This window comes from Paenibacillus sp. FSL H8-0283 (genome assembly GCF_045040675.1).
Taxonomy (GTDB): Bacteria; Bacillota; Bacilli; order Paenibacillales; family Paenibacillaceae; genus Paenibacillus; species Paenibacillus amylolyticus.
This window is the reverse complement of record NZ_CP150295.1, coordinates 7,031,850-7,089,254: the sequence shown is the minus strand read 5'-3', so window position 1 is coordinate 7,089,254 and position 57,405 is coordinate 7,031,850. Positions and strand designations below refer to the sequence as shown.

General features: G+C 45.7%; 52 protein-coding genes and 1 tRNA gene (1 of these 53 cut by a window edge). 47 read left to right on the top strand and 6 right to left on the bottom strand.

What is annotated here, in order from left to right:
* Positions 1–870 precede the first annotated feature (870 nt).
* The 3 genes from gntK to MHI52_RS31055 all read right to left on the bottom strand — a co-directional run bounded on the left by gntK (position 871) and on the right by MHI52_RS31055 (position 4,731).
* Positions 871–2,418: a gluconokinase gene (gene gntK / locus MHI52_RS31065; protein WP_127547535.1), complete on the bottom strand. Its 1,548-nt coding sequence runs from the start codon at positions 2,416–2,418 to the stop codon at positions 871–873.
* Positions 2,419–2,484: 66 nt separating this feature from the next.
* The gene (locus MHI52_RS31060; protein WP_036671886.1) at positions 2,485–3,846 is read right to left on the bottom strand and encodes a gluconate:H+ symporter; all 1,362 of its coding nucleotides are present in this window, start codon (positions 3,844–3,846) and stop codon (positions 2,485–2,487) included.
* A gap of 210 nt (positions 3,847–4,056) precedes the next feature.
* Positions 4,057–4,731 carry a GntR family transcriptional regulator gene (locus MHI52_RS31055; protein WP_282319772.1) on the bottom strand — a complete coding sequence of 225 codons (675 nt, stop codon included), beginning with the start codon at positions 4,729–4,731 and terminating at the stop codon, positions 4,057–4,059.
* 576 nt (positions 4,732–5,307) lie between these two features.
* Between MHI52_RS31055 and rpmH the strand changes: the two genes are divergently transcribed.
* The 12 genes from rpmH to MHI52_RS30995 all read left to right on the top strand — a co-directional run bounded on the left by rpmH (position 5,308) and on the right by MHI52_RS30995 (position 17,304).
* Positions 5,308–5,442, top strand: a complete 135-nt coding sequence (gene rpmH, locus MHI52_RS31050; protein WP_017691413.1) for a 50S ribosomal protein L34 — start codon at positions 5,308–5,310, stop codon at positions 5,440–5,442.
* Positions 5,443–5,800: 358 nt separating this feature from the next.
* Complete coding sequence (gene rnpA / locus MHI52_RS31045) at positions 5,801–6,151, top strand: ribonuclease P protein component (protein WP_036611981.1); 351 nt, start codon at positions 5,801–5,803, stop codon at positions 6,149–6,151.
* A gap of 75 nt (positions 6,152–6,226) precedes the next feature.
* Positions 6,227–7,105, top strand: a complete 879-nt coding sequence (locus MHI52_RS31040; RefSeq protein ID WP_076252192.1) for a YidC/Oxa1 family membrane protein insertase — start codon at positions 6,227–6,229, stop codon at positions 7,103–7,105.
* On the top strand, positions 7,102–7,803 hold the full coding sequence (gene jag, locus MHI52_RS31035; protein WP_036611977.1) for an RNA-binding cell elongation regulator Jag/EloR: 702 nt from the start codon (positions 7,102–7,104) through the stop codon (positions 7,801–7,803). Before MHI52_RS31040 ends, jag begins: the two co-directional genes overlap by 4 nt.
* Positions 7,804–8,013: 210 nt before the next feature.
* Positions 8,014–9,390 (top strand): tRNA uridine-5-carboxymethylaminomethyl(34) synthesis GTPase MnmE, encoded by a 1,377-nt coding sequence (mnmE, locus tag MHI52_RS31030; RefSeq protein WP_405158244.1) that lies wholly within the window; start codon positions 8,014–8,016, stop codon positions 9,388–9,390.
* A gap of 222 nt (positions 9,391–9,612) precedes the next feature.
* The gene (mnmG, locus tag MHI52_RS31025) at positions 9,613–11,502 is read left to right on the top strand and encodes a tRNA uridine-5-carboxymethylaminomethyl(34) synthesis enzyme MnmG (RefSeq protein ID WP_405158243.1); all 1,890 of its coding nucleotides are present in this window, start codon (positions 9,613–9,615) and stop codon (positions 11,500–11,502) included.
* Complete coding sequence (rsmG, locus tag MHI52_RS31020) at positions 11,502–12,224, top strand: 16S rRNA (guanine(527)-N(7))-methyltransferase RsmG (protein WP_036611970.1); 723 nt, start codon at positions 11,502–11,504, stop codon at positions 12,222–12,224. The genes mnmG and rsmG overlap by 1 nt, the downstream gene beginning before the upstream one ends.
* A 515-nt stretch (positions 12,225–12,739) precedes the next feature.
* Positions 12,740–13,558, top strand: a complete 819-nt coding sequence (noc, locus tag MHI52_RS31015) for a nucleoid occlusion protein (protein WP_036611968.1) — start codon at positions 12,740–12,742, stop codon at positions 13,556–13,558.
* Positions 13,559–13,747: 189 nt separating this feature from the next.
* Entirely contained in the window at positions 13,748–14,509 is a 762-nt protein-coding gene (locus tag MHI52_RS31010) for a ParA family protein (RefSeq protein WP_036611966.1), read from the top strand.
* Positions 14,502–15,347 carry a ParB/RepB/Spo0J family partition protein gene (locus MHI52_RS31005; RefSeq protein ID WP_036611964.1) on the top strand — a complete coding sequence of 282 codons (846 nt, stop codon included), beginning with the start codon at positions 14,502–14,504 and terminating at the stop codon, positions 15,345–15,347. Before MHI52_RS31010 ends, MHI52_RS31005 begins: the two co-directional genes overlap by 8 nt.
* A gap of 161 nt (positions 15,348–15,508) precedes the next feature.
* Complete coding sequence (locus tag MHI52_RS31000; RefSeq protein WP_405158242.1) at positions 15,509–16,663, top strand: aminotransferase class V-fold PLP-dependent enzyme; 1,155 nt, start codon at positions 15,509–15,511, stop codon at positions 16,661–16,663.
* A gap of 140 nt (positions 16,664–16,803) precedes the next feature.
* Complete coding sequence (locus MHI52_RS30995) at positions 16,804–17,304, top strand: DUF4446 family protein (RefSeq protein WP_047841029.1); 501 nt, start codon at positions 16,804–16,806, stop codon at positions 17,302–17,304.
* Here MHI52_RS30995 and yyaC read toward each other — a convergent pair.
* A complete protein-coding gene (yyaC, locus tag MHI52_RS30990; RefSeq protein WP_036611957.1) occupies positions 17,279–17,884 on the bottom strand; it encodes a spore protease YyaC in 606 nt (201 codons plus the stop codon). The genes MHI52_RS30995 and yyaC overlap by 26 nt on opposite strands.
* A gap of 117 nt (positions 17,885–18,001) precedes the next feature.
* Between yyaC and MHI52_RS30985 the strand changes: the two genes are divergently transcribed.
* The 4 genes from MHI52_RS30985 to MHI52_RS30970 all read left to right on the top strand — a co-directional run bounded on the left by MHI52_RS30985 (position 18,002) and on the right by MHI52_RS30970 (position 19,614).
* Positions 18,002–18,265 carry a DUF3343 domain-containing protein gene (locus tag MHI52_RS30985; RefSeq protein ID WP_017691427.1) on the top strand — a complete coding sequence of 88 codons (264 nt, stop codon included), beginning with the start codon at positions 18,002–18,004 and terminating at the stop codon, positions 18,263–18,265.
* A gap of 14 nt (positions 18,266–18,279) precedes the next feature.
* Positions 18,280–19,221 carry a mechanosensitive ion channel family protein gene (locus MHI52_RS30980; protein ID WP_100526830.1) on the top strand — a complete coding sequence of 314 codons (942 nt, stop codon included), beginning with the start codon at positions 18,280–18,282 and terminating at the stop codon, positions 19,219–19,221.
* Entirely contained in the window at positions 19,211–19,420 is a 210-nt protein-coding gene (locus tag MHI52_RS30975) for a DUF951 domain-containing protein (RefSeq protein WP_036611950.1), read from the top strand. The genes MHI52_RS30980 and MHI52_RS30975 overlap by 11 nt, the downstream gene beginning before the upstream one ends.
* Positions 19,421–19,523: 103 nt before the next feature.
* Positions 19,524–19,614 (top strand) — tRNA-Ser (locus MHI52_RS30970).
* Positions 19,615–20,052: 438 nt separating this feature from the next.
* On the opposite strand, the gene MHI52_RS30965 is transcribed toward MHI52_RS30970, so the two are convergent.
* Entirely contained in the window at positions 20,053–20,247 is a 195-nt protein-coding gene (locus MHI52_RS30965; RefSeq protein WP_036671877.1) for a YjzC family protein, read from the bottom strand.
* Positions 20,248–20,449: 202 nt separating this feature from the next.
* On the opposite strand from MHI52_RS30965, the gene rpsF reads away from it, so the two are divergent.
* The 28 genes from rpsF to MHI52_RS30825 all read left to right on the top strand — a co-directional run bounded on the left by rpsF (position 20,450) and on the right by MHI52_RS30825 (position 53,430).
* Positions 20,450–20,743 (top strand): 30S ribosomal protein S6, encoded by a 294-nt coding sequence (gene rpsF / locus MHI52_RS30960; RefSeq protein ID WP_036611944.1) that lies wholly within the window; start codon positions 20,450–20,452, stop codon positions 20,741–20,743.
* A 48-nt stretch (positions 20,744–20,791) separates the two neighbouring features.
* Complete coding sequence (gene ssb / locus MHI52_RS30955) at positions 20,792–21,277, top strand: single-stranded DNA-binding protein (protein ID WP_017691432.1); 486 nt, start codon at positions 20,792–20,794, stop codon at positions 21,275–21,277.
* A 56-nt stretch (positions 21,278–21,333) separates the two neighbouring features.
* Positions 21,334–21,606 carry a 30S ribosomal protein S18 gene (gene rpsR, locus MHI52_RS30950; protein WP_017691433.1) on the top strand — a complete coding sequence of 91 codons (273 nt, stop codon included), beginning with the start codon at positions 21,334–21,336 and terminating at the stop codon, positions 21,604–21,606.
* A gap of 227 nt (positions 21,607–21,833) precedes the next feature.
* The gene (locus tag MHI52_RS30945) at positions 21,834–22,424 is read left to right on the top strand and encodes a M15 family metallopeptidase (RefSeq protein WP_405158241.1); all 591 of its coding nucleotides are present in this window, start codon (positions 21,834–21,836) and stop codon (positions 22,422–22,424) included.
* A gap of 728 nt (positions 22,425–23,152) precedes the next feature.
* On the top strand, positions 23,153–24,142 hold the full coding sequence (locus MHI52_RS30940; protein ID WP_036671916.1) for an ABC transporter ATP-binding protein: 990 nt from the start codon (positions 23,153–23,155) through the stop codon (positions 24,140–24,142).
* A gap of 14 nt (positions 24,143–24,156) precedes the next feature.
* Positions 24,157–25,089: an ABC transporter ATP-binding protein gene (locus MHI52_RS30935; protein WP_047841027.1), complete on the top strand. Its 933-nt coding sequence runs from the start codon at positions 24,157–24,159 to the stop codon at positions 25,087–25,089.
* A gap of 7 nt (positions 25,090–25,096) precedes the next feature.
* Positions 25,097–26,059, top strand: a complete 963-nt coding sequence (gene opp4B, locus MHI52_RS30930; RefSeq protein ID WP_169482677.1) for an oligopeptide ABC transporter permease — start codon at positions 25,097–25,099, stop codon at positions 26,057–26,059.
* A gap of 29 nt (positions 26,060–26,088) precedes the next feature.
* Positions 26,089–26,994: an ABC transporter permease gene (locus tag MHI52_RS30925; RefSeq protein ID WP_036611941.1), complete on the top strand. Its 906-nt coding sequence runs from the start codon at positions 26,089–26,091 to the stop codon at positions 26,992–26,994.
* 19 nt (positions 26,995–27,013) lie between these two features.
* Positions 27,014–28,840: an oligopeptide ABC transporter substrate-binding protein gene (locus tag MHI52_RS30920; RefSeq protein ID WP_405158240.1), complete on the top strand. Its 1,827-nt coding sequence runs from the start codon at positions 27,014–27,016 to the stop codon at positions 28,838–28,840.
* Positions 28,841–29,092: 252 nt separating this feature from the next.
* A complete protein-coding gene (locus MHI52_RS30915) occupies positions 29,093–29,983 on the top strand; it encodes a D-alanyl-D-alanine carboxypeptidase family protein (RefSeq protein WP_405158239.1) in 891 nt (296 codons plus the stop codon).
* Between the two features lie 122 nt (positions 29,984–30,105).
* Complete coding sequence (locus MHI52_RS30910; protein WP_405158238.1) at positions 30,106–32,523, top strand: alpha/beta fold hydrolase; 2,418 nt, start codon at positions 30,106–30,108, stop codon at positions 32,521–32,523.
* 230 nt (positions 32,524–32,753) lie between these two features.
* A complete protein-coding gene (locus MHI52_RS30905) occupies positions 32,754–34,340 on the top strand; it encodes an MFS transporter (RefSeq protein ID WP_405158237.1) in 1,587 nt (528 codons plus the stop codon).
* A 438-nt stretch (positions 34,341–34,778) separates the two neighbouring features.
* Positions 34,779–35,813: an LCP family protein gene (locus MHI52_RS30900; protein ID WP_036671869.1), complete on the top strand. Its 1,035-nt coding sequence runs from the start codon at positions 34,779–34,781 to the stop codon at positions 35,811–35,813.
* Between the two features lie 184 nt (positions 35,814–35,997).
* Positions 35,998–36,423, top strand: a complete 426-nt coding sequence (locus MHI52_RS30895; protein WP_017691444.1) for a CBS domain-containing protein — start codon at positions 35,998–36,000, stop codon at positions 36,421–36,423.
* A gap of 265 nt (positions 36,424–36,688) precedes the next feature.
* Positions 36,689–36,991 (top strand): MazG-like family protein, encoded by a 303-nt coding sequence (locus MHI52_RS30890; protein ID WP_017691445.1) that lies wholly within the window; start codon positions 36,689–36,691, stop codon positions 36,989–36,991.
* 5 nt (positions 36,992–36,996) lie between these two features.
* Complete coding sequence (locus MHI52_RS30885) at positions 36,997–37,908, top strand: DUF2232 domain-containing protein (RefSeq protein ID WP_036612044.1); 912 nt, start codon at positions 36,997–36,999, stop codon at positions 37,906–37,908.
* A gap of 11 nt (positions 37,909–37,919) precedes the next feature.
* Positions 37,920–39,911: a DHH family phosphoesterase gene (locus MHI52_RS30880; RefSeq protein ID WP_076216655.1), complete on the top strand. Its 1,992-nt coding sequence runs from the start codon at positions 37,920–37,922 to the stop codon at positions 39,909–39,911.
* Positions 39,908–40,351: a 50S ribosomal protein L9 gene (gene rplI, locus MHI52_RS30875; protein ID WP_036611925.1), complete on the top strand. Its 444-nt coding sequence runs from the start codon at positions 39,908–39,910 to the stop codon at positions 40,349–40,351. Before MHI52_RS30880 ends, rplI begins: the two co-directional genes overlap by 4 nt.
* 1 nt (position 40,352) lies before the next feature.
* Complete coding sequence (gene dnaB / locus MHI52_RS30870) at positions 40,353–41,714, top strand: replicative DNA helicase (protein WP_036611922.1); 1,362 nt, start codon at positions 40,353–40,355, stop codon at positions 41,712–41,714.
* Positions 41,715–42,159: 445 nt separating this feature from the next.
* Entirely contained in the window at positions 42,160–43,446 is a 1,287-nt protein-coding gene (locus MHI52_RS30865) for an adenylosuccinate synthase (RefSeq protein ID WP_036671866.1), read from the top strand.
* Positions 43,447–43,668: 222 nt separating this feature from the next.
* Positions 43,669–44,436 (top strand): hypothetical protein, encoded by a 768-nt coding sequence (locus MHI52_RS30860; protein WP_405158236.1) that lies wholly within the window; start codon positions 43,669–43,671, stop codon positions 44,434–44,436.
* Between the two features lie 289 nt (positions 44,437–44,725).
* Complete coding sequence (locus tag MHI52_RS30855) at positions 44,726–45,535, top strand: class I SAM-dependent methyltransferase (RefSeq protein ID WP_405158235.1); 810 nt, start codon at positions 44,726–44,728, stop codon at positions 45,533–45,535.
* A gap of 486 nt (positions 45,536–46,021) precedes the next feature.
* Positions 46,022–47,554 (top strand): peptidoglycan DD-metalloendopeptidase family protein, encoded by a 1,533-nt coding sequence (locus tag MHI52_RS30850; protein ID WP_100526836.1) that lies wholly within the window; start codon positions 46,022–46,024, stop codon positions 47,552–47,554.
* Between the two features lie 247 nt (positions 47,555–47,801).
* Positions 47,802–48,524, top strand: coding sequence for a response regulator YycF (gene yycF, locus MHI52_RS30845; protein WP_017691453.1), 723 nt, complete (start codon positions 47,802–47,804; stop codon positions 48,522–48,524).
* Positions 48,524–50,374: a cell wall metabolism sensor histidine kinase WalK gene (gene walK, locus MHI52_RS30840; RefSeq protein ID WP_036671863.1), complete on the top strand. Its 1,851-nt coding sequence runs from the start codon at positions 48,524–48,526 to the stop codon at positions 50,372–50,374. The genes yycF and walK overlap by 1 nt, the downstream gene beginning before the upstream one ends.
* Positions 50,358–51,638, top strand: a complete 1,281-nt coding sequence (locus MHI52_RS30835) for a YycH family regulatory protein (protein ID WP_405158234.1) — start codon at positions 50,358–50,360, stop codon at positions 51,636–51,638. Before walK ends, MHI52_RS30835 begins: the two co-directional genes overlap by 17 nt.
* A 235-nt stretch (positions 51,639–51,873) precedes the next feature.
* Positions 51,874–52,617 (top strand): two-component system regulatory protein YycI, encoded by a 744-nt coding sequence (gene yycI, locus MHI52_RS30830; protein ID WP_036612041.1) that lies wholly within the window; start codon positions 51,874–51,876, stop codon positions 52,615–52,617.
* A gap of 6 nt (positions 52,618–52,623) precedes the next feature.
* Positions 52,624–53,430 (top strand): MBL fold metallo-hydrolase, encoded by an 807-nt coding sequence (locus MHI52_RS30825; protein WP_036611902.1) that lies wholly within the window; start codon positions 52,624–52,626, stop codon positions 53,428–53,430.
* On the opposite strand, the gene MHI52_RS30820 is transcribed toward MHI52_RS30825, so the two are convergent.
* Positions 53,399–53,611 (bottom strand): hypothetical protein, encoded by a 213-nt coding sequence (locus tag MHI52_RS30820; RefSeq protein WP_036611899.1) that lies wholly within the window; start codon positions 53,609–53,611, stop codon positions 53,399–53,401. The genes MHI52_RS30825 and MHI52_RS30820 overlap by 32 nt on opposite strands.
* A 718-nt stretch (positions 53,612–54,329) precedes the next feature.
* Between MHI52_RS30820 and MHI52_RS30815 the strand changes: the two genes are divergently transcribed.
* The 3 genes from MHI52_RS30815 to MHI52_RS30805 form a co-directional block, all read left to right on the top strand.
* Positions 54,330–55,607: a S1C family serine protease gene (locus tag MHI52_RS30815; protein WP_036611896.1), complete on the top strand. Its 1,278-nt coding sequence runs from the start codon at positions 54,330–54,332 to the stop codon at positions 55,605–55,607.
* Between the two features lie 299 nt (positions 55,608–55,906).
* The gene (locus MHI52_RS30810; RefSeq protein ID WP_051449799.1) at positions 55,907–56,431 is read left to right on the top strand and encodes a hypothetical protein; all 525 of its coding nucleotides are present in this window, start codon (positions 55,907–55,909) and stop codon (positions 56,429–56,431) included.
* 374 nt (positions 56,432–56,805) lie between these two features.
* Positions 56,806–57,405, top strand: partial view of an MBL fold metallo-hydrolase gene (locus MHI52_RS30805; RefSeq protein ID WP_340983815.1) — the 5' portion only. The gene runs 372 nt beyond the window's last position; 600 of the gene's 972 nt are visible here — the first part of the coding sequence; its start codon is at positions 56,806–56,808; its stop codon lies off the right edge, out of view.

Genomic DNA, 57,405 nt, shown 5'->3' with positions numbered 1-57,405 from the left:
AGACTGTCACTCCTTTTACATGTTCCAAGTGTGGCTTAAGCCATGATGCAGTGTCGAAATACGAGATATATTGTTGAATTTATCCCCAAACCCCCGCAGGTCGAAAACAAAAAAAGTATGAACAACGGAAAATTGTTCACAACTTTATCCACAGGCTGTTGATAATATTATGGGTCAGATCACATATTCACATCCAAAAGTAATACAATCATAGCAAAAGAAACCCCGCATTTCAACGTATCGCGTGATTTTATCCACAAATTCAATAACTTGTGTATAATTTTTAGTCACAACACAATATATTGTTTATAAACTGTTTAACTTTCGACAGAATGACCCAAAAACCCAAAATGTTTTATACACAGGTTATCCGTCAAATGATGCCAAATTGTGTGTAAAAGTATTCTTCGTTTGTGAATAACCTGTCTGTGGATAACCGTGAAGTGAAAACAAAGCATGATTGAGATCGGAAAAAGAGTGACCTCTCACCCTCGTGTTTTTCTTGCCAATGGGGCGATGGTGAAAGCGACGAATTCAGTATCTGGATGGGAGACGGAGAGGGGGAGTAAACTCATGCTTTTAATTGAACAAGATCAGTGGTGTATTTTCTGAGTAGATGGTAATTCTGTGATGACAATGTATAAGAATAATGGACATAGATGACTTCATTTTGAGACATATGGAATGAGAATTATCAGGATAAGAGGTAAGCTGATGCTCGAATATGGAGGTTGAAGTGTATGAATGTATAATATGAAATCAAAGGATAGATTATGCGTGTATAGCAAAAGAGGGTGTCCTCTAAAACCGATTTTTGGTTTTAGAGGACACCCTCTTTTTTAATGCAGAGACGAAGTATGGATTGATGATTTAGAGACGGGGAAGGGACATCTTACGCTGGAATTCAGCGATATCTGCGTATTCCTCTTCCAGTTTGCGAGAGATCCGAATAAAGATGGGCAGCAGCTCTTGGTAGAGTACAGCATTCTCTTTGATAGGGGTATGCCGATGCGTTGTACCGACCATGGAAGAAACGGCATGAAGCGATTGGATCCGCCCTGTAGCGTACAAACCAAGCACGACGGCACCCAAACAGGAACTTTCGAAGCTCTCGGGTACAACCACTTCCTGATTGAAGATATCAGACATCATCTGGCGCCAGAGAGGAGAGCGTGCAAATCCACCTGTGGCTTGAATGGAGGTAGGTTGCCCAATCTGTTCTTCCATGGCGAGCAGTACCGTATATAGGTTGAAAATAACCCCTTCCAGGACAGCACGAATCATATGCTCTTTCTGGTGATGGAGTGTTAAGCCAAAAAAGGAGCCACGGGCATCCGGATTCCATAAAGGGGCACGTTCGCCCGAAAGGTACGGATGGAACAGAAGCCCTTCCGATCCCGGCCGGACACGTTCGGCAATTTTGGTCAGTACATCATAGGAATTGATGCCAAGTCGTTTCGCTGTCTCCACTTCAGACGCGGCGAATTCATCCCGCACCCAACGAAACAGCATGCCACCGTTATTCACAGGTCCACCAATGACCCAAAGATTCTCTGTGAGGGCATAACAGAAGGTTCGACCTTTGGGATCGGTAACCGGACGGTCCACGACAGTGCGAATGGCCCCGCTGGTTCCGATGGTTGCTGCGACAACACCAGGTTCAATGGCATTTACGCCGAGATTGGATAAAACCCCATCACTTGCGCCAATAACAAAGGGCGTAGAGGGGGAGAGAGCCATTTTTTCAGCCGATTCGTGATTCATTCCTTCTAATATATGTGTTGTAGGTACAAGCTTCGAGAGATGGTCGGGTGTAATGCCTGTAACCTCAAGGGCCTCTGCGTCCCAGTCCAGTTGTTCCAGATTGAGCAAACCTGTGCAGGAAGCGATGGAATGGTCGACGACATATTGTCCGAATAGACGGAAGAACAGATATTCTTTAATCGAAATAAATTTGGCGGTACTCTCAAAAAGTTCAGGTTCATCGTGGCGCAGCCACATTAATTTGGTCAGGGGTGACATGGGATGGATCGGTGTACCTGTGCGCAGATAGATGCGATGGCCCAATCCATTCTCTTGCAGCTTGGCAGACCAAGCTGCACTTCGATTATCCGCCCAGGTGATGCAACGGGTTAAGGGTTTATTATCCTGTCCCATGGCAATGACACTATGCATAGCCGAGCTGCAGGATACAAACAGGATCTGCTCGGCAGCAACACCACTCTGATCCATGACTCCTCGTACAGAGCGGAGGGCCGCCTGTACAATCTCTTCAGGGTCCTGCTCGGCAACATCGGGTGCCGGGGTATACAAAGGGTATTCCTGCGTTGAGGTACTGATGACGGAGCCCTGCTCGGTAAATAACACGGATTTGGTACTGGTAGTACCAATATCGATCCCAATCATATAGTTGTTCATGTATTTAATCCTTCTTTCTCCAGAAAGCGATAAGATTTTAATTTCTTTCTACTATAGATACTCCATTTATACCACTGTACTCAGGAGCAAAATAAAGATCAGTCCCACTACAGATAATAGTGTTTCCATAACGGTCCACGTTTTCAATGTCTGGGAAACGCTCATATTAAAGAATTCTTTGATCATCCAGAATCCCGCATCGTTTACATGAGACAAGATGAGTGACCCCGCACCTGTGGCGAGTACAACCAGCTCAATATTGGCCCCTGGTGTGAGTGCAAGCACTGGAGCGACAATACCGGCGGCTGTTGTCATGGCTACGGTTGCTGAACCGGTAGCTACACGAATGAGCCCAGCGACAAGCCAGGCAAACAGGATCACGTTGATGTTGGCATGGGTAGCGACTTCAGCAATCGCGTTACCCACACCACTATTGATCAATACCTGTTTGAAGGCACCGCCTCCACCAATAATGAGAATGATGGTCGCCGTAGGCGCCAGACATTCACTGGTGAAACGGGAAATATCGTGTTTGGTGAATCCACGTGCAAAGCCGAGTGAAAAGAGGGCAAATACAACTGAAATGAGCAAAGCAATGATCTCATGACCGATAAATTCACTGAAAACAGTGAAACCGCTCGTGGCATTTGGGTCAATGATGCTTGCTATGGAACCAATCAGCATCAAAATAACCGGCAGCAATATGGTAAACAGGGTAATACCAAACCCAGGCATGTTGCTGTTTGTTTTGGTTGCGAATTGTTCAGCCAGTTCTGCTGGCGGTTCGGTGTGTATTCTTTTACCAATAAATTTACCAAACAAGGGACCTGCAATAATCGCTGTAGGAATACCAACAATAAGAGAGTACAAAATGGTTTTACCCAGATCCGCGCTGAAGGCTTCAATCGCTATCATTGGCGCTGGGTGGGGTGGGACCAAACCGTGTACAGTCGATAAACCGGCCAAAATGGGAATACCAATCTGCAACAAAGACATATTGGTTTTACGTGCAACGGTGAAAATGATGGGAATCATCAAAATCACGCCAACTTCGAAGAAAACGGGAATACCCACGATAAATCCAACAATCATCATGGCCCAGTGCACACGTTTCACACCGAACCGATCAACCAATGTAGTTGCAATGCGCTCGGCACCGCCAGATTCGGCCATCATCTTACCAAGCATTGTACCGAGAGCAATAACAATTGCGATGGTTCCAAGTGTGCCGCCAAGTCCCCCGGTAATGGAAGAGATCACATCGGCAGGTTTCATGCCTGTAAGCAAACCGAGCATTAATGCGGACAACAGCAGGGTGATAAAGGGATTCCATTTATACTTGGAGATCAAAACGATCAGAAAAACGATCGCAATTAACGTCCAAACCAATAATGTTGCGTTGTGGGATAGTCCAAAAAGAGTGCTCATGATGTTGTGTGCTCCTTTATTTCTGTTATAGAACGCTTACAAGTGAAATTAGCGTCAACAATTAAAGTTGTACCAGTACCGCAGAAGGTGTTGGCGAAAAATGTAGTTTTATCATGCCCAAATTTGAAACAAAATCGCATTTTGTATACTTGTCGACAAGTTAAGTCGCAATCATTCACGACGGATATGATTGCAAACGCCTTGCATCGATTAGGAATCAAAGCTTTCGTGCAGGGTTTTGCCAGAATCTTGGAAATACGTGCGGACTCCAGCCTGAATGAGCATCTTGTCACCTGATTCAAGAGCTTCAATAAGCAAACGATGTTTCTTAATTACAGCGCTTACTTTCTGCTCGCCTTGAACAAATACTCTGCGCGTTGTAAGCAGCATAACGGTCATCACAACATATCGAATACTCTTCCATAGATGTGAAATACGGGAATGCTGAGCAGCTTCAATGATGGTCTCGTGGAAAACGAGATCCTGATAGGCGAATTCGACGGCGTCCTGATGCCGTCCAGCAAGTTGCATTTTGTCGATCACGTTACGTAGCTGGGTGATTAATGATTCTGGGACATCACCAGCAAGTCGCTGCTGCACAAAACTTTCAATCAGGAAACGGACATCATACAATTCTTCGACATCCTTGATTCGTAGTCCAATGACAACGACACCCATACGTTCAAGTCGAATAAGTCCTTCATTAGACAATGTTCGTAACGCTTCACGGACAGGTGAACGACTGCTGTCAAAATCAGCCGCAATTCGGTTTTCCGACAAAATCTCTCCAGGTCGAAGGGTACCGCTGATGATCCGCAGCCTTAATTCGCAGGCAATGGCTTCACCACGGGAAGCCCCTTGAAGCCAGGAAGAAGGAAATAACATATGGCTAACGCTCCTATTAATAAGTAATCAGTTCATTACTGATCATAGCATAACTATTTTGCGGACTGGACATTCAGTTCCATCCATAGTCTGTAGCTGCAAGCTAACGGCTAATGTTTTTTTCAAAGGACTACTTGTATACAAGATGTGATTTTTATCCTACACCTTTCTCAAAAGCTTGTAAACCTTAATTGAAGCGGATACAACGGGATTAGAATATGACGATATTTATAGCCTATAATCATTATCCACATGTGAATAACTTCAAACAAGATGAAATGAAGGAGATAACGGGTATTGGAGGGTGTGGATAACTATAAACGCTGAAATAGGGTGATCTGATCAGGGTCTGGGGATAACTTTTAGAACTCTCTTCGGGGCTTGAAATTGGTATTGAAGTGAACGGACTGTGGTCATTACTATCGGTGGGATAAAGAGTGTATATAAAAGAGGGAGAAGCCTTGCGCCTTGCAGTTGACTTTTCCAGGTGATCATGGTTAAATATATAAAGGTGTTTTCTGTGAAGATGAAAGTGATTCATCACATAAGTATTTCCTTGTGAGGAGGTGCAATACATTGAGACCTACATTCAAACCGAACGTTAGCAAACGTAAAAAAGTTCATGGTTTCCGGAAAAGAATGAGCACGAGCAACGGCCGTAAAATTTTGGCCGCACGTCGCCTTAAAGGCCGTAAAAACCTGAGTGCTTAATGCATTGAAGACCACCGAGGTGGTCTTTTTTTTCTTAATTAGCTCAAATCAGACTGGATGCTGCTACAGATCAGGTCTGAATGGTCTGCGAAAAAGTGCTGAATACACACGAATGTATGTTGAGTGAGTTTTCCATTATTCGAAAACTTACCTTATATAATGATGAATCGTTGATAGGTTTAAATGGCCAATCAACATTCATCCCGGATGAATGCGTATCAGTTCAAGTAGCTGATTAACAATCATCCCAAATGAAGTTGTCGCCAAGGCGGTTTACCGTCATTCAAGAAAGCCTATACTAAATCAGTAATGAGGCCTCCGTCAATAACATTGGTGGAGAAGAGCAAGGAGAAGCGCCGTGTATAAAAGACTGCGTCTACGAAACCGGGCGGACTTTAGTCGCGTATACCGGTATGGGAAATCGTTTGCCAATCATCAATTCGTGGTGTATGGCTGTCGCCGTAAAGATACGGAACAATTTCGGGTCGGCGTATCATGCAGCAAGAAAATCGGAAACGCTGTCGTACGCAACCGGATGAGACGCATGATCAAGGAAATTGTTCGTCATCATGAGCATGAGATCGTCACGCAGATGGATCTGATTTTTATCGTCAGAAAAGGTGCACTGGACATGCCCTATAAGGAAATGGAAAAAAGCCTGCTACATGCGATGCGAAAGGGCTCTCTTTTGAAGTCGAGCAAGCGGTAAGCTTCGGTTTATTTGTCCTCCTAATTATGGTATGATTTTACGATGGAATGGAATGGTTAAGAGAGGGGTTATGAAGTGTCGCGATTGAAGACATCAAAGGGGAAGTGGATTCTCCTCATTGCAGTCATTGCAATGGTCACTGTACTCGCCGGATGTACTCCACAAGGAGCCGGGGTTACTACGGAAGATCTAAAGAATAGTGATTCTTTTTGGCAAGCCAATGTTGTGTACTGGTTCTCACTGGCGCTGGATACATTCGCCAACTGGTTCAAAGGTGAATATGGACTGGCCGTCCTCGTGATGGTGCTTATTGTACGGACATTGATTTTACCACTAACAATGAAACAAGTCCGTAGCTCCAAAGCTATGCAGGCGATTCAGCCGCAGCTGAAGGAGATTCAAGCCAAGTTTAAAGATACACCTGAGAAAGTTCAGCAAGAAACAATGAAGTTGTTCCAGGAGAACAAAGTTAATCCGATGGCCGGTTGTCTGCCACTTATCATTCAGATGCCGATTTACATCGCACTTTATAACTCAATTTACGGAAACTCCAGTCTGAGAACACATGATTTCTTGTGGCTCCAGCTCGGATCACCCGATCACCTGTTTATTTTGCCAGTGCTGGCTGCCATCACAACATTCATTCAAACTTGGATGATGATGCGTATGAACCCTGCACAGCAAATTGGTCCGATGCAGTTTATGCTGTGGGTGTACCCGATTTTGATCTTCGTGATGTCTTATCAGTTCCCGTCAGCACTTCCGCTGTACTGGTTCTACAGTAACATCTACACGATCGTGCAAAACTATTTCCTTTACCGGAATAATGATAAAATCGTAGCTGAGGTCAACGTGAAGCAGAATAGCTCTTCCAAAAATGGAGCTAAACGCAAAAACGGTGGCAAAGCGACCGTCTCTGGGAAAGGGTCGAAAGGGGCCAAAAAATCGAAATGACCAAAGTCATTACGTCAGGAAAAACCGTTGAAGATGCTGTAAACCAAGGATTGACCGAGCTTGGCGTAAGTCGGGACAAGGTCGAGATACAAGTGTTAGAGCAGCCGTCAAAAGGATTCCTGGGTTTGTTCGGGGTGAGGGCGGCCAAAGTTGAAGTGAAATTATTGCCTGTACCGGAAGTTGTTCCACAGCCGATCAAGCCAGCTGCATACAAGTCTGAAGTAGATGCATTACTCGAGGATGTCGCAGCTAAAAATCCCTATGAAGAAGCGGCTGCTTTCTTGAAAGAGGTCGCAGCAGGTATGGGACTGGATGTTGAAGTGCATATCAAAAAACAGCGGGATGGACATATCTTCAATATTGCCGGCGAAGATCTGGGCATGATTATTGGCAGACGTGGACAGACGCTGGATGCGCTTCAGTATCTAACGAACATTGTAGCGAACCGATATTCGGAAAGCTTCGTTCGAATTGTGCTCGACGCGGAGAATTTCCGTCAACGTCGGCGGAAGACGCTGGAGGATCTGGCTGAACGGTTGGCTGGACAAGCAATCCGTACCGGTAAGGAAGTTGTACTGGAACCAATGCCTCCGCTCGAACGAAAAGTCATCCATGCAAAACTGCAAAATCACCCGCAGATTAAGACGTTAAGTAAGGGCGAGGAGCCTAATCGGCGTGTGGTTATTACGACGAAATAACACGAAATTGAAGACGCAATGGCTTCCTGCCCGGTGCAGAAGCCATTGCTTTTTTCGTACAGAAGCAATTTGATAAGGTGCGTAGAACAAGTAAAGAGTGGACTTAATACGATAAAATACATGTCATATGATATATCATTAATAGATTTGAAAATGGATATGGCGTCCCCAGAGGGACGGCAATTTAAAATAGAGCAAGGAGAGATAACTATGATCAGTGATACGATCACAGCGATATCAACGGCTGTCGGAGAGGCGGGTATCGCCGTGATCCGGGTCAGCGGCCCGGAAGCAGTGTCGGAGACGGAAAAGATTTTTCGCAGCAAAACCCCTTTAACTCAGGCAGCATCTCACACGGTTCATTATGGTCATATCATAGATCCCGTTAATGGGGAAAAGATTGAGGAAGTATTGGTTACGGTCATGCGAGCACCACGCTCGTTCACAACAGAAGATGTGGTGGAGATCAGTGCGCATGGTGGTGTGGTGTCCGTAAAACGGGTCATGGACCTCCTATTGCAGCTTGATATTCGTCTGGCTGAACCCGGTGAGTTCACGAAGCGTGCTTTCCTTAATGGGCGGATTGACCTGTCTCAGGCGGAAGGTGTCATGGATCTTATTCGTTCCAAGTCGGACCGAGCTTTCTCGGTTGCGCTGAAACAGGTTGAAGGCAAGCTGTCCTCCAAATTGCGTGATCTACGATATACACTGGTGGAAACACTGGCACATATTGAAGTGAATATCGATTATCCCGAGCATGATGTGGAATCGTTAACGTCTGATTTTATTAAAGAAAAGTCCAGTCAGGTTATGACTGAAATTGATAAATTGCTGACTACAGCAGAGCAAGGAAAGATCCTGCGAGAAGGTATCACGACGGCTATCGTTGGACGACCTAACGTAGGTAAATCCTCATTGATGAATACACTTGCGCAAGACAACCGGGCCATCGTCACGGACATTCCAGGAACAACTCGTGATGTAATCGAGGAGTTCATTACGATCAATAATATCCCGCTCAAGTTGCTTGATACGGCAGGAATACGGGAAACGATGGACGTTGTTGAGAAGATCGGGGTAGAACGTTCTCGTACTGCGGTAAGTGAAGCTGATCTGATCTTGATGGTTGTGAATGCTGCGGAGCCACTTCATCCCGATGAGATTGAATTATTGGAACAAATCCGCGGTAGACAATCGATAATCATTATGAATAAAATGGACTTAACGCCACAGGTAGAACGTGACGTGTTGCTTCGTTACATTCCGGAAGAACGGCTTGTACCGATGTCGGTGAAAGATGATCTGGGCGTGGATCGACTGGAAGATGCCATCTCTACGCTATTCTTCAGTGGTAAACTGGAGTCAGCAGACCTGACCTATGTCAGCAATGTGCGTCATATTGCTTTGCTCAAAAAAGCGAAGCAGTCTCTGGTTGATGCCTATGAAGCAGCAGAGCAGTTCATTCCGATCGATATGATACAGATTGATGTTCGTTTGGCGTGGGAGCATTTGGGCGAGATTGTTGGAGATACAGCACATGATGCATTAATTGATCAGATTTTCTCCCAGTTCTGTCTAGGAAAGTAAAAATAATATACTGCCGATTGAGTTAAATCGTAGTGTATGATGGAGAGGTACAATTTCTGCCTGTTGTCAAAGGATAGAATGATATTGTAGCCATTACGTGTTGGTTTCATATAGATAGGGATGCAAGTTCCGATGAACGGTTAGAAGTAGTTTCATTATTGTAGAACATGATCCGTCTGCGTGAGTTACACCAAATGCAGCGGAATAAGGAGGTAAACGGGAATGGCTTTTGATGGCGGCAGTTATGATGTAATCGTCGTTGGTGCAGGGCATGCTGGTGTGGAATCCGCGCTGGCCGCAGCTCGTATGGGGTCCAAAACACTAATGATTACGATCAATCTGGATATGGTGGCTTTTATGCCTTGTAACCCATCTATTGGGGGACCGGCTAAAGGACATGTTGTCCGTGAGATTGATGCACTTGGTGGAGAAATGGGACGGAATATCGATAAAACCTTTATTCAGATGCGGATGCTTAACACGGGTAAAGGGCCTGCTGTTCACGCGCTTCGTGCTCAGGCAGATAAATTCTCCTACCAGCATAAAATGAAGGAAACGATGGAGAATGAACGTAATCTGACGATGCGTCAGGGTATGGTTGATTCACTGATCGTTGAAGACGGAAAATGTGTAGGCGTTGTGACTCAGACAGGAACAGAGTATCGGGCTAAAGCGGTCGTTCTGACAACAGGCACATACTTGCGCGGTAAAGTAATTATGGGCGAGTTGATGTATGAGAGTGGACCGAACAATCAACAACCATCTCTTAAATTGTCAGAGAATCTGCGTGAACTGGGCTTTGATCTGGTTCGTTTCAAAACGGGTACACCACCACGTGTGCATAAGGATACGATTGATTTTAGCAAAACCGAAATTCAGCCTGGCGATGACAAGCCGAAGTTCTTTTCCTATGAAACAGAATCTTCCGATAATGAGCAGTTGCCTTGCTGGTTGACGTATACATCTGTGGATACACATCAGATTATTAATGATAATCTGCATCGTGCTCCGATGTTCTCGGGGCTTATTGAAGGAACCGGACCACGTTATTGCCCTTCCATTGAAGATAAAATTGTTCGTTTCAGCGACAAGCCGAAACATCAGATATTCCTTGAGCCAGAAGGCAAGAACACATCCGAGTATTACGTACAGGGGTTGTCTACGAGTATGCCAGAAGACGTTCAACTGGCTATGCTGCGTTCCATTCCAGGTATGGAAAAAGTGGAAATGATGCGTAATGGTTATGCGATTGAATACGATGCGATGGTGCCTACACAATTGTGGCCATCACTGGAAACTAAACGTCTACCAGGTCTGTTTACGGCGGGTCAGATTAATGGTACCTCCGGCTATGAAGAAGCAGCAGGACAAGGTGTTATGGCTGGAATCAACGCTGCACTCAAAGTACAGGGGAAAGAGCCGGTAATACTGGATCGTTCCCAAGGTTATATTGGCGTGCTAATTGATGATCTGGTGACAAAGGGTACAAATGAACCGTATCGTCTGTTGACTTCACGCGCTGAGTATCGTCTGTTGCTTCGCCATGATAATGCAGATATGCGTTTGACGGAAATCGGACATGACATTGGCCTGATCCCTGAAGAGCGTTATGCGAAATTCCTGGATAAAAAGGCGAAAGTCGAGCAGGAAGTCGCACGTCTGAAAGTGGCTAAAGCTCGCCCGATTGAAGTGAATGCCAAGCTGGAAGAGTACGGATCTACACCTATTCAGGATGGCAGTACGTTGCTTACCTTGCTGCGTCGCCCGGAGCTGGGGTATGAACTGATTGAACAGCTCTCACCATCTGAGGTAGAACTGACAGCAGATATGAAAGAACAAGTGGAAATACAAATTAAATATGCGGGTTATATTGAGAAACAATTGATCCACGTGGAACGTTTGCAAAAGATGGAGAAAAAGAAAATTCCGGACACCATCGTATATGATGAGATTCATGGTCTTGCTATGGAAGCCAAACAGAAGCTCGCTACGATTCGTCCAATCTCGATTGGTCAGGCTTCTCGTATTGCTGGAGTTACTCCTGCCGACATCTCCATTCTGCTGGTCTACCTGGAGCATTATAACCGTGTAACCGCAGCAAGGGGACAATAATGGACGATATTCAACAGCAACTGCAGCGGCGCTTAAAGAAACATGGATTAGAGCTGGGCGAACTCCAGTTGGAGCAATTCGAATTGTATTATCAGGAACTGGTATCCTGGAATGAAAAGATGAATCTGACTGGAATTACGGATCGGGAGCAAGTGTATACAAAACATTTCTATGATTCGGTATCGCTGGCCTTTTATACAGACATGACCAAAGTGAATAAGCTTGCTGACATTGGATCAGGAGCGGGTTTTCCGGGATTGCCACTGAAGATCTGTTTCCCGCATATTAAGCTTACGATCATTGATTCATTAAATAAACGTATTGGCTTTCTACAGCATGTGGTAGATATCCTTGGTCTGACTGATGTGGAATTGGTCCATGGACGTGCTGAAGAGATTGGACGCAAAGAAGGGTATCGTGACAGCTACGATCTCGTTACGGCGCGTGCAGTAGCCAAGCTGGCTGTGCTGAATGAATTCTGCCTTCCGTTTGTTCGTAAAAGTGGAATATTCGCTGCAATGAAGGGCGGAGACCCGCGTGAAGAAATGAAGGAAGCGGAGTTCAGCTTCAATCAGCTGAAAGGACGGGTTAAGGCCGTTCATCCTTTCCAGCTGCCGGTTGAAGAATCAGAGCGTCACATCATTCTGATTCAGAAATTTGATAAGACACCATATAAGTATCCGCGTAAACCAGGTACTCCAATGAAGACTCCGCTGATATAGTTGCGTGATGGTTTTGAAGTAAGTCAAAACAAATTAGAATTTTAGACATGGATGAAGAGGATGTTTCACGTGAAACATTCTCTTTTTTTTGTTTTCTAAAATGGAGGACTGGATCAACATTACAGATACTTCATATTACATATCTTTTAAAGAACCTTTATTGATGAATTTTACGCACAGTAACTCATGAACAATTTCATTAATTGAATGTGTGCAAGTCGTCATATTTCCAATATTCACAAAGAAAAAGCAGGATAATTAGTAGAGTTTAAAGAATAGGTAAGCATAGGATTATGATAGAAAAGATGATAGAATAGAAGTATCCGATCCTGGGTCACAGCGATCATAGATTATATGTATAGATAGATGGATATGCGTTCGATGTTGCATGACAGAAAGCGTTATGAAAGGCAAAACTTATTCCAAGAACGATGCATGTGAAAGGTCGCTTATTGAATAAGAAGCACCTGCAAAGACTGTGGGAGCTATTACGAAACTAGGTGGTAATCTGCGGAATGAAAGAACAATTTTCGAAGTTGTTTGGTTTGGCGGAGCGCAATAACGGAGATGAGATCAAACAGATTCCGGTTAATGAAATTGTGAGCAGCCCATATCAACCCCGTACTATTTTTGATGATGATAAAATTGATGAGTTGTTGCAGACGATCAAAACACATGGTGTAATTCAGCCTATTGTCGTTCGCGTGCGAAATGGATCATATGAGATTATTGCCGGGGAACGTCGCTGGCGTGCAGTTCGAAAATTGGGTTTGGATACGATTCCGGCTATTGTGCGTGAATTCAACGACTCTCAGGCCGCATCCATTGCACTGATTGAGAACTTGCAGCGTGAAGGATTGACTTCCATTGAGGAAGCTGTCGCTTATCAGAAGCTGATCGACTTGCATCAATTGACACAGGAAAGTCTGGCACAACGACTCGGTAAAAGCCAGTCAACCATCGCGAACAAAATTCGGTTGTTACAGCTTCCGGACGGCATTAAGGCCGCATTGATGGAACGCAAAATTTCTGAACGGCATGCAAGGGCATTACTTTCTCTGGATACGGAAGAACTGCAGATGAAGTTGCTCGGTGAGATTATCGAAAAAGAATTGAATGTGAAACAGACAGAGGCACGTGTTGCCTTCTACAAGGAATCTTCCAAGATTAAAAAATCTAGACGTGTTTCCTTTACCAAGGATGTAAGGCTTGCACTTAATACAATTCGCCAATCCATTGATATGGTAACTGGCTCTGGTCTGGACATCAAAACAAAAGAAGCAGACCATGAGGATCATTATGAGATCGTTATCCATATTCCAAAACGCAAATAATTGAAGCTTATGGCGGCAATGGGCCGCTTTTTATGTCTATAAAGCAAGTTAGGTCTGACATGTTTAAAGAATGGTCGGTATATTGATGGAACGGTAGTTGTTGTTTGTGTGGACGATAGCCGCCTGCTTTTTGTTAACAATATCTCACAACCTACAGAAAAGACTCCTATTTTATTTGAGGTGAAGTAATTGTCTAAGATTATGGCCGTAGCAAATCAAAAGGGCGGTGTGGGGAAAACGACGACATCTGTTAACTTGGGTGCAGGACTGGCTTCACTCGGGAAAAGAGTATTGCTTGTCGATATTGACCCTCAGGGGAATACAACCAGCGGAGTCGGAATCAATAAAGCAGATGTGGCTAATTGTATATATGATGTCATTATTAATGAGGTTCCTCCTCAAGAAGCAATTTTGGAGACTCAGATTGAAGGCCTTCATATCATACCTGCAACGATTCAGCTTGCCGGAGCCGAGATCGAATTGGTGTCCACGATATCACGGGAAGTTCGCCTGAAAAAATCACTCGCCATGGTGAAAAAAAACTATGATTACATACTGATCGATTGTCCACCATCTCTTGGTATGTTAACGATCAATTCGTTGACTGCTTCCGATTCGGTGATCATTCCGATTCAGTGTGAGTATTATGCACTTGAAGGATTAAGTCAGTTGCTCAATACAGTTCGTCTGGTACAGAAACATCTGAATACATCCCTGCAGATTGAAGGGGTATTGCTGACGATGTTTGATGCGCGGACCAATCTGGGGATTCAGGTTATTGAAGAAGTGAAAAAGTATTTTCAACAAAAAGTATATCAAACGATTATTCCGCGTAACGTACGGCTTAGTGAAGCACCATCTCATGGTCAATCCATTATTACGTATGACCCTCGTTCAAGAGGGGCGGAAGTGTATTTAGAGCTCGCAAAGGAAGTGATTTCTTATGAGTAAGCGGCTTGGAAAAGGTCTTGATGCCCTCATTCCTTCGCTTTCAATTAATGACGATGATAAAGTCGTAGAAATCCCGATTAGTCAACTGCGGGCTAACCCCTATCAACCACGTAAAGTATTTGATGAGGGCGCAATACATGAACTTGCTGAGTCCATTCGTCAGCATGGTGTCATACAACCCATTATTGTTCGTCCTGTATTACGAGGATATGAGATTATTGCCGGAGAACGACGGTTCAGAGCTTCGCAATATTGTGGTAATGCCACGGTACCGGCTGTAGTCCGCAACTTCAGTGATCAGCAGGTAATGGAGATTGCGTTGATCGAGAACCTGCAACGGGAGAATCTGAACGCTATGGAAGTTGCAGTTGCTTATCAGGGGTTAATGGATCAATTCGCGTTGACTCAGGAAGAGTTGTCTGTAAAAGTAGGTAAATCACGTTCTCACATTGCTAACTTCTTGCGTCTGTTATCTTTGCCCGAAGAAGTAAAAGACCATGTTTCACGTGGAACATTATCTATGGGACATGCACGTGCGATCGTAGGTGTTAAAGACGAGGTTATAGTGAAGCAACTTGCGAAACAGACCATTGATCAGCAATGGAGTGTACGTGAGTTGGAGGAAGCTGTTCAACAACTGGATCGCTCCAAAACAGGTGAGGCTAAAGCCAAATCGAAGTTAAAAAAGAAAGATCCATTCATTGATACATTGGAAGAATCTCTTCGTGAACGTTTCAAAACTACAGTGAAAATCAAGCACAATAAAGATAAAGGTAAAATTGAGCTCAACTACTACAGTCAACAGGATCTGGAACGGCTATTGGAATTGTTACAATAACAGTCGGCTCTATGATTCATTAACAACATGCGGGGCTTACTCATGTCATGACATATCGCCTCTGTACCATGGAGAAACGATATGTCATTCTTTGTTTATAGGGTTATATGTGCAATATGTGCAGGCGAATTATTAATTTATAGGACAGAGGTGGTTGTGAGGTGGAGGGAGTTATCTATCTAGATCATGCAGCAACATCTTGGCCCAAACCACCTGCTGTCGGTGATGCGATGTTGAGTGCATTGGAGATTGCCGGAGCTAATCCTGGCAGAGGAAGTCACCGTATGGCTGTTCAGGCAAGTCGTGTATTGTTCGAGGCGAGAAAATCCATATCCAATATTTTTGGAATCAAAAATGCGAATGATATTGCATTCGGATCAAATACGACAGAAGCGCTAAATCTAGCTATTCAAGGCTCGCTCAGAGAGGGCGACCATGTGATTGCCACCATGGCTGAACATAACTCAGTCAGGCGACCACTGGAGTACATGCGAAGACTCCGAAATGTAGAGATTGATTATGTAACTGTTGATGCTGCGGGAGCCATTGATCTGATGCAAATGGAACGTATGTTTCGTTCCAATACCAGATTGGTGGTATGTACACATAGTTCGAATCTGCTTGGCAGTATTCTTCCTATTGGAGAAATTTCGCTCCTATGTCGTAAACATCAGGCGATCTTATTGGTAGATGCAGCTCAGAGTGCTGGGGTTATACCTGTGAATGTACAACAATTGGGCATTGATATGTTGGCTTTTCCAGGGCATAAGGGACTGCTTGGTCCTCAGGGTACAGGGGGCTTGTACATTGCTCCAGAGCTCGATATAGAGCCTTTACTTCATGGAGGAACAGGAAGTCAGTCAGAAGCTTTGGAGCAGCCAAAGGTGCGTCCTGATCGGTATGAAGCGGGGACGCCGAATACAGTCGGGATCGCAGGACTGAATGCGGGTGTGAAACATGTACTTGAGATGACACCAGCGGTCATCTACCAACATGAGTGGGAACTGACCCAACATATGATGGATGGGCTGTCATCCGTTAAGGGCATTCGAATGCTTGGTCCAGAGATTGGAAAGCCACGCACCGGATTAGTATCTTTTACTGTGAATGGGTATGATTCAGCACAACTCGCCTTCCGTTTAGATCGGAATTATGGGATTGCGGTTCGCTCCGGTTTTCATTGCACACCGCTTGCACACGAATCTGCTGGTACAACCGCTACCGGAGCAGTAAGGGCCAGTGTGGGATACAATTCAACTAGAGAACATGTGGAAGCAATCGTTAAGGCAGTGTTGGAATTGACTGGGGCAGACTAGATTAGAGTTGAAATGATGAACTCATTTGATACAGGGTTGCTTGATTAAGCTTATGGATATCGGGTTGATTTATAATGAATGATAATATTACAGGACAGACGTTAATCTGATCAAAAATATAGAGGGGTAGTTGCAATTACATGGCTGAATTAAACGAGCTGATTCTGGAACAGCTGTTATGGATTATTGGCGGAATGGCATTACTTACGGTGATCTTGCTGATTGTGAGTATTGTTCAAGGGGCAAAGTTACGAAAGTTTAAACGTAAATATGAAGCCATGATGGCTGGCAGTGGAGTAGAGGACCTGGAATCATTGCTGATTAATCTGAAACTTCAGATGGATAGCATTGAGGATGAACACAAACTGCAAACGAATCAGCTGCAAGTTGTCATGCAAAAGCTGACCCGCATTCAAGGTAAAGTTGGCGTGAAAAGGTACAATGCATATGGAGAGCGTGGCAGTGATCTGAGCTTCTCAATGGCCATGATTAACGATAGCCAGGATGGCATGATCCTTACGGGGATATATAACCGCGACGGTTCTTATGTATATGCCAAACCTCTTAAAGGGGGAGAGTCCACGTATACTCTGTCCCCAGAGGAAAAGGAAGCTATTACTCTGGCACAGCAAGCAGAGTAGAACGTGTATGCCATTCCCGGATGGCCGAGTATAGACTGCTGGAAATAATCTCGGACATGCGCATAACGAGACTGAGCCGTGTGTTCTGTAGAACAAAGTATTCCATAAAGCCGCCGACGTTAACGATACCTGTCAGATGGATATCGCCGACCGGCGGTAATTCTTTATTTACCCCCGCACCCGGCTTGAGTGGACCATTCACAACTTGAATGCATCCCACACTGGATGATTGACCGAGACAGGCGTCAATGCCAATCACATAAGGGTTATGGTGTGTTTTCTGTATGTTGTGGAGTGTATCTTGCAGGTTCATCGCATGGACTGGTTCATCCAAGGTACCATATAGATGGAATAAAGGGCTGTCCCACTTGGAAAGGGCTGATCCGACCAGAGGACCAAGGCAGTCGCCTGTTGAGCGATCTGTGCCGATGCAGACAATCACTACATTTTGTAGAGAATGGGCTTTATAGAGGTGAAACATTAAACGATGGGTAATGGCCGAATGAATACCTGGATCGGTATGGGGGATTTTCAAACTGGTCATGTCTTGTGATGAAAAGGAACGCGAAGTAGGATTCATAGGATCTATCCTTTCCCTTGGAATAGTAGTAACAGTATATGGAAAGGTAGAGCGTTTTATACTTCGAGAGGACAAGCTTTTTCTCTAGGGTTGGACGTATGGTGAAAGGAGCCGAACATGGACGAATGGATTAACGATTGGATGCTGATTGCATTTGATTCAACCCAGCAGGCACTGCGTGCTGAAATGCTGCTGGAGTTTGCTGAGATAGAGATTGATTTGTTCCCTACACCAAAAGAAATTACAGCAGGGTGTGCGTTATGTATTCAGTTTCCAAAAGAGGATCTGGAGCGAGTGCAGAAGATCATTCGTAACGAGTTCGTAGAGATCCGAGGCCTCTATTTCAAAACAGAAGACAGCTATGATAACATACCGATGTAGAGGAGGGATGATGAATGTTGTCATTTCAGTTTGCTCAAGGGACTACAGCTAGCGGTCCGGTAGCCGCCGTGGATGAAGCCCTTCGTTGGACGGATAAAGTCTGGAACAAAATTGCAGATCCCGATATGTGGCTTAACATTATGTTCAGCTCAATCCGGATCATCATTATTTTTATCATCACCCGTATTGTCATTAAGGTAGTCTATCGAATTATAGATCGTTCCATGGAACGCAAGCAGGAAGGCAAGATTCGCGTGAATCCGCGCAGGTTCGTAACCGTAGGGGAACTGTTGAAAAATGCGACCTCCATAACATGTAATTTTATTATGATTCTGCTACTGTTATCTGAGATCAATATCCAAGTTGGACCGCTACTCGCGAGTGCTGGTGTGCTCGGGCTTGCCATTGGTTTTGGTGCACAGGGTCTGGTCAAGGATGTTATTACCGGTTTCTTCATTATATTGGAGGATCAGTTCGCTGTGGGGGATGTTATTCAGACGGGAACCTACAAGGGAACGGTTGAAGTGATCGGACTTAGAACAACGAAACTGGTCAGCTGGCAAGGTGAAGTGCACATTATCCCAAACGGGGCGATTGCAAGTGTAACGAACTACTCCATGTCAAATTCGCTGGCTGTAGTGGATATTCCGATGAAGGCGGACTTAAGTCTCGATGAGTCAGTACATCTGGTGAAGAAGTCTTTGGTAGGGATTGAAGAGCGTGACCTAAATATTGTGAAGGTGCCGGATGTGCTCGGTATACAGTCGATGTCTACATCTGAGTATGTGGTGCGAATTGTGGCTGAATGTATGCCTAACTCTCGTGCTTCGGTGGAACGTCAGATTCAGGGCGATGTGAAAAAAACGCTGGAGTATCATGAGATGAGCAATCAAGCCGCATTGGAACAGGCAGTAGCTTTGGAGAAAGATGAGGGGGATGGCACAGGTGGAGCGTAAAAGTTTCCAGCTTGGGGATATCGTGCAGATGAAGAAGCAGCATCCCTGTGGCAGCAATGAGATGGAGATCATTCGTATGGGTATGGATATTCGGATTAAGTGTGTCGGATGTAAACACAGCGTGTTGATTCCAAGAGCGAAATTCGAGAAAAACATGAAGAAGGTACTGCGTTCAGCCGAAGATTCCACTGAATCCTGATCTTGCAATAATTCGGTATGCAGTATGCGTAATAACGTTTACATGCAGGCTCCGCAGGAGTGTTGCGTTCTGTAAATGATCATGCTATAATCAATATTGCTGCGGAAAGGTACCCAAGAGGCCCAAGGGGGCTGACTCGAAATCAGTTAGGCGTGTCACAGCGTGCGTGGGTTCGAATCCCACCCTTTCCGCCACTTCAATTGTAACTTACTCAATACACATTGAGTTTAATAAAAAGATCGATAAGAAGACTTTCCATTAGGAAAGTCTTTTTTGGTATAACGTTTTATTGAATATGTATTGAACATGTATCCATATCAGATGCATCATTAATGGCTCGAACGAAAAACAAAGAGCCCCGAAGGGCTCTTTATCCGGCGGTGCATTTGTTTGTTAGGAAACAATCGGTCGTAACAATCAGACATTTGGTGTACTGCACGTAGCAATACGCGTGCTTCAGACGAAGGGCCTTACTACACATAACCACTTGCTTCTTAAATTACGTGATGAATCTCCAACAGCGAATGATCGGCTTCGTTGTCCAACGGAACCACACCTCTCTCGTGCACCGCCTGATTGTATTATGTGCTTTATTCCGTTTTATATACATGGATCGTAAAAAAGTATTGCGATTAATGGACGCGGGCTTTGGTCAGCTTCTTCCACTTGCGATTATGATTGCTTGTTTCGGGAAAAGCTTCACCTTTTTGCAACGTTACCCGCTTTGGGTTCTGAATTTCCGTGACAAAGCTTTTTTCCCCAACTTCCGTGTACTCTCCATCGTTTGGGGCTTTGTCTCCTGGTTCAAACTCGGTTTTTTCACCCATGATAAAACCTCCTCTGCAGATTATGTTACTTTGTTGCTTCTGTAGTGTGCTCCATAGCCGGGCTGATCATGTGCCAATATGTACAGGGAACGTTTGCTTGCACTTTGACTCGGTATTTGTTATATTAATATAGTTCGAGTTTGTGCTCGTTCCTTGCTCTCAACCTAGATTGAGGGCCAGAGTCCATAAGGAGGTGAAAATTATGCGCAAATATGAAGTGATGTACATTATTCGTCCTGACATTGAGCAAGAAGTTGTTCAAGCTACAGTCGATAAATTCCAAGGCATCATCTCCAACGGCGGTGGTGAAGTTACAGCTCACGACGTTATGGGTAAACGCCGTCTTGCGTATGAGATCAAGAAATTCCGTGATGGTTTTTATGTTCTGGTACATTTCACTGCTGAACCAGCAGTTGTAACTGAACTTGAGCGTCTCATGAAGATTTCTGACGAAGTAATTCGTTATCTCATTACCAACGACGTTAAGTCTGCTTAAGACTACTCGTGATTAACGCACCAATACGCTCTGAAGGAGGGGATTACATTGTTGAACCGTGTCATTCTGATCGGACGGTTAACCCGGGATCCTGAGTTGCGTTACACTCCAGCAGGAGTGGCAGTTACGCAATTTACTTTGGCAGTGGACAGACCGTTTACAAGCCAAGGGGGAGAAAAGGAAGCCGATTTCATTCCGGTCGTAACCTGGAGACAGCTTGCCGAGACCTGTGCGAACTACTTGCGCAAAGGACGCCTGGCTGCAGTCGAAGGACGCATTCAAGTACGGAACTACGAGAATAACGAAGGAAAACGTGTATACGTGACCGAAGTCATTGCCGATAATGTCCGTTTCTTGGAGTCAGCTAACCGTGATAATAGCGGTGGCGGCGGTGGGCAACCAATGCGTGAAGAGCCTTCTTATGGAGGCGGCGGACGCGCGAACAATAACAATAATTCGCGTAGCAACAATCAGGATCCTTTTTCCGATGACGGAAAACCGATTGATATATCGGATGATGATTTGCCATTTTAACATGAGCTGATACTCTTAGGAGATATGGGTTACATGATAGGAAAGGACTGAAAAGCATGGGCTTCAAGCAAAGAGAAGGCGGAGACAACGATAAAAGACCGGCACGTCGTGGCGGCCGTAATAAACGTCGTAAAGTGTGCTTCTTCACAGCTAACAAAATTACTCACATCGATTATAAAGATACGGACTTGCTTCGTAAATTTATCAGCGAACGTGGAAAAATTTTGCCACGCCGTGTAACAGGTACTAGCGCTAAATATCAACGCATGCTGACGATTGCAATCAAACGCTCCCGTCAAATCGCATTATTGCCATACACAACTGAGTAGTTTTTCTCAGCTTGCATACGAAGCAGTCGGCTTATAGCCGGCTGCTTTTTTGTATATATCAATAGAATTATTAGAAATAACAGATCCACTCTAACAAATGGAAGAATTCAATACTGTGGTGATAGAAGCATTCAAGGCTCAAATGAATTATAATAGAGTCTAATCTACTGAAAAGGTTCAGGCAGCAGGAATAGCTGTTTATTTCAGAATAAACACCAGGAGTGGATATGAATACATCAAAACGTAAAGGCAAACAGAGAAAAAAAAGTCTGAAAACCTGGATTATAGCTACTCTTTTACTTTCCATTATATATGTATGGTTACAGCAAAAAGATGATATAGATAATATGTGGCCTGGGACAACAATCCAAGAAGCTCTGCCAATCACCGGCCTACATCCTGTGGTAGCAGAGAATGAGAAATTATTGGTACGTAAGGCAGAGAGACGTGGAATAGAGATTGTTATCACCCACGGTTACCGAAGTTCCGAGGAGCAAGATGCACTATTCAACCAAGGACGCTCAAGCGCAGGCAATATCGTTACTAATGCACGTGGTGGTGAGTCATATCATAACTACGGATTGGCAATTGATTTTGCACTGAGGACGCCTGAGGGTGATGTGGTGTGGGATATGGAACGTGATGATAACGGCAATGGCGAGGCAGACTGGATGGAAATTGTGGATCTTGCCAAAGAGTTAGGTTTCACTTGGGGTGGAGACTGGGCAAACTTTCCGGACTATCCTCACTTGCAGATGGATTTTGGACTGAGTATTAATGAGTTAAAACGTGGTAAAAGACCCCCTGACTCTCAGTAAAAGGTGTTATATATACACTTAAATGAATAATTATTAGATAAGCTCTGCATTTTGCAGGGCTTTTTTCTTTCTTTTGTAAAATAAATGATAAAAGATGACAATTTGGTCTTTACATTAGCAAATAAATAAAACTATACTAGATTAACTAGATTTTTTACTTTGATCGCACATATTATTTCAATTGTAAGCATAACGGCTCCGGGTTCAATAAAATTCAGCTATAGATCGAGATATAATCATCACTCATATATGTAACATTTACCTCACGCAAAATTAAGAATGTCTACTTAAATCAAAGCATACACATACACTAAATGTAACTATTATGTTATGTATATGTTATATCGTCTAATTGCCTATGTTCACCTCACAGCCAAAAACAAGATAATACCTCTCAAAATTCCTGCTATATGCCTTTATAGTATTACTAATATCCAAATCTGTAGTATAAAAAACATTTATACCAAAAATCTCAAAATAAGCATTGACGTTAGCTAAAATTACACGTATGATTACATTAATTATTTTGATATATAATTCCGCTAGGAATTATCAACATTAATTGACCAATGGTCTAAATATAAGTCTCTTAAACTTGTTTCTCCTAACAATTTGGTATTTTGTGTAAGCTATTGTTCGTTATCTTCAAGAACTTGGAAATATACAGTGGATGCATTTCTCTACACACGAATACAATCTACGGAAATTATGGGGTTAGGGTGATTGATTTGAATACAGAGCTATTGGAAGTCAGAAATCTAACAACATCATTCAGAATTGAAGATGACTATTATGCAGCAGTGGATCACGTTAACCTTACGGTGAAGAAAAATGAAGTGTTGGCAATTGTAGGTGAATCCGGGTCAGGTAAAAGTGCTTTTGCATTCTCTCTTATGGGTTTGCATAACAAAGCAAAGATCGAAGGCCAGATCCTCTATAAAGGACAAGATATTGCCAACATCTCCCCAAGCAAGTTAAACAAGCTACGCGGCAAAGAAATGGGCATGATTTTTCAGGACCCATTGTCCGCACTAAATCCTCTAATGATTATTGGTGAACAGATTGAAGAGATTCTCACACTTCATCAGTCCAAGCTCTCTTCTAGAGAGAAGAGAGAAAAGGTCATTCACTTATTGAATCAGGTAGGGATTCCACGTCCCGAACAAATATACAAGCAGTATCCCCACGAACTATCTGGTGGTATGAGACAGAGAATTGTTATTGCCATTGCGATTGCCAACAAACCGGAACTACTCATAGCCGATGAACCAACGACGGCGCTTGACGTTACGATTCAACTACAGATTCTGGAGCTGATCCGTGATCTGAAGAATGAAATTAACGCAGGCATTATTCTGATTACACATGATCTGGGTGTCGTAGCTGAGATGGCTGATCGCGTTGCAGTTATGTATGCAGGCGAAATTGTTGAAATCGCAGATATCTTCACATTGATGAACGATGCGAAGCATCCATATACCCGCTCATTGTTGAACTCTATTCCCACCCTGTCTGAAGAAAGATCCAAATTACATGTCATCCAAGGCATCGTACCATCACTCAAAAATCTTCCTCGCAAAGGGTGCAGATTCAAAGCCCGAATTCCATGGATTAGTGAATCGGCTCATGAAGAGAACCCACAGATGCATGAAATTGCACCAGGTCACTTTGTACGGTGTACCTGTTACCAGCACTTTCATTTCCCTGACCAAAGCTGAGGAGGAATAACATAATGGCATTACTCGAAGTAGAAGGGCTCAAGATACACTTTCCGATTCGCGGTGGATTGCTTAAACGGGAAATTGGCAGTGTAAAGGCTGTTGATGATGTTAGCTTCTCCATTGAAGAAGGACAGACCTATGGTCTGGTTGGCGAATCAGGTTCAGGTAAGACAACAACAGGCAGAGCCATTATTGGGCTAAACCATGTCACTGACGGAAAGATCCTGTTTAACGGCAAAAATCTGGCTACAGAGCGACGTAAGAACAGGCAACTCCAGCGGGATGTACAAATGATTTTTCAAGACCCTTATTCATCACTGAATCCAAAGAAGCGGGTTATCGATATTATCGCTGAGCCGTTTCGTAACTATGAGCGTCTGACAGCTACCGAGGAGAAAAGACAAGTAAGAGAATTACTTGAAAAGGTTGGCTTGAGTCCGGAATCAATCTACAAATATCCGCATGAATTCTCCGGCGGACAGCGTCAACGGATTGGCATTGCACGGGCTATTGCACTGAAGCCGAAGCTAATTATCGCGGATGAACCTGTATCTGCACTCGATGTATCGGTACAGGCCCAGGTACTCAACTTCATGCAGGAAATTCAAAAAGAATTAAATCTGACCTATCTGTTCATCAGTCACGATCTGGGCATCATCCGTCATATGTGTGATCAGATTGGAATTATGTATAAAGGTCGATATGTGGAACAGGGCACAACAAATGATATTTTTGAGAATCCGCAACACATCTACACCAAACGTCTTATTGCAGCCATTCCGGATATGGACCCAACCAAACGAGAGGAAATGGTAGCCTTCCGTCAACAGGTCAAATCCGAGTATGAACATTCATACCGAAATTTCTTTGATGAGGAAGGGCTTGCATACTCGCTCAAATCCATTTCCGATACTCACCGAGTAGCTCTACCTCAGAAAGGTTGAAGGCCATATGTGGAAAACGATAGTACGCAGAATTATCATAATGATCCCTCAGATCTTTTTACTTAGTCTTTTGGTCTTTCTGATGGCCAAGGCCATGCCTGGCGATGCACTAACGGGATTACTTGATCCAAGCGTTGATCCCAAAGCATTGGAAGCCCAGCGAGAGAGACTGGGATTGAATAATCCCTGGTATGTGCAATATTGGGACTGGATCAAAAACGCCGTCCAAGGTGATTTTGGACAATCCTTCCGTTTCAAAATGCCGGTTACCGACTTGATCGGTCAGCGTGTAGCAAACACATTCTGGCTCGCACTGGCGACACTTGTACTGACATACCTGATCGCTATTCCACTGGGTATCATCAGCGGTCGTTACAACGATACCTGGTCTGATCGGTTGATCACGGGATACACCTATCTGGGCTTTGCCGCACCATTGTTCATCTTCGCACTGGTGATGGTATGGATCTTCGGATTCCACTTCGGCTGGTTCCCGACAGGAGGTAGCGTTGCGCCGGGACTTACACCAGGCACATTCAGCTACGTAATGAGTAAGTTCTATCATCTATTATTGCCGGCACTATCCATGGCACTGATTACAACGGTATCTACGGTTCAATATTTACGTAGTGAAATCATTGATATCAAGCATAAGGAATTCGTTATTACTGCCAGAGCCAAAGGCGCCTCGGAATCCCGGATCTACAACAGGCATATCTTGAGGAACTCACTATTACCTATCGCCGCGTTCTTCGGATATGAAATTACAGGGCTTATCGGAGGTACGGTATTTATTGAAAGTATATTCAGTTATCCAGGTATGGGGCAGTTGTTCCTGAGTTCCATCTCATTGCGTGACTTCAGCGTTGTGACTGCACTCGTATTGTTGTATGGCGTAGCTTCCATTCTCGGGGCATTGCTGTCTGACATAATTCTAGGAATTGTAGATCCACGTATACGGATCAAGTAAGAACTTGAAGATTTCGGGGTGAAAACAAGATGAGCAAGGCCAACGAGGTAGTTGTAACTTCACAAAAGGTTGATAAAAGCCCCTCCAGCTTGAGTATTTTATGGAGGGAGCTTGTCAGAGATAAGGTGGCACTAATCTCGCTCATTTTCTTGGGCTTGGTCATGTTGCTGGTATATGGCACGTCTCTCATTCTGAATCAGGATGATATCGTACGCGTGGATCTGTTTGCCTTATATGAACCTCCATCCGCGAAATATTGGCTTGGAACGGACTATGGAGGTCGTGATGTATTTGGCCAACTGGTCATCGGTACACGTAACTCCCTGACCATTGGAATTATCGTAACGTTAATGACTGGCTTCATAGGTATCTTAATTGGCCTTTTATCCGGTTATTTCGGTGGAATGATAGACAACCTGTTTATGCGTGTTGTTGATTTCTTCATGATCCTTCCGATGTTGATGATTGTTATCGCGTTTGTTACGGCAGTACCGAAATACAATATCATCTCGTTCTCTCTAATCATGACGGCATTTCTCTGGATGGGTATCGCCAGGTTGATTCGCTCCAAAGCATTACAGGAACGGGAACTGGATTATGTAAAAGCTTCAAAAACATTGGGCTCATCTCATCTGAAGATTATGCTCTCACAGGTTCTTCCGAATCTGAGTTCCATTATCATCGTAACGATGACATTGAATCTCGCTGCCAACATTGGCCTCGAATCCGGGCTGTCTTTCCTAGGGTTTGGTTTTCCCGAAAGTACGCCTAGTCTTGGAACACTCGTAAGTTATGCACGTAATCCGCAAACCCTGGAGTCCAGATGGTGGATATGGCTACCCGCATCGGTACTGATTCTGGTATTGATGTTGAGTATAAATAATGTCGGTCAAGCCCTAAAGCGTGCGACTGATGCAAGACAAAGAAGAGGTTAAAAAAAGGGAGGAAAGGTTCATGAAAAAGGGATTATTTTCACGGGGACTATTTTTCACGATGATGTTGGTCTTTGTATTGGTGCTCGCAGCGTGCTCTGAGAAAGAAGCAGCTACTCCAGCTCCAGCTTCCAACACAGAAGAGGGAAAAGCGGAGGAAAAACCTGCTAATGAAGAGGGCGTTTACTCCATTGATGACTTCAACAATGTCAAAACGAATGAGGGTACTGCGATCGAGGGTGGATCGATTACATTCGGACTTGTATCGGATACTGCTTTTGAAGGTACACTGAACTTTAACTTCTATTCCGGTAACCCGGATGTTCAGGTACTGCAATGGTTCGATGAGCCATTACTTACATGGGACAAAGACTATGTGTACACCAATGATGGTGCAGCAACATATGAGACATCTGAAGATGGCAAAACGTTCACACTGACCATTCGTGACAACGTAAACTGGCATGATGGCAAGCCGGTAACGGCTGAAGATCTGCAATTTGCTTATGAAGTTATTGGTAACAAAGCGTATGATGGTCCACGTTATGACTCCAACTTTACTAGCATAGTAGGTATGGAAGAATTCCATGCTGGAAAAGCAAAAACAATCTCTGGTATTAAAGTGCTGAGCGACAAACAAATCAGCATTACGTATAAAGAATCCACTCCGTCCCTGCTGACAGGTGGCGTATGGACGTATCCACTGGCTAAACATATCTTCGGCGATATGGATGTAGCAAAAATGTCTTCTTCGAAAGAAGTACGTGAAAAACCAATTGGTTTTGGTCCATTTAAAGTGGATGTCATCACTCCGGGTGAGTCTGTAACTTATGTTAAGAATGAAGACTACTGGCGTGGGGCTCCGAAACTGGACAAAGTGACTCTAAAAGTTATCAACCCGACAACGGTTGTTCAAGAACTGAAATCTGGCGGGGTAGACCTGGTGGATGCATTCCCGACAGATCAATACAAAGATAATGCTAACCTGTCCAACGTAGAATTCCTGGGCGCAATCGATCGTGCTTATACGTACATCGGTTTCAAACTGGGTACGTGGGATGAAGAGAACGGAAAAGTTGTAAGCAATGCCGAAGCAAAAATGGGCGACAAAAACTTGCGTAAAGCAATGTGGATGGCTGTAGATAACGATCAAGTAGGTAAACGTTTCTATAATGGTCTGCGTTGGAATGCAACAACCCTGATTCCACCGTCTCACCCAGAATTCCATGATTCCAACAATCCGGGTGTAGCATATGATCCAGAAGCAGCGAAAGCATTGCTCGACGAAGCTGGTTACAAACTGGATGGTGAATTCCGTACGAATCCGGATGGAACACCACTCGAAATCAACTTTGTATCCATGACTGGTGGCGACACAGCTGAACCATTGGCTCGTTATTATGTTCAATCATGGGCAGCTATTGGTTTGAAAGTAAACCTGGAAATGGTTGAGTTCAACAGCTTCTATGACCGTGTAGGTAACACAGGTAAAGATGATCCGAAAATTGATGTGTATCAAGCAGCATGGGGCGTTGGTATTGACGTAGATCCATCTGGTCTGTATGGCCGCGATGCACTCTACAACTTCTCCAGATTCTCCAGCGAAGAGAATGACAAATTGCTGGCACAAGGTATCTCTGCTGAAGCATTTGATGTAGACAAGCGTAAAGAGATCTACAATCAATGGCAGCAATACATGGTAGATGAAGTTCCTGTATTCCCTACACTGTATCGTGCAGTTGTAGCACCCGTTAACAAACGTGTAATGAACTATGCGATTGGTGATGGAACAGGCGTTTACCTGAGCGACCTGCAAGTTAATGCAGACAAAGCAGTTGTAGCTCAGTAACACATTCTTAAATTAGCAGCTGTAAGGATTGGGGTCCTTTAAGAAGCCGGTTGCTAGATTATTAATGAAGAATTCTCCTGGGAAATGTTAAAAAGTGTCTTTAAAAACATGAATTCTGTACACACTGGCATGGGTGTATGGGGTTCATGTTTTTTTTGTAACCAAAAAATAAAAAAAATTTAACTTTTTTTCAAAAAAGTGCAGACAAAATGCCTCTTCGCTTCGTCTATATAGGTAAGAGGTGATCAATTTATGAAAAAATGGTGGAAACGTGCAGGTATGCTGCTGGCTCTGCTGCTTATTATATATTTGGGTGTGAAACCGGACATGCTGGTAGGCAAACCCGGAATTAAAGCTGAATCTGCGGTATTAATGGATATGAACTCTGAACAGATCTTAATGGATTATAACGGCTTCGAAGAGATTGCTCCGGCAGGCGTCAGTAAGTTGATGACAGAACTGTTAGTGATGGAGGCCGTGATCAATGGTGATATAGGCTGGAATGATCTTGTTAATGTGAGTCTGTATGCCAGCTCCGTGGGGGGCAGTCAACTGACCCTGAAACAAGGAGAGCAATTCACCGTTCAGGAGTTGTTCGAGATCATAGCTGTCTATTCAGCCAATGATGCAGCGGTTGCTCTGGCTGAACATATCAGTGGTACAGAGCAGAAGTTTGTGCAACAGATGAATCAGAAAGCAACTCAGATTGGGCTGTCTGAGGATACACAATTCACGAATTCAACGGGCCTCAGTGAAAAGCTGCTTGGTCCTAACCGTCCGATGGATATACAAGGGCAGACCTTAATGACGGCTATAGATGCATGCAAGCTTGCGCGATATCTGCTGAATAACCATCCCGAGATTTTAAGAATCTCCAGTCAAATGCAAGTATCAATGCACCAAAAAGGGATGTACATGAGTAACACGAACTGGATGTTGTCCTCTATTGGTGGACCGTATGCTTATGATGGGAATGACGGATTAAAGACCGGGTATGATGAAGATTCCGGATATCATTTTGTGGGGACAGCTGAACGTGATGGCAAAAGACTGATATCAGTTGTATTTGGAACAGATACTCGTGAAGGGCGTTTTGTGGAGACTCGGAAGTTATTCAACTATGGGTTTTCGGGCTCAAAATGAAAGGGTGAACAAGGACATCGTATAGGAGACTCTTCTCGCTGTTATATAGTGGTTAATCATGGTAAAATAACTTACGTATAATTCCATATTATTCTGTAATTCACTTTAAAGGGGGAAATCGTTTGAACGCGATTAGCAAAAAGGTATACGCTCTCACGCTTACCATGGCCATGTCCATTGCATTGATTCAACCAGCTGTACAGGCGGCAGAAGCCGTAAAACCTACAGCGGCAGTCTCGGAGGCTATTGCCTCCAAGGCGACACAAACACTACAGCAACTGGGATACATAGATGAAATCACAGAGTTAACAACTCCGATCACTCGTGCCGAAGCAGCGATCATTCTGCAACGTGTACTTAAAATGGATGCGCCTGCATCACTTACAGGTTTCGCAGATGTTTTGCCGGAAAATGAAGCTGCGCCTGCCATCTACGCTCTGAAGCAAGGCGGGCTCATTCAAGGGAAGGCAAAGGGCTTTGCCCCGGATGTGCCACTTACACGTGCACAAATGGCATCGTTGTTTACGCGTGCATTTGAACTGAAGGACAACGGAATTCAGGTAGTATACAGCGATGCCGATCAGATTCCAGTTGTGCATGCGAATGACGCTGCACGGGTTAAGCAACATTTTATTATCGAAGGTAGTGCATTTAATGCCAAACAATCGGTGACTCATGGCGAATTCGCAGATGCGCTGTATCTTGCGCTCGGACTCGATGTAAAGTCAGAGGGGCTTACACCTCTGGAAGACTTCTTCAAACAGCCTGCTCAGGCAGGGTTCCAGATGTCACCTGACGGTAAACATCTCGCTTACCTGGAGCCATGGAACAACCGTATGAATATCGTAGTTACCGCAAACGGCCAGGATAAGCCTGTACGCATTACGAGCGAAACAGAACGTAATATCGCAGCATTTGCATGGGCGACCAATGACAAGCTGCTCTATGTGCAAGATAAAGCAGGCGATGAGAACTATCATTTATATATTACGGATATTGATGGTAAAAATAGCAAGGATCTGACACCGTATCCTAACACAAGAGCCATCCTGGTAGATCCGCTTGAGAATATCCCGGATGAGATTCTGGTAGGCATGAACAAGCGTGATCCACGCATCTTCGATGTATACCGTATTAACATCAAGACAGGAGAGTCTGTGCTTGCGGCAGAGAATCCAGGCAATATTACGGGCTGGCTGACGGATCACGAAGGCAAAATTCGTGTGGCCGTATCCAGTGATGGTAATGTGTCATCGTTACTGTATCGGGAATCAGAGGATCAGCCGTTCGAGCCGCTACTGACAACGAAGCTGGGAGAGACTTTTGCTCCAGTCATGTTCACGTATGACAATAAAAACATCTATGCCGTATCTAATTTGGAGCGGGACAAAACAGCAATTGTAGAGTACAGTCCAAGCAGCAAGAAGGTAACCAAAACTATTTATGAAAATAAAGATGTGGATGTAAGCAGCTTCATCCCTTCCAAAGAAAAAGGAACTATTCTTGCTGCTGTGTATGAGACAGATAAAGTGAACTATGAATTCTTTGATCAAGAGTTCAAAACGTTAATGCAGGATATCAAAGCGAAAGTGCCGGGTAAGGAAGTTAGTCTCAGCAGCATAAGCGAGGAAGGCCAGGTACTGTTTGTAGCCTATAACGACAAAACGATGGGCACGTATTATTTCTACGATTCCAAAACAGGCAAACTCGATAAATTAGCTGATGCCGCACCTTGGATTGATGAGAGCCAAATGTCGGACATGAAGCCCATTACGTATAAGTCACGTGACGGGCTAACCCTTCATGGTTATCTGACACTGCCTCAAGGATCGGAGGCTTCCGACTTGCCACTGGTGGTTGTTCCACATGGTGGTCCTTGGGCACGCGATTCATGGGGCTTCAATCCTGAAATTCAATTCCTGGCAAGCCGTGGCTATGCCGTTCTACAGGTGAACTTCCGTGGCTCTACGGGGTACGGTAAGGAATTCCTGGATGCAGGTAATAAAGAGTGGGGTAAAGCCATGCAGAACGACCTCACAGACGGCGTGAATTGGCTAGTTGCAGAGGGAACGGTTGATGCGAAGCGCGTAGCGATCTATGGTGGATCTTACGGCGGATATGCGGCTCTGGCAGGATTGGCATTCACACCGGACGTCTATGCTGCAGGCATTAGCTATGTCGGACCTTCCAACATCTTCACCCTTCTTGATTCACTGCCACCTTACTGGGAATCGGAGCGCAGCATGTTCTATGAACGTGTAGGAGATCCCGAGCAGGACAAGGAACTGTTAACAGCCATTTCACCACTCTTCCACATCGATCAGATGAAGGCTCCATTATTCGTGGTTCAGGGCGCTAATGATCCACGTGTCAAACAAGCCGAGTCAGACCAGATCGTTGAAGCATTACGCAAGCGTGGAGTTGATGTACCGTATATGTTAAAGAATAATGAAGGTCATGGCTTCGCAAACGTGGAGAATCAGCTTGATCTGTACCGTGCGATTGAGAAATTTCTGAATCGTCACCTGATGCAGCAATAGTACGTTAGACATTGAAGACTGGCCCGCAGGTTCGACCGAATCTGTGGGCAACTTTATTTTATCGAATCAGAGGTAAATTGATCCATATAACCATATTATTAAATTGACATATGGTTTTCTTTTGTTTTAAAATGACCAGTGAGTCATTATTATTCAACTCGGTTTAATATATATGTACCAAACCAACTGTACGATACTGAATTTACGATCTGATCGGGAGGTAACTTGTGATGCAAAAACAAATGAAATGGCCGCTAGTCCTGTTTGCCATAGGGGTATTTATGGCTGCGCTGGATAACGGGATCATCACCTCTTCACTGACCACCTTAAATGCATCATTTGGTGTGTCGCCAACATGGGGAGCATGGACGATTACGCTTTACACGCTTGGGCTTGCGGTGAGTGTACCTATTGCGGGCAAACTGTCGGACCGTTATGGTCGCAAGAAACTATTTTTGATTGAAGTGGCGTTGTTTGGGATCGGGTCCCTGCTTGTCGCGTTGAGCACATCGTTTACCTTTTTCCTGATTGCTCGTGTCATTCAAGCTTTGGGCGGTGGTGGGATTTTTATCATTGCCAGCTCATACGTATTAAGCAAGTTCCCGGCGGAGCGACAAGGTACAGCCTTGGGTCTGCTTGGAGGGATGAATGGTGTTGCCGCTATCTTGGGACCCAATGTCGGTGCTTTTATACTGGATCTGACTGGCAACTGGCATTGGTTATTCCTGATTAACGTGCCTATCGCCATTCTGCTATTCATAGCAGGTATTCGATTTATTCAGGAAGAGCAGGAACTGAATCGTGCAGCAGTGGACTGGAGCGGCATTGCTGTCCTAACGTTGGGTGTACTCAGTTTAATGTATAGCTTCAGCAATCTGGACGGTGTGAACATGCTTCAAAGCCTGGGATCACCGATGTTCTACGGTTTCTTCTTGGCAGGTGTAATCATTCTGGTGCTCTTTTACTTCATGGAAAAAAGGCTGGAAGGATCTGAACGTGAACCTGTTGTATCGACACAGCTTCTGGGCATTGCGTCCTTTCGCTGGACGCTGTTGATTGCCTTTTTCTCCGGAGCCATTCTGGCCTCGGTGATCTTTATTCCCGGATTTGTTGAGCAATATCTCGGCGTATCCAATACGGCTTCCGGGTACTGGTTTACTCCGCTTGCGCTGGCATCTGGCATCGGGGCAGGTGGAGGTGGATACCTCGTTGACCGCAAAGGGCCAATCTGGACGTTATCGGTTGCGGGGCTGCTATCTGCCATTGGATTCCTGCTATTCCCGCTATGGGTGGAGCATATCTGGCAATTTGTCATCGCGAGTACACTCGTAGGTATCGGTTTCGGCATGATGCTTGGTGCGCCAGTTAACGTACTTGTCACGGAACAGGCGGGGGAGAACAACAAAGGCATCGCGGTAGCGACCAGTTCGTTATTCCGCCAGATGGCGATGGCTATTGCACCTACGATTTTCGCTGGATTCCTGGCACGTTCTTTCATTAATCTGGGGTCCAACATTCAGGCAGGATTCGCTGACCAAGGAATTCAGGTGCCGCCTGAAATGCTGGAGCAATATGCCTCGGGTGGAGCTTCAGGGAGTGATGTATCCAGTCTGACAGAGGGCCTGTCCCAGATTCCTGATGAAGGTATCCGTGATGTGTTGCTCCAGGCAGTGCATCAAACGACAGGGCAGGGTTATAATGGCCTTTTCTGGTCTGCGGTGGTATTCAGTGTGCTTACGCTGGTAGCTGCGCTTATAACGGGACGTCTGCGTCAAAAAGAGAAGAGCCAACATGTGGAAAGTATATCCACAAACTGATTCGATAACGTTAGAAATAAAGAGAACAGTGCACCTTTTGTAGCTAAAAAGGAGTCGCTGTTCTTTTCAATTTAACCGGATTGTAACTTTTCTTGCTCCTGCAATGATTACAATAGAACGAGCGTAAGCGGTGTCTTGATTCCAGAGAGAGAAAACTTCAGTGAACACCGAGTCACAAGACATCTCAGACGTTTAATTGGTATTATATAAGTTGAACGAATCGTTACACTTCATCACTGCGAGTTCAGAATAACCTTCCGATCGCTGTTATCCCCAGATTTTTTTAAAATTACCTTATTCAAAAGGTAAAAATCCGTTGATAAAGGTGAGCGCTACGCTTCTTCAGGTTTTTTCTGACCTCTCCGTTATTAGTGTAAATATTAGATGAAACTTATATAGTAGGCAGTATCATTTCGATAGTGAAGAAGGAATCGATGGATGAAAAGCAGAACTAAGGATAAGAAGAAGAAAAGAAGAAAAGGCCTATATATAACGCTCGTTTCACTTGTTGTTTTGTTAATCGGAGGTTATTTGTTCCGTCAGCAACTGGCTGTAGCGGCATTTGATCTGTTTCTCGCCGGTTCGGTAGAAGATCAGTTATCCCGCTCTTATGTACCGCAAGAAGGCAACAACACGCCTGATCCAACGGTATACCGTAAGGAACCATTTTCCGTATTACTGCTCGGTTCGGACAAACGCGCCTATGAGAAAACGCGTGGACGTTCCGATACCGTCATCTATGCTGTAGTACGTCCGAAGGAATCCCGTGTGCTGTTGGTATCCATTCCACGTGATACGTATGTGCAGATTGTAGGACGGGATGCCAACAAGGACGGCGAAGATGATTATGATAAGCTGGCGCATGCCTATGCTTTTGGTGGGGAGAATATGTCCATCAATACCGTGGAGAAATTCCTTGATGCTGATGTGGGTTATTATGCAACGATCAACTTCGACGGAATCAAAAAAGTGGTTGATGCGCTTGGTGGTGTAAAACTGCCAATCGATGAGGACATTGTAAACAAGAATCCTGATCATGTGCAATTCACGATTGAAGGCGGTAAGCCGATCTATGACGGGCAGGAAGCACTGTATTATGTAAGATACCGTGAGGATAGCGATTTTAATCGCACCAAGCGGCAGCAGATTTTCCTGAACGCGATGGCGAATGAGATGCTGAATTTGAATCAAATCGCCAAAATTCCAGAATTGATTCAGATCATGGGAGACAGCTTCCAGACGGATATGCGAGCTTCTTTCATTATTGATCTGGCTAAACAAGTGCTTACTCAGGAGAAACCGCAGATTTCGAGCTTCACCATCCTGGGTGAGGGAATGAAAAAAGACGGTATCTATTATGGTCAGGCTGACGAGAAAGATGTCCAATATGCCAAAGAGCTGATTAACAACTGGATGGATCAATCGACCCCAGCCGGTGAAGTCATGATCCCTGACCGGCAAAAGATTGAATAACCAATTCCATACCAATGATGTGTTGTAGACCACAATCAGCAGTACGTTTATTCGCGGGCTGCTGTTTTTTTTCTTTGTATTGAGAACTATTATCCTTTTGGAACATCCTGCGTTCTGATCCGTATAATATAAGTTGAGCGAGATAAGTTGAACGAAGAAATTCACAAGGAGGATACACAAGGGTATGAACATCGCATTTTTTTTGCTACCCAAACAAGAGGTTACGTGCGTGACGTCGGATTCTACGCTGCGGCAAACGTTGGAACGGATGGAATATCATCGTTTTACGGCGGTACCCATTTTGAATAAAGAGGGCAAATATATTGGTACGGTTACCGAAGGCGACTTACTGTGGTATATGAAGAATGCTGAGGGAAAGATTTCATTTGAAAACGCTTCAAAGTTCTTGCTCAAGGATGTTCCCCTTCGCTTGGACATTAAACCTGTATCCATTAACGCCAACATGGAGGACCTGATTAATCTGGCTAAAGTTCAGAACTTTGTTCCTGTGGTCGATGATATGGATCGGTTCATTGGTATTGTCAGACGGAGTCAGATTATTGAGTACTGCGAGGGCATTGTAGCCAAAGAATCGATCAAGGCTAAGTAAGGCTGTTACGAATTTAAACATTATTGTGTCATGAGGGATAATCACAGCCGTCCAGTATCATGTTAAACTTAAGAAGTCCTGAATCAGGGGCGCATTCGAAGTTTTTTACAAATATATAGGTCGATAGGATGTACGGAGGACTCCGCATAAGTACCTGACATCAGTTTCGGAGAACTTCTCCGTTTTTTGGGGTAATTTTGCGGGCCCTCTTTTTATGCTATAATCGAGAATAAAGCTTTTTCGGGGGAGAGTGACTTTCGCCAATATGCCTAAAGAACTGGATGTAGCCAAACGCGCTAAAGTGATTGAATGGCTGAAAACCGAAGTGCTTGATCAGGTATCCCGATTATTCAAGGCGTTATGGGAAGGCAGTACAACTCGAATCGGGGACAGTCTTGCCAGTTTGATTATGAGTAGTTACATATTGGGCCGCCGGCTCGGTATTCCTTTCAAGGATCTGGATGCACTGCTAGTTGAGAAGTTGAAAAAGCATAAACAGGAAGGTCACCAGCTTGAAGACTGGTACCAAGATATTTCCGCGCTAGAAGATCATATGCGTAAGAGGTGAATTTGTTGAAATTTAGCTTTAAATCAGCTGTTTGGAGCGCAGTCTATCTGCTCTTGCTACTTTCGCTGTTAACTCCTTTATCGGTACTTGCCATATTTTTTATGATGATTCCGGGAGTTATTTTGTATGCTTCATTATCTTTAAAATCATTTATATGGCATCTCGTGCCCGTAGCCGTTATTTTGGTTGTATTCCACCCCATCTATCTGTTACTATTGCTCATCTTTACCCTGCCTGCGATCGTTATGGGTCACGCGTATAAAACACGCAAATCAGCCCTGTTCGCGCTGATGGCGGGAAGTGGCATGATGTTGGCAGAATACTTGTTGTTGCTCTTGGTCGGCAGCGTCATTTTCCAATTCGACCTGTCCAGTTATATTGAAGATGTGGTCAAATTGACCATTGAACCGTTAACCAATACATCGAATCAGATGATTAACGGTTTTGCATGGACACCTGAGATGACCGAGGATGTTGCCAAACAAACACAACTTATGATTCCGTTTGCTCTCGTTGTCACATCGATGGTAATGGCCTTTATTACACACGCCATAGCTCGTCCAATTCTGAACGTGATGGGTGTGGTGGTATCGAAGCTTCCACCAGCGAGAGAATGGCGTATGCCGCGTGCATTGATCTGGTATTATTTCCTTGCTCTCTTGATCGAAGTGATCTCCAGACAAAGTGATGGAACATACTGGACCATGATTGCCATGAATCTGTCGCCGTTAATTAATCTGGGCTTCATGATTCAAGCGATCGGTTTCTTCTTCTTTCTCTCACATACAAAGAAATGGAATCCGGTTATACCATATTTCCTGGCGGCAGCGGTCTTCTTCATTGGTCCGCTTCGGATTATCGGAATTATCGATCTGGCGTTCCCGCTTCGTGAGGCAATATCGAAATCAAAACGATAGGGTGATGAGTCATGCCTAAATTTCTGAAGAAACGCTGGCACGGCTACTATACCGTATGGGCGTTCATACTGCTGCTGTTGCTCGTTATGTTCGTTACCATTTATAACTGGACGCTTGGTTTGATTAGTCTGATACTGGCTTCGGCGCTGGGAATCGTCATGATTAAGGCGGAGCTCGCGTTCCGCCGTGAGCTTAACGACTACATTAATGGCCTATCTATTCGGATCAAACGGATGGAGGGGGAAGCGGTCAGCATGCTTCCATTCGGAATTGTGCTGTACAGCGAAGATCGTACGGTAGAGTGGCATAACCGCTTTGTCGCGGAGATGTTCCAGGAGAAGACAATGGTGGGTAATCCGCTACTTAATATGTTTCCCAAACTTCCTCAGCCTAAAGAGAAGAAGGATGGGACGAAGGAACATTCATCCAAGGAGTTGCATGACGAATTCCAGTTGGATGATCGGCATTATGGAGTTATTCATAACCCGCAGGAGCGGTATGTATATGTATACGAGATTACGGAGCTAGCCATTCTTCGTGATAAATATGAAAATGAACGCCTTGCATTGGGAATTCTCGTTCTGGATAATCTGGACGAGGCTGCCCAAGGCATGGACGATCAACAGCGTACAGCACTGATTGCCCGTGTGACTAGCGAGATTACGTCATGGGCCAAGCGGTACGAAGTGTACCTGCGCCGTCTGTCTTCTGATCGTTATCTGTTGATGCTGAATCATAAGTCTTTGCAGGAACTGGAGCAGAGCCGATTTGTCATTTTGGATGAAGTTCGGGAGATGACTGCTGACCTCAAAGTGCCAATGACACTCAGTGTTGGACTGGCGTTTGGATCGGATAGCATCAGTGAGATGGGAGAACTGGCACAGTCCAGTCTGGACATGGCACTTGGACGTGGTGGTGATCAGGCTGCCGTGAAGTCCGGACAACGCCTGTCTTTCTATGGCGGTAAGTCTAACGCAGTGGAGAAACGGACACGGGTAAGAGCCCGCGTTATTGCGCACGCGCTACGTGATCTCATGCAGGAGAGCGATCGGGTGCTCATCATGGGGCACAAAATTCCGGATATGGACGCGATCGGCGCATCCATCGGAGTGTGGAAAGCGGCCAGTCTGTACAATGTGGAAGCACGAATTGTCCTGGATGGAATTAATCCATCGATTGAACGCATGATGGAGCAAGTGAACAAGGACGAGAAGTTGTCCAAAGCATTTGTATCACCGGAACAGGCAACCCAGATGATGACCGAGCACACGTTACTGGTGGTGGTGGATACTCATAAGGCCTCCATGACCATGGAGCCAAAACTGGTACAGTCTGCTACCCGTGTCGTAGTTGTGGATCACCATCGCCGGGGTGAAGAGTTCATCAATGACGCAGTGTTGATCTATCTGGAACCTTATGCGTCCTCTGCTGCCGAATTGGTAACAGAACTCTTGCAATACATTCATGATAAGGTACAATTCACTCCGCTAGAAGCTACGGCTCTACTTGCCGGGATTACGGTGGATACGAAGCATTTTGCACTGCACACGGGGTCCAGAACGTTCGAAGCGGCAGGCTTCCTGCGCCGTAGCGGTGCGGACACCATTATGATCCAGCGGTTGATGAAAGAGGATCTGTCAGAATATATTGCTAAGGCAGAAATCATAAAGCATGCTAAAATGGTATATGGAAACATTGCGCTGGCGGTCACCGACCCTGGCAGCAAGATTTCACAGATGATGATCGCCCAGGTGGCGGACACATTGCTGAACATGACTGACGTGGTCGCTTCATTTGTGATTAGTGAGCGTCCGGATGGACTGATTGGCATCAGCGCGAGATCGCTGGGGCGCATGAATGTTCAGGTTGTCATGGAACGACTGGGCGGTGGCGGACATTTGACGAATGCTGCCGTGCAGCTTGAAGGAACGCTTGGAGAGGCGGAAAAACGGCTGACGAACGTACTGGCTGAAATCGAAAAGGAAGAGGGGCTGTTCGAATGAAAGTCATTTTTATAAAAGATATGAAGGGTCAAGGCAAGAAAGGGCAAGTGAAAGAAGTATCTGAGGGTTACGCACAGAACTTCTTATTGCCACGGGGAATCGCACGTCTGGCAACGGACGGCAATATGAAGACACTGGACAACCAGAAGGCGGCTGAGGAAAGACTCAAACAGGAAGAGAAAGCGGAAGCGGAAGCACTTGCGAAGAAGCTAGAAGCAGAAGTGACTGAACTGAAAGCCAAGTCCGGCGAAGGCGGTCGTCTGTTTGGCGCCATTACTAGCAAACAGATCGCAGAAGCTTTGTCTAAAAAAGGTCTGAAAGTAGACAAACGTAAAATTGAGCTGGACGAGCCTATTCGTACACTCGGCGTAACACAAGTAACTGTCAAGGTTCACCCTGAAGTGAAGGCAACCTTGAAGGTACAGGTAACGGAAGAGTAAGATGGGCGGAGAAATGTTATTCGACCGGATTCCCCCGCAGAACCTGGAAGCCGAACAGGCCGTGCTGGGTGCAATCCTGTTGCAGGGCGAGGCCCTGATTACAGCGATGGAACGGGTGCAAACCGAGGATTTCTATGATAAACCCCATCAATTAATCTTTGAAGCGATGATCCAGCTTGGTGAGGGAAATCAACCAATTGACCTCGTGACACTGACTTCGCTTCTGAAGGATAAAGGTGAGCTGGAGGACATCGGGGGCGTTAGTTATCTGGCGAAGCTAGCCCATGGTGTACCTACAGCCGCGAACGTAGACTATTACGCTCAGATTATCGAAGAGAAATCGATGCTGCGTCGCCTGATTCGTACGGCAACACAGATCGTGAGCGAAGGATATACAGGCGGAGAAGATGTTGCAGCGATGCTCGGAGAAGCTGAACGTCGCATTCTGGAGATCTCCAACCGTCGCTCCAGTAGTGGTTTTATAGCCATACAGGACGTACTGATGGAAGTATTCGATCGTGTGGAAACACTTCATCAGAATAAGGGTACAACGACAGGTATTCCGTCCGGGTTTATTGATCTGGACAAGATGACTGCCGGATTCCAGCGCAGTGACTTGATCATTGTAGCGGCCCGTCCTTCCGTAGGTAAGACGGCCTTCGCCCTGAATATCGCTCAGAACGTAGCCATTCGGGCCCAGGAGACGGTAGCCATCTTCAGTCTGGAGATGTCAGCTGCCCAGCTGGTGCAACGTATGATCTGTGCGGAAGCCAACCTGGATGCCAGCGTAATGCGTATGGGTGACTTCAAGGGTGATGAAGACTGGCAGAAGCTGACGATGGGTATTGCAGCTTTGTCAGAAGCCAACATCTTCATAGATGATACGCCAGGGATTACCGTAGCGGATATTCGTGCCAAATGCCGTCGCCTGAAGAAAGAGAAAGGCCTCGGTATGATCCTGATTGACTATCTTCAACTGATTAGTGGTCGTGGTAAAGCAGGGGAGAACCGTCAACAAGAGGTATCCGAGATTTCACGTACACTGAAACAGATTGGCCGGGAACTGGAAGTTCCGGTTATTGCCTTGTCCCAGCTGAGCCGGGGTGTAGAGCAACGTCAGGACAAACGTCCGATGATGAGTGACTTGCGGGAATCGGGTTCGATCGAGCAAGATGCCGACATCGTAGCGTTCCTGTACCGGGATGACTACTATAACCAAGAGACCGAGAAGAAAAATATTATCGAGATCATTATCGCTAAACAGCGTAACGGACCGGTAGGTACGGTGGAACTGGTCTTCCTGAAAAACTTTAATAAATTCGTCAATTACGAGAGGGCACACAATGATGCCTTCGCGATGTAATGGGCAGGTGCTGAAGGCTTCGATCAAGAAGCCAGAATCGTCTGTCCCGAAGATCAACCATTAGAGCAACTGAACGCAAACATGTGTGATAAATACCAGATATAGATTCACATTAAAATGGGTATCCTTGAACCGGTGATAGCAGTCAAGCAAGCTTGGACTGAAGTCTCCGGTTTTTTGTGTCGAAATAATGGGCAAATCCCGAACATTACGGTTGTACTATATCTAATTGTTCGCCATTTGATTTGACTTTGAAAAAGGGTACTGGTACACTAATACTGCTGCGTTAAAGCAGCGCAAACCTTCCCTTGAATGTAACGGAAGGACATTTTTACTGTCCGTTAGCACGCTTCTCAGTCGGTTTATTGCGTAACATGCCTGCCGGGATAGAGGACGGACAGACCAATACAAAGGTGCGCAAGGCACCCACGGAGGAATGTTAACTATGTCAACGGTAGTTGTAGTGGGAACGCAATGGGGAGACGAAGGAAAAGGTAAAATCACGGATTATTTGGCGGAGAGCGCTGATGTGGTGGCTCGTTATCAAGGTGGTAACAATGCGGGTCATACAATTCTGATTGATAACAAAAAATATAAACTGACGATGATTCCATCAGGGATTTTCTACACGGATAAAGCGTGTGTTATTGGTAACGGAATGGTTATCAACCCGAAGGCACTCATCGAAGAAATTAACTATATTCATGACAATGATTTTACAACGAAGAACCTGTCCATCAGTGAGCGCGCACATATCATCCTGCCATATCACATGGTATTGGATGCACTCGAAGAAGAGAGCAAAGGCCCGAACAAAATCGGTACGACTGGCAAAGGAATTGGCCCATGTTACATGGACAAATCAGCTCGTATTGGTATTCGGATGGTTGACCTGCTGGATGCTGAAGATTTCGAACTGAAACTGCGTCATCTGGTCAAAGAAAAAAACCGCGTCATCGAGCAAGTCTACGGCGGCCAGCCTGTTGATGTGGAAGAGATTCTGCAAGATTACCTCGGATATGCTGAAATTCTGCGTCCTTACGTACGTGATACATCGGTTGTTCTGAACGAATATATTGATGAGGACAAAAAAGTATTGTTTGAAGGTGCACAAGGCGTTATGTTGGACCTTGATCAAGGAACTTATCCATTTGTTACATCATCCAATCCGTCCGCAGGTGGCGTATGTATCGGTTCTGGCGTAGGCCCGGCTCGTATTCAGCAAGTCATTGGGGTAGCGAAAGCTTACACAACCCGTGTAGGAGATGGCCCATTCCCTACGGAATTGCATGATGCAATCGGCGACCAAATCCGTGAGACTGGACATGAGTACGGTACGGTAACTGGACGTCCACGTCGTGTAGGTTGGTTCGATAGTGTTGTTGTTCGCCACGCGCGTCGTGTCAGTGGAATTACAGGTCTGTCCCTGAACTCTCTGGACGTAATGACAGGTCTGGAAACCGTAAAAATCTGCACAGGATACAAATTCCGCGGCGAGGTCATCACACACTATCCGGCAAGCCTCAAAATGCTGGCAGAATGTGAAGCGGTATACGAAGAGATGCCAGGCTGGAGCGAAGATATCACTGGAGCGAAGAAACTTGAAGACCTGCCAGTGAACACACAGAATTATGTAAAACGTGTTTCCGAACTGACAGGCATTCCAATTGCCATCTTCTCCGTTGGTCGTAACCGTGAGCAAACAAATCAAGTTCTTCCAATCTACGAGTAATCGAAGAAATAGAGAGATTGTTTCTTGAATTATAAAATAGAATCCTCTGCCTACTTAGGCATGTTGAGCCTCCAGTTGTTGCTTTTATAGCGATGACTGGAGGTTTTTTGTATTTTTTTCGGATATAATCCCGAGATTTCCGTCAATACTGGTTAACAGTAGAGTCACAGACCCCGACATGCGCATGTTAGACGGGTGGGATAATCGGAGGGAGAGAACGGAATGAAGTTGCTTGTGTGGTTTGTCAAAATCGTGCTAACCGTGTTGCTGGTCAGTTCACTGACACTGCTCACGACCGGATTAATTGTACAGTCATATGCGAAGTCGCTACTCGCGAGTTTCAATATTCAGTGGGAAGGTCAACCCATGGGGTTAAACGCCATGTTCCAAGGTGCTTTGGGCGGTAAAACCAGCGAGGGGAATAAATCGGGAAATGGGACGACAGATCAGCCGACAGGAGCGGACGAAGAGAAGGTTCCGGAAGATGCTGTTTCAGTTATGGGGAATGGGACGGAGAGCGGTCAATCTGGCGTAGATGCAGGCAATAATGCGTCCCAAGGGAGCGGCTCAGGCGAGGGCGCAGGTGTAGGCTCAGGTACAGATACGACTGGCGGATCAAATTCAGGCAAAAGTGCAGGCAATGGGACGGATACGGGCACGGGTAATGACTCAGGAACAGATCAGGGTAGTGGTTCGGCTTCAGGCAATGGAACCGGAGCGGCCAGCGGCGGTGCTTCTTCAGGCAATGATGCCATTGTTGTATCACCGGATGACATTACAGGAGCGAAGGACAAGCTGCCAGCAGAGGAGAAAGAAAAAATCTTCAGCCTGCTCATGAATAAGCTTCCACAGAAAGAAATGCAACAGATCTCAGGTGCCATGGAAGGTGGCCTAACGGAACAGGAATTACGTGAGATTGAACAGGTGATCTCGAAGTACCTGACCAGTGAAGAGTACGACAACCTAATGGAAGTACTGCAAACAGAATAGGATGATAGGCAGGCAGGGAAGACAGGCGTGCTCATAGACGTATCGCCTGATTCATAATGTAATGGACTTGTCGAGGATGATTGAATATAATTTATTTAAATAAATTCTGGAAATTCCTGTAGGAGGGAAAAGTGTATGAAATATAAAGGTAAAGAACACAACATATAAAAACGTTCAGGCAACATTGCAGAAACCTCCAGTCCAATTCGTGGACCTCCGTTCATAGGTGCTTTCAAGAGAACCGATGGACTTGTGTTTACGAATACACTAATTGGAGGTTGTATTGACCATGAACTTATATCATTCTAATTCAGAACCATCAGTAAAAGAGTTTACCGAGGCGGCGAAAGAGCGATACGAGCAAGGGCTGCAAGAGGCGGACCAGCCGTTTAGTGGCTGGGATTTTAGCTATGTAACAGGGAGTGGGAGACTCCAGAGCGGAATATTACCTTGGTCATATGGAACGATGGCGCGCCGATTATTGAATCAAACAGAACGAATGCTCGACATGGGGACTGGTGGAGGAGAGATGCTGTCCAGACTCCGTCCCCTTCCTCCATACACATGTGCGACCGAGGGCTATCTCCCCAATATACCTATTGCAGAGGAACGTTTACAGCCGCTCGGTGTGAAGGTGCTTCCAGTGACTGATGATTCGCAACTTCCTTTCACAGATGGGGAATTCGATCTGATTCTTAATCGGCATGAGTCGTATGATGAGCGGGAAGTTAGGCGGATTCTATCGGTAGGGGGAATGTTTCTAACTCAACAGGTAGGTTGGTCAGATGGCAGGGAGATCAATGATCGGCTCGGCATTCCTATGCCAGCGGATTACGCTGGATGGGAACTGGATCGTGCTGTTCTTCAGCTGGAACAGTCTGGATTCCGTATTCTGGAGCAACGGGAAGCAACCCCTGCACAACGTTTCTATGATATAGGCGCACTGGTATATTATCTAAAGACTATCCCGTGGCAAGTACCTGATTTCAAAGTGGAACAGTTCCGTCAGCCGTTAATGGATATTCATATGGAGATGGAGCACAATGGATTCTGGGAAGTACAGCAAAAGCGATTTGTAATTCTTGCAGTCAAAGAATAGAGACATAAAAGTTAATTTCTATTGTGGCATGAGATGAAATCCAGTTTAAGATAAACCACAAACAGGTTGTTTACGTAATCCCTTATCAGAGTTGATCTGGTGAGGGATTTTAATTGTATTTTTATGAAAAATAAAGCATATTTCACTGGGTCTTAGAACCTAGTCTTAATTTGCGAATAAAAGTACATAGTACAGCGGATGTTGAGGCATAATGGGTGATGGACCAGCCGTACTATCTTATGGATAATTCAGGGAAAGCAAGCGGGGCATGGCTTTGCGGTGTGACGTGTAGAGTTGAAATGAGTGTAAAACCTGTGTTAAAGTATACGGGTGTGATAAAAGGTTAAAATTTTGACACTTTTACGAGCGTAGCTAAAGTCCTGATTTTGCGGACACCCAATACAAGTATCAACGAGCATGGGACAGACACGATGGGTGATGTCTTGACAGAAATGCGAACTGAGAAGTGCTGAAAAGGAGAGAATCATGAAAGGTTTCAGAGGCATACGCCAACCGGGCAAAGACCGGGTACACGAACAATCCGGGGAACACCGGACGGCCGAAGACAAAAACAACATGAGCATGTCCACCTTCAGTGTGAATAAGAAGCGCGTTCTGGCCTCGCGCAAATGGATCATTACAGCAGCATGTGGCGTATTCATCGCAGCATCGCTCGGGTTCGCAGGCAAACAATATGTTACTGCAAACACCGTACCGTACTATAAAGTAATGGTTAAAGGTAGCGAGATTGGTACCATTGCAGATGAGGCACAATTACAACAACTATTTACAGACAAAACTGAGGAATATCAACATAAATATCCGGATGCAGAGATGGTGCTGAACACGGATGGCATCACAACCGAAACGGTAAGAGCGTACAAACCTGAAGTGAACAGTGACGAGACGCTGGACAAACTGGGTGACATGCTGACAGCCTACGCCAAAGGTGTGGAGCTCAAGGTAGACGGTGAAGTCATTGGTATCGTGAAGGATCAGGCAACAGCGGATGCAATCCTGGAACAAGTGCAGAGCAAATACATATCGGCATCGGCTGTGCGAAGTTCGCTTAAGACGAAGTCGGTATCGGCTAACTCCTCGAAGAAAGAGGAGGGACCTAGCACAACCCTGAAGTCGGTAGGCATCAAGGAAGATGTAGCGACAGATGTGGTGAAGGCTGATCCAAACAAAATATGGGATGTGTCCGAGGCGGTTAAAGCTTTAACCGTTGGTAAAGACGCGCCTGTAACTTATGTGGTTCGTGAAGGAGATACAATCTCTTCGATCGCTGCCAAGTATGAAATTACACAAAGCGAGATTCGTAAGCATAATCCGGGCATCAAGGAAACGTCGCTTCAAATCGGAGACGAACTGACCTTGACCGTTCCGAAACCGGCGGTAACCGTTAAATCGGTTGAGCAGGTTGTTGAACAGATTGAGATCAAACCGCAAGTGGAAGTGCGCAAAAGTGATGAGTTGAAAGCAGGTACAACAAAAGTCGTGCGCCCAGGACAAAGCGGCTTGAAAAGCATGCAGTATCGTATAACCAAAGAAAATGGTGAAGTGGTTCAGGAAGAGTGGCTTGGTCAGGAAGTGATTAAAGCAGCTGTAACTGAAGTAGTCCTTAGCGGAACAAAAGTTGTTGGTGAGGGTACAGGTGAATTTGCTTGGCCGGTATCAAATGCAACGATGAGTAGCAGCTTTGGACAACGTTGGGGTCGCCAGCACAAAGGTGTCGATCTGGTAGGTAACCGCGATGTGAAAGCGTCTGATGAGGGTGTAATTACGTTTGCAGGACAGAAAAGCGGCTATGGTAATGTCATCATTATTAACCACCGTAACGGATACGAAACACTGTATGGACATTTGAACAGCATTGGCGTTAAGGTTGGACAAGTGGTTGAAAAAGGCGAGAGTATCGGCGTTATGGGCAACACGGGTCGTTCGACTGGAACACATCTGCATTTTGAGATTATTAAGAATGGAACGGTAGAAAATCCGTTAACGTATCTGAACTAATATAGAGCTTAAGTAGAGCAAGGTTGGCTATAATGCTGGCCTTGTTTTTTGTTGCTGTAAAAAATTTTTAGATGAAAGACCTTCCAACCCTCCGATCAGGATGTGACGGTGCTTCAGGTATGTTAAACTAGAGAGTATAAACAACAAACTAGAGAAACAAATCAAGTAGGCTTGGTACAAGCTAAACATAGAAGAGAGATATAAACGCTAACGCGGATTAAGCAGGATATAGGGGTGAACTTAGCCGATGCAGGGGAAGATTTTGGTGGTGGACGATGAACAGCCCATCGCGGACATTCTGAAGTTTAATTTGGAAAAAGAGGGTTACGAGGTCATCTGTGCATTTGATGGCATTCGTGCGGTTGAATTGGCGTTATCCGAGAAACCGGACCTGATGCTGCTGGATCTGATGCTCCCGGGCAAGGACGGTATGGATGTCTGTCGCGAGGTGCGCGCTCATCTAGAGATGCCAATCATTATGCTTACCGCCAAAGATGGCGAGATCGACAAGGTGCTCGGACTAGAATTGGGTGCGGATGATTACGTGACGAAGCCATTCAGTACGCGTGAGTTGCTTGCACGGGTGAAGGCACAGATGCGCAGACGGCAAAAGCTTGCGATTACGGCAGAAGCGCACGAAGACGAAGAGAAGCAGGTCATGCGGCTATTTGATCTGGCGTTTGATATGGACATGTATACGGCTTATAAAGGCGGAGAACCGCTTGATCTGACCCACCGTGAATACGAACTTCTCTATTATATGGCGAAGCATTCCGGCAAGGTTATGACACGGGAACATCTGCTACAAGCGGTATGGGGATATGAATATTTCGGTGATGTACGTACCGTGGATGTCACGATCCGTCGTTTGCGTGAGAAGATTGAGGAGAATCCGAGCAAACCGGAAACGATTCTGACTCGCCGCGGGCTCGGTTATCTCGTGCGCAGTGCCAAAAGCGTGGGGATATAATGGGCCGATTCGCGCGATTTTCGTTCTTCCGAACGATTCAGGCGAAATTGATCATTATCTATGTACTGCTGATTCTGATTGCGATGCAATTGATCGGGGTTTATTTTGTGAGCGCGATGAAGAACTCACTAACGAGCAACTTTACGGAAGACTTGCAGGCGCGTGCGGAGATGCTGTCGGTTCTCGTGGGGGAGACGATGGCTGGTGGAGAAGCAGAGGCTGGCGAGGACAAAACGGAAAATCTGCGTGTGCTGGTGAACAACCTGTTCAACATTAACGGTGCCGAGATTCAGGTGCTGGATGCCAGCGGCAAGGTACTCACGACCTCGCTAAGTTCACATTCGGACTATGTGGGTCGCAAAAACACCCAGACCGTTGTCAGCCGTGCGCTGCAAGGCATTCGGGACAATGAGGAATATATCGTGGACGAGGATAATGTTCGCAAAAAGGTCGTCGCCAAGCCGGTGCTGTCCGGCGGCAAGATCATTGGTGCGGTCTACATCGCGGCATCCATGAACGAGCTGTATTCCACGATGGAGGGAATCAACAAAATCTTTATCTCCGGCATTTTGATTGCCTTGGTGCTAACGGCGGTACTTGGCGTGATCTTGTCTCATACGATAACGCAGCCGATTAAGGAAGTGACTCGGAGAGCGACAGCGGTCGCAGAAGGTAACTTCGATCAGCAGACACCTGTATTTGGCACGGATGAGATTGGTCAGCTCAGTCGGGCTTTTAACTATATGACCAGTAGGCTTCGGGACGCACTTTCACTGAATGAAGAGGAGAAGGAGAAGTTGACTTCCATTCTGACGAATATGAGTGATGGTGTGGTGGCTACGGATGAGTACGGTAAAGTCATTCTCGTAAACCGTCGTGCCAGCAGCATTTTGGGTATGCATCCTGCGGATATTGAAGGAAGACACTTCGCTATATTACTCGGTATTGATCCGGAGGATGCGGAAGCTCTCGCGAGTGGTTTCACAGGTTCAACGTTGTTGCAGATTGCACCCGCAGGACAAGAAGAACCTGTGGTCATTCGGATGACGTTTACACCAGTTCATCGACGTGAACGGGGGATCACGGGAACGATTGCCGTACTTCAGGATGTTACGGAGCAGGAAGAGCTTGAGGCATCCCGGCGTGAATTCGTAGCCAATGTATCCCATGAACTGCGTACACCACTGACCACGATCAAGAGTTACGCGGAAGCACTGGATGACGGTGCACTGGAAGATCCGCAGCTTGCCGGTCGTTTCGTTGGTGTTATTCAAAACGAGACGGAGCGAATGATACGACTGGTTACGGATCTGCTGCATCTATCTCGGTTGGATTCCAAAGAGGCTTTGCTACGTAAACAGCCAACCGATATCCTGGAAATGCTGGAGGAAGTGACGGATCGATTCTCGTTTCAGATGCATCAGAAGGATATTCAGCCTGTGCTGTCTGTAGAGAATGATATTCCGGCTGTTCCGCTGGATCGTGACCAGATTGATCAGGTGCTGGATAATGTCGTATCCAATGCGCTGAAATATACATTGGAAGGCGGCACCATTACGATTGCGGCTAGACGCAGTGATGAACATGCACTTGCCATCTCGGTATCGGATACCGGAATGGGTATCCCACAGCGTGATCTGGATCGCATTTTTGAGCGGTTTTATCGGGTGGACAAGGCTCGTTCCCGCAGTATGGGAGGCACAGGGCTAGGACTGTCCATTGCCCGGGAAATTGTGAAGGCACATGATGGAAGCATCTCTTTGGAGTCTGAAGTAGATGTGGGAACGACAGTAACGTTCACACTGCCGATGCGTGAGAAAGGGGGTGAGCACCGTGAAGGAACGGATTAAATCCTTGGTGCTTGCTGCCCTTGTTGTAGCCAGTCTGGTTCAGAGTTATTTTCTAATCTACCGTTTGCCCGGAGGCGGGGATTCCATTGTGACGTCAGAAACGAACTATGTGAAGACGGAAAATATGGGTCAGGAACGCAATATTGAAGAATTGATCTTCCCTGATCAGATGATTATTCATCTGGGTGAGGATAAACATACGGTGTTTTACCCTGGCAATACGTTCTATCAGTTGATCTATTCACGGTTACAGGGGCGGGCGTTCGATGATTTTCAGCGCCGCAGTGTGCAATCGGTGAACTGGGATCAGATTCGCAAGGAGAACCCTGGGTTTGAGCTATCGTTCAAAGAAGGTATTCCCGTAGCATTGTTACAGCGGGTGATGAGGCTTGGGACGGATTCCTTGTTCCAAGGGGAGACCATTAACCGAATCTCGATCTATACGTCCAAAAATGAAACGAAGGCCCATGCGCTGTTCTTCAGCGCCAAGGGAGACGTGGTATACGAAGCAACGCAGGCGGACCTGACAGTACAAGACGTGCAACAGCATGTTGACTTCGGTACGAACTGGACGCCATATACGCTGATGGATGGCGGGTATTATATCCCGGCCGAAGCTCTGGAGACGATTGAGGCAAATGTGCCGACAGGGCAGTTCACGGTTGAGCAAATGCAGCGTAGTCTGTTTTTCGATCCAAGCATGACCCGGAATATCCGGGAAAAAGATGGATCGGAGATCTACACGGATAGTAAACGTAGTCTGCAGGTAAAACAGGAACAGCGCTGGATCAGTTACACCGATCCGGCGGCACCGCCTGCGGGACAGAGTGATCCCGCGAAGGATGCGCTGTCTGCGGTTGATTTTGTGAATCAGCATGGTGGCTGGAAAGGCCGGTCACGCATGATGTTGGAGACCGCCGACATCAAGACGCAGCTTGAATTCCAACAGTATTATGGTAGCTATCCGATTATGGATTCCATGCAGTTCCGCTTTGGCACGATCAGTATGGAGATGCAGCAGGAGACGGTATCCAGTTATGAGCGATCACTGGAATACCTGAACGAAGGTGCAGAGACGAAGAAATCGGTAAAGTTGCCTGGCGGAAACAAGCTGAAGGCTCTTATTAAAAAGGTTGCAGGTGAGAATCGCCAGGTCGTGGACGTGTACCCGGCATATCGTCCTTCTTCGATTGAGGACGGACTAAAGCTGATTCCGGTATGGGTGATCCGCTTTGGAAACGGGGAGGAAACCACCGTTTCTTGATGGGTTGTAGGGTAATGGAGTCATTCGATATCCGAGCGAGGTGTAAGGTCACACGATAACGGAGAGGGCAGAAAAAAGCTGGAGAAGCGAAGCGTTCGCCTTTATCGCCGGATTTCTCCCTTAGGAAAAGGGAATCAAGAAATCTGGGGATAACAGCGATCGGAAGGTTGTTCTGACCGCGGAGTGGGCCAGTGTGATATTAGTTGCTTTTATCAAATGGACGGAGGTGAATGTTTTGGATTGGGGACGGGCAAAAAATGTGTTGATCTATGCCTTTCTGCTGCTCAATCTGGTGCTGGGATACCAGATCTGGATGGATGCGCGGGAGACGGCCGGAGCCAATCTGGACTTCACCTCACTGGCAGATAATACACAGCAGGCGATGGAAGAGAAGGGCATTCAGGTGCTGGCTCCGATTCCAAATGAAACGCCAAAGCTGCCGAAGTTGTCCTATGAGTTCATTGAAGAGGACAAGGCTGGCGTGGATATGGAACTGGAACAGCCTGTAGATAGCAAGTTAATCTTCTCTCAAAGTGAGCTGGAAGATGCATTAGAGCGTGAGATTCCACAGATCGGGACATACCGGCTGGATCAGCTGATGGCCGAGGATGGGGCTTTTGTGCTTCACCCACTGGTCGATGGCAAATGGCCGCTCTTCAATGTGAGTCTGGAGCTATTCTACAGCGACCAGAAAATAACGGGTTACCGTCAAACTCCAGTGCGGATTACAACCGCAGAGGAGAGCGATCAGCAGGTGCTTCCGGCGTCGAAGGCGCTGGGAACGCTGATCGAGAACTTTTTGCCAAATGATGCAATTGTCAAAGATATTCAGCTGGGCTATTACGGCCAGTTGTTCAATTCAGATATACAGGTAGCGATGCCGGCATGGCGGTTCGTGCTGGAAAGTGGCGAAGTGTTGTACGTGCAGGGCATCAGTGGGGATGTATTCAGTCCCAAGACAGACAAACCAGGGGAGTAATGCGTTATGGGGATATATTTTACCGTGTTATCCAGCGGTTCGACAGGTAATGCCACAGTCATACAACATGGGGGTACCTCTCTCATGATTGATGCGGGTCTTAGTGCGAAGCGATTGGATGCACTGTTTCAGGAAAGGGAGATTTCTGGGGCAGAATTGGACGGGATTCTGGTTACACATGAACATTCCGATCACATTAAAGGACTAGGCGCGATGTCTCGGAAATATAATTTACCAATCTACGCGAATCTGAATACGTGGGCGGCACTGGAGAAGTCGGTTGGGGCGATTCCAGAGGAAAACCGGAGGGTATTTGAGACGGGTGAAAAGCATGATTTTGGGTCACTGCGCGTGGAATCCTTCGGGATCTCGCATGATGCGGCTGAGCCGGTAGGCTACACATTCGATGATGGTACGGAGAAGCTGTCTGTTGCAACGGATCTTGGGTACATGAGCGACAAGGTTCGTGAAGCGATTTCCGATTCTGACGTGCTGGTGCTGGAGGCGAATCATGATGTCGAATTACTGCGTATGGGACGTTATCCATGGAACACCAAGCGCCGGATTTTGAGCGACATTGGGCATTTGTCGAACGAAGCGGCAGGGGCAGCGCTTAGTGAACTGATGAACGGACGCATCAAGCGCACGTATTTGGCACATCTTAGCCGAGATCATAATATGATGGACTTGGCAAAAATGTCGGTGCGCGACGCGATGGAGAGCCGTGGATGTTTTTATCGGGATCATGAGTTCAAACTCTGTGATACGTATTACGATCGTCCTACGCCATGGGATAGGGTGGGTGAGCCATAAAGCTGTCCAGTTCGGCGGCTTTGCGCTCAACTTCCTCGCGGGTTAGGATGCCTTTATCAATAAGTAGTTCAATGATGGTGCTGAGTGCAAGGGTATTGCGATAGTGTTCTTCCTTGAGATCGGCCAGCTTGGCCGCCATATGAACTTCATCCATGGCTGTAAGTGTACGTGTGCGATCCATATATATCCTCCTCTATTAAGCTTCGAATTGTCTTTTACTATTATTGTAGTCAGGCTTGATGGAAAACATTCCTCTTTTTGCCGCTAACATTTGTGTGATGAGACGTGTATGCTGAACCTGTGACTATGCAGGGGTGAAAAAGTTCTTCAAATTTGCCAAAATGGCGCTTAGCGGACCGGATTTTGTGGTGATAGATACTATGGACCTTTATTGTTAAGCGCGTTATAGCGGAAATTTGCTTTAATTTTCGTAAATATGCAACTTTTTGTGATTTGACGTGTTTAGTATATGAGGAGCATTGTGATTTTGGCTGTTTTGCGTGTGAAATGGCATGTCATAGAATGCGAGAGCATGATTGATAGAGTCACTGACAGAATGGCGTGTCCGTTCTGTTGTACATAGACGCTGTATCTTGATTTGATGCCGGGATGCGGCGATATGCAAGACCATTTTATAAAAAAATGCAAAAAAGCATGGGAAACCGTTGGGGTCTTCACGTAACGAAGACGACAGAAGAAACCTGAAGAAACAGAGTGTTCGCCTTTAGGAACAAATTTTTACCTTGGAAGAGGGGATCAAAAAAATTTGTGAGTAACAGCGATCGGAAGGTTCGTCTGTTGGCGGAGTGGTGTATGTGAGAACTCCATCGTTGAACCATGCGACAACTTAGGCGGCAGTCAGGGTCTTGATGCGTGACAACGAAGGGGAGAGGATCACGATGGGATTGTTTGGAGACGATTTTTATTCAACCAAAGTATCAAGACGCGCCGAACCTGAACAGAAAGGCAAACTTCAGATCATCCGCCCTGGAGGCAGAGCACGTGGACGTGACCGCTGGAGCAATCCGCGCAGATCGCGTACGGGAATCAGTTCCACAGTGAAGGTAGCTGTGATTAGCTCGGTGATCAGCTCCATCGTGACCGTCATGCTGTTTAGCTTCATCACACAGCCTGCTTCGTTACCGCTGGCTAATGCTACAGGTAATGGTGGTGGAGGCGGTGCACAGACAGCGCAGGCAGCTGATCCATACGACCGGATTATCCAAGCAGCAGCCCATGTTCGTCCTTCCGTGGTGAGCATTGTGAACCATAAAACGGGTAGCAGTCTATCGATGGAAGATTCGGCGCTGGGCTCAGGGGTCATTTTCAAGAAGGAAGATGGCAAGGCATATATTATGACCAACCACCACGTCGTGGAGGGCGCGAGTGATCTGGAGATTGTAACCGTAGATGGGGAGACACACAAAGCGAAGCTGGTTGGTAAAGACCGGGTAAGCGACATTGCGGTACTATCCGCAGAAGACAAAGGGCTGGGTGCAGTGGCGGAGATCGGCGATTCCAGCAAACTTCAGCGTGGTCAAACGGTGCTGGCGATTGGGAACCCGCTCGGTCTGGGCGGCACGCTGACATCCGGAATTGTGAGTTACACGGATCGTATTCTACCTGTATCGATTAATCAGGACGGAGTGTACGACTGGGAGCAAAACGTGATCCAGACGGATGCAGCGATTAATGAAGGTAATAGCGGCGGTGCTTTGGTCGATCTGAACGGCAAAGTGGTCGGCATCAACACGATGAAGATCTCGGATACGGGTGTTGAAGGTCTAGGCTTCGCCATTCCGATGAACGAAGTAATGAAAACGGTAGATTCCCTGCTACTGAACGGCAAAGTATCTCGTCCATACCTGGGCGTGTACACGGTCGATCTGAGCAACCCTTATGCCCCACTGGATGACGAGCAGCGCAAAGATCTGAAGCTGCCATCTCACGTGGACAGCGGCGTGGTTGTGTTGGAAGCATCCGGTCCGGCATCCGAAGCAGGTATGAAGCTGAATGATGTCATTACGGAATTTGACGGGCAAAAAATTACCTCCACGCTGGATCTGCGGAAGTATCTGTACGATGAGAAGAAGATTGGGGATACCATCGAAGTAACCTTCTACCGGGATGGCAAAGCGGAGAAAGTATCGGTGAAGCTGACGGATAAACCGGAGTAAGGGAAGATCAACGAGTGAGCCCATACTGTTGCGTGGATTGAAATAGGGAATGCTAGAAGAGTGATCAGATCAACTGACCACTCTTTTTTAGTTGTTATGGGTGAATGTGCTCGTTCGACAGTAAATGAGTAGATCAACCATTTTTATATTCTCATGATCAGTTAGACCCGGAGCCAAAGGAGCAGATACATAAGACTAGGGCTGTGGTAAACTGTTGTCAATATGTTGGAGACGGTCGCTGATGCAATAACATCTGTTTGTCGATCTGATTTTATTTCCGAATGGAAGGGGTATTTCTAATGAAACATTTGAAGAAAAAGATGCTTGGGGGAACGAGCTTGGCGCTGTCGCTGTTTGTGCTGTCGGCCTGTGGATCTGAGGTAGCTACGACAGGAGCATCTGTAGATACAAGTGCTCTGCAAGAGAAGATTGCAGGGCTTGAGAAGAAACTGGTGGAGCAAGGAGCCAAGAGCGTTGAGCAGGAGCAAAAGATCGCAGCACTTGAGACCAAGTTGAATGAGTTGAGTACAAGTGTGATTGCGGTAGGTGAGGCTGGTGGTCAAACGCCTGTAACATCGGGAAACAACGGATCGGCCGGGAAAGGCGACGGGGTGCTGATTACCTTTGCCCAGTATGAGAAGCTTGAGGTTGGCATGTCGGTAGGAGATGTCATTGAGATCCTCGGCGGCGAAGGTGAAGCGCTGAGTGAAGCGGAGAATATGGTGGTGTACAACTATAAAGGCACAGCCGGCAATGGTGCCAATGCGGTTATTGCTTTTCAAGGCGGGAAGCTGTTGACGAAGGCGCAGTCGGGATTGAAGTGATATTAGTATTGGACATGAAGAGTCTGAATCTTTGGAGTAAAGCGTATTACAGGGTTAGGGGAAGTTAAATGGGGGCCAATCAGAAAATTCTGGTTGGTCTTTTTGTTGTTTTTATAAAGTTTGTGAGTGGCGGAAAAGTTATTAGAAGTAGATTTTTTGAATTAATAACTTGACATTCGCAGTTAGTTGTAACTATAATAATTACATTATAGAAGTTGTAACTGTATTAGTTACATATAACGATTTGAAGGGGGATTCAGTCGAAGCAATTGTATAACCAGACTATAGGATGGTTTAAAAAATCAACGGAATTGGCTGCTAGATGCATTGATATGGATGAATGGCAGCGACATAAAGAGAGGGAGATCAATTAAATGTTTATTAAAAAATCATCAATGGGCGTTATGCTCGTTCTATGTTTCATGTTAATTCTGAGTGCTTGTGCGGGTACAGCAAGTAAAACCGAAAATGCGGAAGACTCTTCATCCAATGCTGCTAGTGCTGGAAATACAAAGAGCGAGGAAACAAACACACCAGCGGTGGAGCTGAAAGTGACTACCTATAATCCTGGGGAAAACAGCATTTTTGGCGTTTCATCAAACCTGATTGAAGGTCCAACTGAAGTCGTGCTTGTTGATGCGCAGTTCCAAAAGAATGATGCCGAGCAATTGGTCAAAATGATTAAAGATACGGGTAAAAAACTGACCACCGTATATATCAGCCACAAGGACCCGGACTACTACTTCGGTCTATCGGTAATCCGTGAGGCGTTCCCTGATGCAAATATCGTTGCGACTCCAGCAACGGTGGAAGGAATCAAGGAAACAATTCAAGTGAAGAATGAATATTGGAATCCGATTTTGAAAGAAAATGCACCAACTGCTCAGATTGTTCCGAACGTCCTTGACGGTGCTCAATTGACTGTAGATGGAGAAGCCGTAGAGATTATCGGTTTAGATGGTTCCGATCCGTCC

Coding starts and splice junctions, on each gene's coding strand:
- gntK (WP_127547535.1), bottom strand. CDS start 2,418: ATGAACAACTATATGATTGGGATCGATATTGGTACTACCAGTACCAAA.
- MHI52_RS31060 (WP_036671886.1), bottom strand. CDS start 3,846: ATGAGCACTCTTTTTGGACTATCCCACAACGCAACATTATTGGTTTGG.
- MHI52_RS31055 (WP_282319772.1), bottom strand. CDS start 4,731: ATGTTATTTCCTTCTTCCTGGCTTCAAGGGGCTTCCCGTGGTGAAGCC.
- jag (WP_036611977.1), top strand. CDS start 7,102: ATGACCAAAGTCATTACGTCAGGAAAAACCGTTGAAGATGCTGTAAAC.
- mnmE (WP_405158244.1), top strand. CDS start 8,014: ATGATCAGTGATACGATCACAGCGATATCAACGGCTGTCGGAGAGGCG.
- mnmG (WP_405158243.1), top strand. CDS start 9,613: ATGGCTTTTGATGGCGGCAGTTATGATGTAATCGTCGTTGGTGCAGGG.
- rsmG (WP_036611970.1), top strand. CDS start 11,502: ATGGACGATATTCAACAGCAACTGCAGCGGCGCTTAAAGAAACATGGA.
- noc (WP_036611968.1), top strand. CDS start 12,740: ATGAAAGAACAATTTTCGAAGTTGTTTGGTTTGGCGGAGCGCAATAAC.
- MHI52_RS31005 (WP_036611964.1), top strand. CDS start 14,502: ATGAGTAAGCGGCTTGGAAAAGGTCTTGATGCCCTCATTCCTTCGCTT.
- MHI52_RS30995 (WP_047841029.1), top strand. CDS start 16,804: ATGGCTGAATTAAACGAGCTGATTCTGGAACAGCTGTTATGGATTATT.
- yyaC (WP_036611957.1), bottom strand. CDS start 17,884: ATGAATCCTACTTCGCGTTCCTTTTCATCACAAGACATGACCAGTTTG.
- MHI52_RS30985 (WP_017691427.1), top strand. CDS start 18,002: ATGGACGAATGGATTAACGATTGGATGCTGATTGCATTTGATTCAACC.
- MHI52_RS30980 (WP_100526830.1), top strand. CDS start 18,280: ATGTTGTCATTTCAGTTTGCTCAAGGGACTACAGCTAGCGGTCCGGTA.
- MHI52_RS30965 (WP_036671877.1), bottom strand. CDS start 20,247: ATGGGTGAAAAAACCGAGTTTGAACCAGGAGACAAAGCCCCAAACGAT.
- rpsF (WP_036611944.1), top strand. CDS start 20,450: ATGCGCAAATATGAAGTGATGTACATTATTCGTCCTGACATTGAGCAA.
- rpsR (WP_017691433.1), top strand. CDS start 21,334: ATGGGCTTCAAGCAAAGAGAAGGCGGAGACAACGATAAAAGACCGGCA.
- MHI52_RS30945 (WP_405158241.1), top strand. CDS start 21,834: ATGAATACATCAAAACGTAAAGGCAAACAGAGAAAAAAAAGTCTGAAA.
- MHI52_RS30935 (WP_047841027.1), top strand. CDS start 24,157: ATGGCATTACTCGAAGTAGAAGGGCTCAAGATACACTTTCCGATTCGC.
- opp4B (WP_169482677.1), top strand. CDS start 25,097: ATGTGGAAAACGATAGTACGCAGAATTATCATAATGATCCCTCAGATC.
- MHI52_RS30925 (WP_036611941.1), top strand. CDS start 26,089: ATGAGCAAGGCCAACGAGGTAGTTGTAACTTCACAAAAGGTTGATAAA.
- MHI52_RS30920 (WP_405158240.1), top strand. CDS start 27,014: ATGAAAAAGGGATTATTTTCACGGGGACTATTTTTCACGATGATGTTG.
- MHI52_RS30915 (WP_405158239.1), top strand. CDS start 29,093: ATGAAAAAATGGTGGAAACGTGCAGGTATGCTGCTGGCTCTGCTGCTT.
- MHI52_RS30905 (WP_405158237.1), top strand. CDS start 32,754: ATGCAAAAACAAATGAAATGGCCGCTAGTCCTGTTTGCCATAGGGGTA.
- MHI52_RS30900 (WP_036671869.1), top strand. CDS start 34,779: ATGAAAAGCAGAACTAAGGATAAGAAGAAGAAAAGAAGAAAAGGCCTA.
- MHI52_RS30895 (WP_017691444.1), top strand. CDS start 35,998: ATGAACATCGCATTTTTTTTGCTACCCAAACAAGAGGTTACGTGCGTG.
- MHI52_RS30890 (WP_017691445.1), top strand. CDS start 36,689: ATGCCTAAAGAACTGGATGTAGCCAAACGCGCTAAAGTGATTGAATGG.
- MHI52_RS30880 (WP_076216655.1), top strand. CDS start 37,920: ATGCCTAAATTTCTGAAGAAACGCTGGCACGGCTACTATACCGTATGG.
- rplI (WP_036611925.1), top strand. CDS start 39,908: ATGAAAGTCATTTTTATAAAAGATATGAAGGGTCAAGGCAAGAAAGGG.
- dnaB (WP_036611922.1), top strand. CDS start 40,353: ATGGGCGGAGAAATGTTATTCGACCGGATTCCCCCGCAGAACCTGGAA.
- MHI52_RS30865 (WP_036671866.1), top strand. CDS start 42,160: ATGTCAACGGTAGTTGTAGTGGGAACGCAATGGGGAGACGAAGGAAAA.
- MHI52_RS30860 (WP_405158236.1), top strand. CDS start 43,669: ATGAAGTTGCTTGTGTGGTTTGTCAAAATCGTGCTAACCGTGTTGCTG.
- MHI52_RS30855 (WP_405158235.1), top strand. CDS start 44,726: ATGAACTTATATCATTCTAATTCAGAACCATCAGTAAAAGAGTTTACC.
- MHI52_RS30850 (WP_100526836.1), top strand. CDS start 46,022: ATGAAAGGTTTCAGAGGCATACGCCAACCGGGCAAAGACCGGGTACAC.
- yycF (WP_017691453.1), top strand. CDS start 47,802: ATGCAGGGGAAGATTTTGGTGGTGGACGATGAACAGCCCATCGCGGAC.
- walK (WP_036671863.1), top strand. CDS start 48,524: ATGGGCCGATTCGCGCGATTTTCGTTCTTCCGAACGATTCAGGCGAAA.
- MHI52_RS30825 (WP_036611902.1), top strand. CDS start 52,624: ATGGGGATATATTTTACCGTGTTATCCAGCGGTTCGACAGGTAATGCC.
- MHI52_RS30820 (WP_036611899.1), bottom strand. CDS start 53,611: ATGGATCGCACACGTACACTTACAGCCATGGATGAAGTTCATATGGCG.
- MHI52_RS30815 (WP_036611896.1), top strand. CDS start 54,330: ATGGGATTGTTTGGAGACGATTTTTATTCAACCAAAGTATCAAGACGC.
- MHI52_RS30810 (WP_051449799.1), top strand. CDS start 55,907: ATGAAACATTTGAAGAAAAAGATGCTTGGGGGAACGAGCTTGGCGCTG.